This window comes from Pseudomonas sp. Marseille-Q5117 (genome assembly GCF_946901175.1).
GTDB classification, from domain to species: Bacteria; Pseudomonadota; Gammaproteobacteria; order Pseudomonadales; family Pseudomonadaceae; genus Aquipseudomonas; species Aquipseudomonas iranensis.
Map to the genome: position 1 here is coordinate 115344 of NZ_CAMPPP010000011.1, position 55647 is coordinate 170990.

The 55647-nt window shown below is 60.5% G+C and carries 56 protein-coding genes (2 of these 56 running past the window's edge); 24 read left to right on the plus strand and 32 right to left on the minus strand.

Annotation, left to right across the window (positions count from 1 at the left end; genetic code table 11):
* From OC605_RS18035 to gloB, 3 genes are all read right to left on the minus strand, one after another.
* Nucleotides 1-1429 carry the 5' portion of an extracellular solute-binding protein gene (locus OC605_RS18035; protein ID WP_186569231.1) on the minus strand. The gene continues 404 nt to the left of window position 1, outside the view, so the window shows 1429 of its 1833 coding nt (coding positions 1-1429); the start codon lies at nt 1427-1429; its stop codon lies off the left edge, out of view.
* 512 nt (nt 1430-1941) lie between these two features.
* On the minus strand, nt 1942-3405 hold the full coding sequence (locus OC605_RS18040; RefSeq protein ID WP_101159054.1) for a transglycosylase SLT domain-containing protein: 1464 nt from the start codon (nt 3403-3405) through the stop codon (nt 1942-1944).
* Nucleotides 3406-3504: 99 nt separating this feature from the next.
* Nucleotides 3505-4272 carry a hydroxyacylglutathione hydrolase gene (gloB, locus tag OC605_RS18045; RefSeq protein ID WP_262138565.1) on the minus strand — a complete coding sequence of 256 codons (768 nt, stop codon included), beginning with the start codon at nt 4270-4272 and terminating at the stop codon, nt 3505-3507.
* Between the two features lie 66 nt (nt 4273-4338).
* Between gloB and OC605_RS18050 the strand changes: the two genes are divergently transcribed.
* The 4 genes from OC605_RS18050 to OC605_RS18065 all read left to right on the plus strand — a co-directional run bounded on the left by OC605_RS18050 (nt 4339) and on the right by OC605_RS18065 (nt 7533).
* On the plus strand, nt 4339-5097 hold the full coding sequence (locus OC605_RS18050; RefSeq protein ID WP_041480625.1) for a class I SAM-dependent methyltransferase: 759 nt from the start codon (nt 4339-4341) through the stop codon (nt 5095-5097).
* A gap of 90 nt (nt 5098-5187) precedes the next feature.
* Entirely contained in the window at nt 5188-5658 is a 471-nt protein-coding gene (gene rnhA / locus OC605_RS18055; RefSeq protein ID WP_007910572.1) for a ribonuclease HI, read from the plus strand.
* Between the two features lie 202 nt (nt 5659-5860).
* Nucleotides 5861-6619 (plus strand): DNA polymerase III subunit epsilon, encoded by a 759-nt coding sequence (gene dnaQ / locus OC605_RS18060; protein ID WP_133339872.1) that lies wholly within the window; start codon nt 5861-5863, stop codon nt 6617-6619.
* 299 nt (nt 6620-6918) lie between these two features.
* Entirely contained in the window at nt 6919-7533 is a 615-nt protein-coding gene (locus OC605_RS18065) for a GNAT family N-acetyltransferase (RefSeq protein ID WP_262138569.1), read from the plus strand.
* Here OC605_RS18065 and OC605_RS18070 read toward each other — a convergent pair.
* Together OC605_RS18070 and OC605_RS18075 are read right to left on the minus strand one after the other, a co-directional pair.
* The gene (locus tag OC605_RS18070; RefSeq protein WP_262138571.1) at nt 7499-8392 is read right to left on the minus strand and encodes a LysR family transcriptional regulator; all 894 of its coding nucleotides are present in this window, start codon (nt 8390-8392) and stop codon (nt 7499-7501) included. The two genes, OC605_RS18065 and OC605_RS18070, sit on opposite strands and share 35 nt — an antisense overlap.
* Before the next feature lie 85 nt (nt 8393-8477).
* The gene (locus tag OC605_RS18075; RefSeq protein ID WP_016774209.1) at nt 8478-8708 is read right to left on the minus strand and encodes a hypothetical protein; all 231 of its coding nucleotides are present in this window, start codon (nt 8706-8708) and stop codon (nt 8478-8480) included.
* A 183-nt stretch (nt 8709-8891) separates the two neighbouring features.
* On the opposite strand from OC605_RS18075, the gene OC605_RS18080 reads away from it, so the two are divergent.
* Together OC605_RS18080 and OC605_RS18085 are read left to right on the plus strand one after the other, a co-directional pair.
* A complete protein-coding gene (locus OC605_RS18080; RefSeq protein ID WP_024012496.1) occupies nt 8892-9449 on the plus strand; it encodes an NADPH-dependent FMN reductase in 558 nt (185 codons plus the stop codon).
* 149 nt (nt 9450-9598) lie between these two features.
* Complete coding sequence (locus tag OC605_RS18085) at nt 9599-10882, plus strand: arsenic transporter (protein ID WP_262138575.1); 1284 nt, start codon at nt 9599-9601, stop codon at nt 10880-10882.
* Nucleotides 10883-10997: 115 nt separating this feature from the next.
* On the opposite strand, the gene OC605_RS18090 is transcribed toward OC605_RS18085, so the two are convergent.
* Nucleotides 10998-11948, minus strand: coding sequence for a DUF1853 family protein (locus OC605_RS18090; RefSeq protein ID WP_262138577.1), 951 nt, complete (start codon nt 11946-11948; stop codon nt 10998-11000).
* 114 nt (nt 11949-12062) lie between these two features.
* Here OC605_RS18090 and OC605_RS18095 point away from each other — a divergent pair, with 114 nt between their 5' ends.
* Genes OC605_RS18095 through pepN form a run of 6 tightly spaced genes read left to right on the plus strand, consistent with a single transcriptional unit; the run spans nt 12063 to nt 18581 of the window.
* Nucleotides 12063-12953 (plus strand): NAD(+) kinase, encoded by an 891-nt coding sequence (locus tag OC605_RS18095; RefSeq protein WP_041480619.1) that lies wholly within the window; start codon nt 12063-12065, stop codon nt 12951-12953.
* A complete protein-coding gene (locus tag OC605_RS18100; RefSeq protein ID WP_024012499.1) occupies nt 12953-13924 on the plus strand; it encodes a metallophosphoesterase in 972 nt (323 codons plus the stop codon). Before OC605_RS18095 ends, OC605_RS18100 begins: the two co-directional genes overlap by 1 nt.
* Nucleotides 13921-14790, plus strand: a complete 870-nt coding sequence (locus OC605_RS18105) for a rhomboid family intramembrane serine protease (RefSeq protein WP_262138579.1) — start codon at nt 13921-13923, stop codon at nt 14788-14790. The genes OC605_RS18100 and OC605_RS18105 overlap by 4 nt, the downstream gene beginning before the upstream one ends.
* Before the next feature lie 35 nt (nt 14791-14825).
* Nucleotides 14826-15086, plus strand: coding sequence for a YeaC family protein (locus OC605_RS18110; protein WP_262138581.1), 261 nt, complete (start codon nt 14826-14828; stop codon nt 15084-15086).
* Complete coding sequence (locus OC605_RS18115) at nt 15083-15913, plus strand: DUF2797 domain-containing protein (protein ID WP_016774216.1); 831 nt, start codon at nt 15083-15085, stop codon at nt 15911-15913. Before OC605_RS18110 ends, OC605_RS18115 begins: the two co-directional genes overlap by 4 nt.
* 10 nt (nt 15914-15923) lie before the next feature.
* Nucleotides 15924-18581, plus strand: a complete 2658-nt coding sequence (pepN, locus tag OC605_RS18120; protein ID WP_262138583.1) for an aminopeptidase N — start codon at nt 15924-15926, stop codon at nt 18579-18581.
* Between the two features lie 327 nt (nt 18582-18908).
* Here the strand turns inward: pepN and katG are convergent, their stop codons facing one another.
* Together katG and OC605_RS18130 are read right to left on the minus strand one after the other, a co-directional pair.
* On the minus strand, nt 18909-21185 hold the full coding sequence (katG, locus tag OC605_RS18125; RefSeq protein WP_262138585.1) for a catalase/peroxidase HPI: 2277 nt from the start codon (nt 21183-21185) through the stop codon (nt 18909-18911).
* Between the two features lie 147 nt (nt 21186-21332).
* Nucleotides 21333-23543 (minus strand): LTA synthase family protein, encoded by a 2211-nt coding sequence (locus tag OC605_RS18130; RefSeq protein ID WP_262138587.1) that lies wholly within the window; start codon nt 23541-23543, stop codon nt 21333-21335.
* A gap of 326 nt (nt 23544-23869) precedes the next feature.
* Here OC605_RS18130 and OC605_RS18135 point away from each other — a divergent pair, with 326 nt between their 5' ends.
* Entirely contained in the window at nt 23870-24886 is a 1017-nt protein-coding gene (locus tag OC605_RS18135) for an ABC transporter substrate-binding protein (protein WP_262138589.1), read from the plus strand.
* A gap of 36 nt (nt 24887-24922) precedes the next feature.
* Here OC605_RS18135 and OC605_RS18140 read toward each other — a convergent pair whose 3' ends face one another.
* On the minus strand, nt 24923-25120 hold the full coding sequence (locus OC605_RS18140) for a helix-turn-helix transcriptional regulator (protein WP_101159038.1): 198 nt from the start codon (nt 25118-25120) through the stop codon (nt 24923-24925).
* Nucleotides 25117-25491 (minus strand): hypothetical protein, encoded by a 375-nt coding sequence (locus OC605_RS18145; RefSeq protein ID WP_133339896.1) that lies wholly within the window; start codon nt 25489-25491, stop codon nt 25117-25119. The genes OC605_RS18140 and OC605_RS18145 overlap by 4 nt, the downstream gene beginning before the upstream one ends.
* 219 nt (nt 25492-25710) lie before the next feature.
* Here OC605_RS18145 and OC605_RS18150 point away from each other — a divergent pair, with 219 nt between their 5' ends.
* Entirely contained in the window at nt 25711-26202 is a 492-nt protein-coding gene (locus OC605_RS18150) for a hypothetical protein (protein WP_186569245.1), read from the plus strand.
* Nucleotides 26203-26290: 88 nt separating this feature from the next.
* Here OC605_RS18150 and OC605_RS18155 read toward each other — a convergent pair whose 3' ends face one another.
* Both OC605_RS18155 and OC605_RS18160 read right to left on the minus strand, forming a co-directional pair.
* Nucleotides 26291-26770 (minus strand): copper chaperone PCu(A)C, encoded by a 480-nt coding sequence (locus tag OC605_RS18155; protein ID WP_262138592.1) that lies wholly within the window; start codon nt 26768-26770, stop codon nt 26291-26293.
* Nucleotides 26770-27375 carry an SCO family protein gene (locus tag OC605_RS18160; RefSeq protein ID WP_016774221.1) on the minus strand — a complete coding sequence of 202 codons (606 nt, stop codon included), beginning with the start codon at nt 27373-27375 and terminating at the stop codon, nt 26770-26772. Before OC605_RS18160 ends, OC605_RS18155 begins: the two co-directional genes overlap by 1 nt.
* 273 nt (nt 27376-27648) lie before the next feature.
* On the opposite strand from OC605_RS18160, the gene OC605_RS18165 reads away from it, so the two are divergent.
* Complete coding sequence (locus tag OC605_RS18165) at nt 27649-28575, plus strand: Gfo/Idh/MocA family protein (protein WP_262138594.1); 927 nt, start codon at nt 27649-27651, stop codon at nt 28573-28575.
* Nucleotides 28576-28671: 96 nt separating this feature from the next.
* Here the strand turns inward: OC605_RS18165 and OC605_RS18170 are convergent, their stop codons facing one another.
* Nucleotides 28672-29409: a Fic/DOC family protein gene (locus OC605_RS18170; RefSeq protein WP_186569248.1), complete on the minus strand. Its 738-nt coding sequence runs from the start codon at nt 29407-29409 to the stop codon at nt 28672-28674.
* On the minus strand, nt 29406-29669 hold the full coding sequence (locus tag OC605_RS18175; protein WP_016774224.1) for a hypothetical protein: 264 nt from the start codon (nt 29667-29669) through the stop codon (nt 29406-29408). The genes OC605_RS18170 and OC605_RS18175 overlap by 4 nt, the downstream gene beginning before the upstream one ends.
* Before the next feature lie 205 nt (nt 29670-29874).
* On the opposite strand from OC605_RS18175, the gene ycaC (OC605_RS18180) reads away from it, so the two are divergent.
* Together ycaC (OC605_RS18180) and OC605_RS18185 are read left to right on the plus strand one after the other, a co-directional pair.
* Nucleotides 29875-30504, plus strand: coding sequence for an isochorismate family cysteine hydrolase YcaC (ycaC, locus tag OC605_RS18180; protein ID WP_016774235.1), 630 nt, complete (start codon nt 29875-29877; stop codon nt 30502-30504).
* A 144-nt stretch (nt 30505-30648) separates the two neighbouring features.
* Entirely contained in the window at nt 30649-30849 is a 201-nt protein-coding gene (locus tag OC605_RS18185) for a hypothetical protein (RefSeq protein ID WP_186569249.1), read from the plus strand.
* Nucleotides 30850-30919: 70 nt separating this feature from the next.
* Here the strand turns inward: OC605_RS18185 and OC605_RS18190 are convergent, their stop codons facing one another.
* Nucleotides 30920-31546, minus strand: a complete 627-nt coding sequence (locus OC605_RS18190; protein ID WP_262138598.1) for a helix-turn-helix domain-containing protein — start codon at nt 31544-31546, stop codon at nt 30920-30922.
* 46 nt (nt 31547-31592) lie between these two features.
* Here OC605_RS18190 and OC605_RS18195 point away from each other — a divergent pair, with 46 nt between their 5' ends.
* On the plus strand, nt 31593-32288 hold the full coding sequence (locus OC605_RS18195; protein WP_262138600.1) for a B3/4 domain-containing protein: 696 nt from the start codon (nt 31593-31595) through the stop codon (nt 32286-32288).
* Nucleotides 32289-33369: 1081 nt separating this feature from the next.
* Here OC605_RS18195 and OC605_RS18200 read toward each other — a convergent pair.
* On the minus strand, nt 33370-34107 hold the full coding sequence (locus tag OC605_RS18200) for an SDR family oxidoreductase (RefSeq protein ID WP_133339911.1): 738 nt from the start codon (nt 34105-34107) through the stop codon (nt 33370-33372).
* 127 nt (nt 34108-34234) lie between these two features.
* Entirely contained in the window at nt 34235-35116 is an 882-nt protein-coding gene (locus tag OC605_RS18205) for a helix-turn-helix domain-containing protein (protein WP_410056008.1), read from the minus strand.
* Between the two features lie 258 nt (nt 35117-35374).
* Between OC605_RS18205 and OC605_RS18210 the strand changes: the two genes are divergently transcribed.
* Together OC605_RS18210 and OC605_RS18215 are read left to right on the plus strand one after the other, a co-directional pair.
* Nucleotides 35375-36139: an SDR family NAD(P)-dependent oxidoreductase gene (locus OC605_RS18210; protein WP_056784713.1), complete on the plus strand. Its 765-nt coding sequence runs from the start codon at nt 35375-35377 to the stop codon at nt 36137-36139.
* Nucleotides 36140-36313: 174 nt separating this feature from the next.
* Nucleotides 36314-37231 carry an AraC family transcriptional regulator gene (locus OC605_RS18215; RefSeq protein ID WP_217879758.1) on the plus strand — a complete coding sequence of 306 codons (918 nt, stop codon included), beginning with the start codon at nt 36314-36316 and terminating at the stop codon, nt 37229-37231.
* Here the strand turns inward: OC605_RS18215 and OC605_RS18220 are convergent, their stop codons facing one another.
* Both OC605_RS18220 and OC605_RS18225 read right to left on the minus strand, forming a co-directional pair.
* Nucleotides 37232-38161, minus strand: coding sequence for a LysR family transcriptional regulator (locus OC605_RS18220; RefSeq protein WP_262138604.1), 930 nt, complete (start codon nt 38159-38161; stop codon nt 37232-37234).
* A 94-nt stretch (nt 38162-38255) separates the two neighbouring features.
* Entirely contained in the window at nt 38256-38966 is a 711-nt protein-coding gene (locus OC605_RS18225) for an SDR family NAD(P)-dependent oxidoreductase (protein WP_016774234.1), read from the minus strand.
* 265 nt (nt 38967-39231) lie between these two features.
* On the opposite strand from OC605_RS18225, the gene ycaC (OC605_RS18230) reads away from it, so the two are divergent.
* Entirely contained in the window at nt 39232-39861 is a 630-nt protein-coding gene (gene ycaC / locus OC605_RS18230; protein WP_016774235.1) for an isochorismate family cysteine hydrolase YcaC, read from the plus strand.
* A gap of 193 nt (nt 39862-40054) precedes the next feature.
* Here the strand turns inward: ycaC (OC605_RS18230) and OC605_RS18235 are convergent, their stop codons facing one another.
* From OC605_RS18235 to OC605_RS18245, 3 genes are all read right to left on the minus strand, one after another.
* Nucleotides 40055-40753: a tRNA (adenine(22)-N(1))-methyltransferase gene (locus tag OC605_RS18235; RefSeq protein ID WP_316044673.1), complete on the minus strand. Its 699-nt coding sequence runs from the start codon at nt 40751-40753 to the stop codon at nt 40055-40057.
* A gap of 129 nt (nt 40754-40882) precedes the next feature.
* Nucleotides 40883-41932 carry an NAD(P)-dependent alcohol dehydrogenase gene (locus OC605_RS18240; protein ID WP_262138606.1) on the minus strand — a complete coding sequence of 350 codons (1050 nt, stop codon included), beginning with the start codon at nt 41930-41932 and terminating at the stop codon, nt 40883-40885.
* Nucleotides 41933-42074: 142 nt separating this feature from the next.
* Nucleotides 42075-42302 (minus strand): hypothetical protein, encoded by a 228-nt coding sequence (locus OC605_RS18245; RefSeq protein ID WP_110645810.1) that lies wholly within the window; start codon nt 42300-42302, stop codon nt 42075-42077.
* Nucleotides 42303-42466: 164 nt separating this feature from the next.
* Here OC605_RS18245 and OC605_RS18250 point away from each other — a divergent pair, with 164 nt between their 5' ends.
* The gene (locus OC605_RS18250; protein ID WP_262138609.1) at nt 42467-42676 is read left to right on the plus strand and encodes a DUF2945 domain-containing protein; all 210 of its coding nucleotides are present in this window, start codon (nt 42467-42469) and stop codon (nt 42674-42676) included.
* Here OC605_RS18250 and OC605_RS18255 read toward each other — a convergent pair.
* The 5 genes from OC605_RS18255 to OC605_RS18275 form a co-directional block, all read right to left on the minus strand.
* A complete protein-coding gene (locus OC605_RS18255; protein ID WP_262138610.1) occupies nt 42673-43926 on the minus strand; it encodes an NAD(P)/FAD-dependent oxidoreductase in 1254 nt (417 codons plus the stop codon). The genes OC605_RS18250 and OC605_RS18255 overlap by 4 nt on opposite strands.
* Nucleotides 43916-45508: an aldehyde dehydrogenase (NADP(+)) gene (locus OC605_RS18260; protein ID WP_262138612.1), complete on the minus strand. Its 1593-nt coding sequence runs from the start codon at nt 45506-45508 to the stop codon at nt 43916-43918. Before OC605_RS18260 ends, OC605_RS18255 begins: the two co-directional genes overlap by 11 nt.
* A 63-nt stretch (nt 45509-45571) precedes the next feature.
* Nucleotides 45572-46519 (minus strand): dihydrodipicolinate synthase family protein, encoded by a 948-nt coding sequence (locus OC605_RS18265; protein WP_110599051.1) that lies wholly within the window; start codon nt 46517-46519, stop codon nt 45572-45574.
* A 54-nt stretch (nt 46520-46573) separates the two neighbouring features.
* Entirely contained in the window at nt 46574-47500 is a 927-nt protein-coding gene (locus tag OC605_RS18270; protein ID WP_186569256.1) for a 4-hydroxyproline epimerase, read from the minus strand.
* A 22-nt stretch (nt 47501-47522) separates the two neighbouring features.
* Complete coding sequence (locus OC605_RS18275; protein WP_130000026.1) at nt 47523-49148, minus strand: APC family permease; 1626 nt, start codon at nt 49146-49148, stop codon at nt 47523-47525.
* Between the two features lie 220 nt (nt 49149-49368).
* Here OC605_RS18275 and OC605_RS18280 point away from each other — a divergent pair, with 220 nt between their 5' ends.
* Complete coding sequence (locus tag OC605_RS18280; protein ID WP_262138615.1) at nt 49369-50139, plus strand: AraC family transcriptional regulator; 771 nt, start codon at nt 49369-49371, stop codon at nt 50137-50139.
* Here OC605_RS18280 and OC605_RS18285 read toward each other — a convergent pair.
* Both OC605_RS18285 and OC605_RS18290 read right to left on the minus strand, forming a co-directional pair.
* The gene (locus tag OC605_RS18285) at nt 50136-50732 is read right to left on the minus strand and encodes a LysE family translocator (protein WP_262138617.1); all 597 of its coding nucleotides are present in this window, start codon (nt 50730-50732) and stop codon (nt 50136-50138) included. The genes OC605_RS18280 and OC605_RS18285 overlap by 4 nt on opposite strands.
* 54 nt (nt 50733-50786) lie before the next feature.
* A complete protein-coding gene (locus tag OC605_RS18290) occupies nt 50787-51623 on the minus strand; it encodes an AraC family transcriptional regulator (RefSeq protein ID WP_095179599.1) in 837 nt (278 codons plus the stop codon).
* A 1030-nt stretch (nt 51624-52653) separates the two neighbouring features.
* Here OC605_RS18290 and OC605_RS18295 point away from each other — a divergent pair.
* Entirely contained in the window at nt 52654-52953 is a 300-nt protein-coding gene (locus tag OC605_RS18295; protein WP_039763483.1) for a hypothetical protein, read from the plus strand.
* 79 nt (nt 52954-53032) lie between these two features.
* On the opposite strand, the gene OC605_RS18300 is transcribed toward OC605_RS18295, so the two are convergent.
* The 3 genes in view from OC605_RS18300 to OC605_RS18310 are tightly spaced (at most 42 nt apart) and all read right to left on the minus strand, a layout consistent with a single transcriptional unit that may run on beyond the window.
* Nucleotides 53033-54271: a nucleoside permease gene (locus tag OC605_RS18300; protein WP_122746927.1), complete on the minus strand. Its 1239-nt coding sequence runs from the start codon at nt 54269-54271 to the stop codon at nt 53033-53035.
* A 42-nt stretch (nt 54272-54313) separates the two neighbouring features.
* Nucleotides 54314-55396 (minus strand): sugar phosphate isomerase/epimerase family protein, encoded by a 1083-nt coding sequence (locus tag OC605_RS18305; protein ID WP_262138624.1) that lies wholly within the window; start codon nt 55394-55396, stop codon nt 54314-54316.
* Nucleotides 55389-55647, minus strand: partial view of a Gfo/Idh/MocA family protein gene (locus OC605_RS18310; RefSeq protein WP_262138625.1) — the 3' end only. The gene runs 902 nt beyond the window's last position; the window shows 259 of its 1161 coding nt (coding positions 903-1161); its start codon lies beyond the right edge, outside the window — the gene reads right to left on this strand; the stop codon is at nt 55389-55391. Before OC605_RS18310 ends, OC605_RS18305 begins: the two co-directional genes overlap by 8 nt.

Consider the following 55647-nt stretch of genomic DNA (forward strand, 5'->3'; position numbering starts at 1 on the left):
GGCGCGCCTCGATGCCGATGCTGTTGAGATTCTCGATGTACGGCTGATAAAGCCGCTCCAGGCTCGGGTTGACCAGCAGCAGTTCGAAACGCAGCGGTCGGCCGTCTTTGTCTTGCAGGCGCTGGCCGTGGAGCTTCCAACCGGCCTCGGCGAGCAGGGCGAGGGCTTTACGCATGGTCTCGCGCGGGATGCCACGGCCGTCGGTTTTCGGCAGGGTGAACGGCTCGGTGAACAGCCGGGCTGGCAACTGCTCCTTGTAAGGCTTGAGCATCAGCCATTCATGCCCGATTGGCAAACCAGACGCGGTGAATTCGCTGTTGGGGTAGTAGCTGGTGGTGCGTTTATAGGCATCGCTGAACAGTGCGCGGTTGGTCCATTCGAAGTCGAACATCAGGCCCAGCGCTTCGCGCGTTCTGACATCGGCGAAGGTCGCGCGGCGGCTGTTCATGAACAGGCCCTGAGTCTGCGTCGGGATCTGATGCGGGATCTGCACCTTGATCACTTCGCCACGACGTACAGCAGGGAAGTTGTAACCGTTGACCCAGTTCTTTGCCTGATGCTCGATGTAGATGTCGAACTCACCGGCCTTGAAAGCTTCGAAGGCGACATCGCTGTCGCGGTAGAACTCGACTTCCATGCGATCGAAATTGTACTTGCCGCGATTGACCGGCAGATCCTTGCCCCAATAATCCTTGACCCGCTCGAAAATCAGCTGCCGACCCGGCGTGACCGAGGTGATGCGGTACGGCCCGCTGCCCAGCGGCGGTTCGAAGGTGGTGGCTTTGAAGTCGCGGTCTTTCCAGTAATGCTGCGGCAGTACCGGCAATTCACCCAGGCGCAGGATCAGCAGCGGATTGCCCGAGCGCTTGAACACGAAACGAATGCGCTGCTTGTTGAGGATGTCGACCCGCAGCACTTCCTGCAGGGCCGTGCGATACAGCGGATGACCGTCCTTGAGCAGCGTTCGATAGGAGAATGCCACGTCGTAGGCGGTGATCGGCGCGCCGTCGTGAAAGCGCGCTTCGGGGCGCAAATTGAATACGACCCAGCTGCGATCTTCGCTGTACTCCACCGATTGTGCGATCAAACCGTAGCTGGAGGCGGGTTCGTCGCCGGACGGCGAATACTGCCCGGTGCCAACCATCAGCGGCTCGTTGAGCTCGTTGATGCCGTACTGGAGAAAATTGGCGGTGGTGACCGGGCTGGTGCCCTTGAAGGTATACGGATTGACCGTATCGAAGGTGCCGAACGCCATCACCCGCAACGTACCGCCTTTGGGCGCTTGCGGGTTGACCCAGTCGAAGTGGGTAAATCTGGCCGGGTACTTGAGCGTGCCGAACTGCGCATAACCGTGACTTTCGGTAATCGTCGCGCTTGCGGGTGAGCTCAAGGCCAGGCTGATCAGGAGCAGGGAGAGGGCACGCTTCAAGTCAGATCCGATCCAGCGGCTTGGGCTTTGTGGGCCGTACAGTAACAGCTTGTCTGGACAGGAAAAAGATGCGGGTTAATGCCGGGTTAATCGTTTGCGCGAAGAGCCCCTCACCCTAACCCTCTCCCGGAGGGAGAGGGGACTGATCGTGGTGTCTGGGCGAATTGCACCGAGGTGCGATACCGAGTCGAACTCAGTTTCTGAAAAGCCCCCGATCGGCTCCCTTTCCCCCTCGCCTGCGGAGAGGAGTGGGCTGGGGGGACCTGGCGAAAGATCAAACGCCCCTCACCCTAACCCTCTCCCGGAGGGAGAGGGGACTGATTGCGGTGATTGGAAGAGTTGCAGCGACTTGCAGTATTGAATCGAACTCGAGTTTGAAAAGCATGGAGATCGGCTCCCTTTCCCCCTCGCCCCCCTTGGGGGAGAGGGCTGGGGTGAGGGGGATGGATCCAAAGCACACCACAAAAACTTCATCCAAAAAAAAGCCCCTGAATTCTCAGAGGCTTTTTCAATCAATGCGGCTGATAAACCGTAAGCATCTGCCCCGGCTTCAACGCTTTACCCGCACCCGGGTTCCAGCGCTTGAGATGTTGCATCTCGACGTTGAAGCGCTTGGCCACCACATACAGGGTGTCGCCACGCTTGACCTTGTACTGGGTCTGCTGCTTGCTCTCGTTCTTGCCTTTGGTCTTGGTATTCGCCGCGACCACGGTGTTGACCCGGCCGGACTTGCGCGCCGGTGCACGCTTGGTGTTGTCCTGCATGACCAGGGTCTGGCCGACCTTGAGGTTCTTGCCGGTCAGCTTGTTCCAGCGCTGCAGATCCTTGACTTCGACCTTGTTGGCCTTGGCGATGGAGCCGAGGTTGTCGCCACGCTTGACCCGATAAGCACGTTTGAGCTGTGCCACTTCCGACGGATCGGCGCCCTCGAACACCGGTTTCAGCGAACGCGGGCTGATCAGTTCGTCCGGGCGCATGGTCTGCAGACTGGCGGTCAGCAGTTGCGCCTTGGACGTCGGCACCAGCAAATGCTGGGGACCGTCGATGGTGGTGCGCTGTTTGAACGCGGGGTTGAGCTGGAACAGCTCGTCTTCATCGATGTTCGCCACCGCAGCGACCTTGGACAGGTCCATGCGCTGGTTGATTTCGACGACCTGGAAGTACGGCTCGTTGGCGATCGGGTTGAGGTTGACGCCGTAGGCTTCCGGCGCCAGTACCACTTGCGACAGTGCCAGCAGTTTCGGCACATACGCCTGGGTTTCCGCCGGCAGCGGCAGGTTCCAGTAGTCGGTGGGCAGGCCAAGCTTTTCGTTGCGTTCGATCGCGCGGCTGACGGTGCCCTCACCGGCGTTGTAGGCTGCCAGCGCCAGCAGCCAGTCGCCGTTGAACATGTCGTGCAGGCGAGTCAGGTAATCCATCGCTGCCGTGGTCGAAGCGGTGATGTCGCGACGACCGTCGTAGAAACGCGTCTGGCGCAGGTTGAAGTAGCGCCCGGTGGACGGAATGAATTGCCACAGGCCCACGGCATCGGCGCGGGAGTAGGCCATCGGGTTGTAGGCGCTCTCGATCACCGGCAGCAGGGCCAGTTCCAGCGGCATATTGCGCTCTTCGAGGCGTTCGACGATGTAATGAATGTAGAGGCTGCCGCGTTCGCCGGCATTCTCGAGAAAAGAGGGATTACTGGCGAACCACAGGCGTTGTTGCTCGATGCGCGGATTGACGCCAAGGCCTTCCTGCAACTGGAAGCCCTGTCGCATGCGTTCCCAGATGTCCTGGGGCGCCACGGGAGTGGGCTTCTCGGTCAGCCAGATCGGCTTCTGCTTGGCTCGCGCAGCAATGTTCGGCGTGTGCGTCGCTTCAGTCTGCGGAGCGTGGCTGGAGCAACCCGCCAGCGTGGCGGACACAGCCACCGCAATGGCTTGCGCCAGGCGGGTCAAAGCATCTGAATTGACGGACTTACGTATGGATGACGACATTGGCTGGAAGTAAGTTCCGGGCAAAAATGTCGGGCGATTCTAGAAAGCGCACCCCCTGCGGTCAACCATTGAGAATTTTTGTCCCGGCCGGCGCGCTTGTCAGAACTTGTCTTTCCATGCCCGCAGAGCCGCAAATACCTCGCTCGGCTCCCGGTTTTGAGCGCCTTCCCGTTCGTCCACTTTTTGTGTAACCAATGTTTCAGAAGTGCGTAAAAACGGATTGGTAAGCTTTTCCAGGGCCAAAGTCGACGGCAATGTCATCACACCGTTCTGCCGTTGCTGGGTGACCTTTTCCAGACGGGCGGCGATGTCCGGGTTGCCCGGCTCGACGGCGGCGGCAAATTTCAGATTGCTCAAGGTGTATTCATGGGTGCAATAAACCAGCGTATCTTCCGGCAAGGCCGCAAGACGGCTGAGCGAGTGGTACATCTGCTCGGGAGTGCCCTCGAACAACCGGCCGCAACCGGCGGCGAACAGGGTGTCGCCGCAGAACAGCAGGCCATGGTGGTAATAGGCGATGTGCCCCAGGGTGTGGCCGGGCACCGCATAGACGTTGAAGTCCCAGCCGAGCACGCTGACGCTGTCGTTGTCCTTGAGCGCTATGTCACGCGCCGGAATGCTTTCGCTGGCCGGGCCGTAGACCTTGGCACCGGTCGCGGCTTTCAGGCGCTCGACGCCGCCGACATGGTCATGGTGATGGTGAGTGATCAGAATATCGCTGAGCACCCAGCCCGGATGGGCGTCAAGCCACGCCTGCACCGGGGCGGCGTCGCCCGGATCGACCACCGCACAGCGCTGGGTCTGATGATCCTGTAACAACCAGATGTAGTTGTCGGTGAACGCGGGCAGGGCACTGATCTGTATCATCGTCGGAATTCGCCAAGCGGAAAACATTGGCGCATCTTAGTAGTTCCTGGCGCGTTGGAGAATGACATGACCGATAAAGCGTTCGCTCAGGCCGATCCCGACTGGCTCGCATTGATCAGCGCCGCCCGCGAATGGCTGTCGGGGCCGCTCGGGCAATTTCTGCTGGATGAAGAGCGGCGCATGCTCGACGACGAGCTCGGCCGCTTCTTCGGCGGTTATCTGGTGCATTACGGGCCGTCCGCCGAAACCCCGCCGGCCGCGCCGCAAGTGCAGCGTAACGTGCGTCTTGGCGCGCCGTTGCCCGGGGTCGAGATCGTCTGCGAAGAGCAGGCCTGGCCGTTGAGCGAGCACGCCGCCGACGTGGTGGTGATGCAGCATGGCCTGGATTTCTGCCTGTCGCCCCACGGTTTGCTGCGTGAAGCGGCGAGCAGCGTGCGCCCCGGCGGGCATCTGCTGATCATCGGCATCAACCCCTGGAGCACCTGGGGGCTGCGGCATTTCTTCGCCAATGATGCCCTGCGCAAGGCGCGCTGCATCTCGCCGTCGCGGGTCGCCGACTGGCTCAATCTGCTGGGCTTCGCGCTGGAGAAACGCCGCTTCGGGTGCTATCGTCCGCCGCTCGCGTCGCCCAAGTGGCAGAACCGTCTGGCCGGCTGGGAACGCAAGGCCGGTGACTGGCAGCTGTCGGGCGGTGGCTTCTATCTGCTGGTGGCGCGCAAGATCGTGGTGGGGCTGCGGCCGTTGCGCCAGGAGCGCCGCGAGCCGATGGGCAAGCTGATTCCGCTGCCGATGGCCAAGGTCAACCGCCGCCGCATCGAACCGTAAATCTTCTTTTATTTGTGGCCGGGCTTGTCCCGGCCGCGGTCATTGTCGATCCGTGATTGGCAGGACAGGCATTTTTCTGGAAAGACTGGCATGAGCGAAAGCGTGGAAAGCGTCGACACCGTAGAACTGTTCACCGACGGTGCCTGCAAGGGCAACCCCGGCCCCGGCGGCTGGGGCGCGCTGCTGGTGTGCAAGGGCGTCGAAAAGGAACTGTGGGGCGGCGAGGCCAACACCACCAACAACCGCATGGAGCTGCTCGGCGCGATTCGTGGTCTCGAAGCACTCAAGCGTCCCTGCGAAGTGCTGCTGGTCACCGACTCGCAATACGTGATGAAAGGCATCAATGAGTGGATGGCCAATTGGAAGAAGCGCGGCTGGAAAACGGCTGCGAAAGAGCCGGTGAAGAATGCCGACCTGTGGAAAGAGCTGGACGAGCAGGTTAATCGCCACAAAGTCACCTGGAAGTGGGTGCGCGGGCACATTGGCCATCACGGTAACGAGCGGGCTGACCAGTTGGCTAACCGTGGCGTGGATGAAGTTCGCGGTTACAAGCAGAGCTGATTTCGCTTCTAACCGTGGCGTAGCCGTTCGCGAGCAGGCTCGCTCCCACATTGGAATGCATTCCAGGCCTTGAATTGGAATGCATTCCAATGTGGGAGCGAGCCTGCTCGCGAAGGGCTCGCCACGGTCTGACTGAAACACCCCGCCGAGCGTGTTAACATCCGCGCCTTTGCCCGATTGACCCGTTGAGAGCTGAGCACTGATGGCCACCAGATCCGTTGTACTCGATACCGAAACCACCGGCATGCCGGTGACCGATGGTCACCGGATCATTGAAATCGGTTGCGTCGAACTGATCGGTCGGCGGCTGACGGGCCGGCACTTTCACGTTTATCTGCAACCGGATCGCGAGAGCGACGAGGGTGCGATCGGTGTGCACGGCATTACCAACGAATTCCTCGTTGGCAAGCCGCGCTTTGCCGAAGTCGCCGACGAGTTCTTCGAGTTCATCAAGGGCGCGCAGCTGATCATTCACAACGCGGCGTTCGACGTTGGCTTTATCAACAACGAATTCGCCTTGATGGGCCAGCACGATCGCGCCGACATCACCCAGCACTGCACGATCCTCGACACCCTGATGATGGCTCGGGAACGTCACCCGGGGCAGCGCAACAGCCTCGACGCGTTGTGCAAACGTTACGGCGTCGACAACTCCGGCCGTGAACTGCACGGCGCCTTGCTCGACTCGGAGATTCTCGCCGACGTCTACCTGACCATGACCGGCGGCCAGACCAGCCTGTCGCTGGCCGGCAACGCCTCCGATGGCAATGGCACGGGCGAGGGTGCCGACAACTCGGCTACGGAAATCCGCCGCCTGCCGGTCGATCGTCAGCCAGCACGCATCATCCGGGCGACTGAAGAAGAACTGGCGGCGCATCTGGTGCGGCTGGAAATCATCGCCAAATCGGCGGGGGCGCCGGCGTTGTGGACGCAGATTGCCGAGGCTGATGCGCAGGCCTGAAAAACCTGAAGATCAAAGATCAAAAGATCGCAGCCTTCGGCAGCTCTTACCGTGATTGCATTCCATAGTAGGGACCAGGAAGGCAGCGATTTTTTGCGTTTGGCGACATGGAGCCAAGTTGCCACTCTCGCCACATTCGCTGCAACCCACTACCCTGAGTGCACTGGTCAGGTGCAAACCTGCCGCCTCAGGACACTGAGCCTCATGTATAAAGAGTTGAAATTCACGCTGGCGATCATCCATCGCGACAACAAGGTCGACACCGTCGGCTGCGTCAAGGAATGAGGACTTTTCCCAGTATGCAACCGGTCATGAATCCGAAATACCCAGGGTTGTCGGTGCGCGTCGCCGACGAAGGTTTCGCGCCATATATCTGGGGCAGTGACTTCAGTTTCGAAGTCGCTGCCTATGGCGCTGCCGTGATCGGCAAACCGGTCGAGCTATGGCCGGTGACGCCGATCGTGCCGTACCGCAAGTGCTACGGTATTGATCCCGAAGAATTCAGCGCCTTTCACAACGCTCCCGATAGCGCGATTTTCATGGCGTATCTGGACGATGAGCCGGTCGGTCATCTGGTGATCAGCACCAACTGGAACGGTTTTGCCCACATTGATGAACTGGCGGTGCATGCCCCGGCCCGCCGCCATGGCGTGGCCAAGGCGTTGCTTGATGTAGCGCAGTTCTGGAGTCGCAAGAAAAAGCTGCCGGGCATCATGCTCGAAACCCAGAACAACAACCTCGGCGCCTGTCGTCTGTATGAGCGTTGCGGTTATGTGATCGGCGGCATCGACCAGTTGCGCTATCGCGGCATCGATCCGCACACCGCCGAAGTCGCCTTGTTCTGGTATCGCCTGTTCGATAATCCGCTGGAAAAACCACTCAGCTCGACAACATCGCCTCGGCTTGTTCCGTGACGATGGTCAGCAGTGTCTGAATCGCCGCCGACGGCGTGGCATGTTTGAAGGTCAGGGCGTAGAGACTGATCGGCACTGCCGGTGACAGCGGGCAGACGTCAAGCCCACCGGCGCGGGCGCCCAGCGCGGTGAAGGGGTCGACGATCGCCAGGCCTTCGCCGGCCTCGACCATGCTGCGCATCATCTGATGGGTCTGCACGCGGGTCTGAATGCTTGGCGCCGGGCGCAGGGCCTGGAGTTTGTTTTCCAGTGCCGGGCTCAGCGGATCCTGACCTTCGGGACCGACCATGGCCTGACCGGCCAGATCTGCCAGGGATATGTATTTCTGCTTGGGTTGCAGCCAGCCGTGCGGAGCGAGCAATTGCAGCTTGCCCTGGGCCAGCGGCTGGCAGTGGATATCGGGATGTTCGGGATCGTGCAGGCTCAGGCCCAGATCGCTTTCGCGCAGTAACAGGCTGCGGACGATGTCGCGAGTCGGCGCGCTGAGCAGGCTGCACGGTGCGTCGGGCAGGCGACGACGCAGGGTCGCAAGGCTTTGTGGCAGTAATTGTTGAGCCAGCGGCGGGGGGCCGATGATGCGCAAGGGCGGGGCGAGGTATTGCTTGAGGCTGCTGGCCAGACGCTGCACCGGCTCCAGCGCCTCATAGATGTGCGCGATTTCCGCTTGCAGGGCGCGCGCTTCGGGGGTCGATTGCAAACGCCCGCGAACGCTGGCAAACAGCATGAACCCCAGCTGACTCTCGGCTTCGCGCAAACGCTCTTCGACCTCGGTCACCGGCAGTTGCAGCCATTCGGCGGCGGTGCCCAGGTGACCGGTCTGCAAGAGCGCCTGAATCACTTCGATGTGGCGTAAACGCATGCGTGAAGTCCATGTTCAGCAGGTGGGGTCAGACGCTGAATCCTACCCCAAGTCCGCTCGCATGACTTCTGCTCATAACGCTGGGTTATTGAGCGACGGTTGGCTCAGGTTCGCGAATCAGGGTAATGCCTGATTGAACCAGAAGAAACTCGCTGTCACTGACCTTGTTGACCCGATCGCCAATAGCCAGTCTGTAAATGGGCTCCGAGCCAGTGGATCCGTCTGCAGACGGGTTCGATTCCTGGAATTCATGCACGGAATAAACGCGGCCTTCCGCATCTCTTGCATGAAACTGACCGACGAGTACTGCTGCCATCTGCTTAGAACCTCTGGAGATAAAACGCTTGATTTGCGGCTTTGTAGACCGTCACCAAGCTCGGTAAGTTTTCCTACAGGAAAAAAATATTCGCCGCGCAGGAAAAACCAATGACCACTGGTGAAAGCGCCACTGGATCATCTATAACTAGCGACTCTTCCCACGGACCATCGAGAGTCATCCATGAGCAATGTCTACAACGTCGCTGTAGTGGTCGGTAGCCTGCGCAAAGCATCGATCAATCGCAAAGTCGCACTGGCCCTCGCCGAACTGGCGCCGGCCAATCTCAAGCTCGAGATTGTCGAAATCGGTGAGCTGCCGCTGTACAACGAAGACATCGACGGCGCTTCTCCGCCGGCAGCCTACAGCACTTTCCGTCAGAAAGTGGCGTCATCCGACGCGGTGCTGTTTGTCACCCCCGAGTACAACCGCTCGATTCCGGCACCGTTGAAGAACGCCATCGACGTCGGTTCGCGTCCTTATGGCCAGAGCGCCTGGAGCGGCAAACCCGGTGCGGTGATCAGCGTATCGCCAGGCGCCATCGGTGGCTTCGGCGCTAATCAGCACCTGCGTCAGACGTTTGTTTTCCTCGATATCCATTGCCTGCAACAGCCGGAAGCCTACCTGGGCGGCGCCGGTAATGCGTTCGACGAAGCGGGCAAATTGAGTGACTCGGTGAAGCCGTTCCTGCAGAAATTCATCGATGCGTACGGCCAGTTCGTCGAGCAACACAAGAAATAAACTTACCGAAACTCACTGTGGGAGCGAGCCTGCTCGCGAAGGCGGACTGTCAGATAACAATTTCACGTCTGACACACCGCTTTCGCGAGCAGGCTCGCTCCCACATTCGTTCGATTTCCACCCGTTTCGCTATTTGAAGGCTCCTGCGAATGCTCGCTGCGTCACTGATTTTCCTGCTGACCATCACCCTCGTCATCTGGCAACCCAAGGGGCTCGGCGTCGGCTGGAGTGCAACGCTGGGCGCCGTGCTGGCGTTGATTTTCGGCGTCGTTCACCTCACGGATATCCCGCTGGTCTGGCAGATCATCTGGAACGCGACCGGCACCTTCGTGGCGCTGATCATCATCAGCCTGTTGCTCGACGAGGCTGGCTTTTTCAATTGGGCGGCGCTGCACGTAGCGCGTTGGGGGCGGGGCAGTGGGCGCAAATTGTTTGCCTTCATGGTGCTGCTCGGCGCGCTGGTCTCTGCGCTGTTCGCCAATGACGGTGCGGCGCTGATTCTCACGCCGATCGTGATTTCGATGCTGTTGGCGTTGCGCTTTTCACCGGCGGCGACGCTGGCCTTCGTCATGGGCGCCGGGTTCATTGCCGACACGGCGAGCCTCCCGCTGGTGGTATCGAACCTGGTCAACATCGTTTCGGCGGACTTCTTCCACATCGGCTTCAACCGCTATGCAGCGGTGATGGTGCCGGTCAACTTCGTCAGCGTGGCGGCGACGCTGGGCATGTTGCTGTGGTTTTTTCGCCGCGACATCCCGGCGGCGTACGATCCTGCACAACTGGAAAACCCGCATACCGCGATCCACGACAAAGCGACCTTCTATGCCGGTTGGGCGGTGCTGGTGATCCTGTTGATTGGCTGCTTCGCTCTGGAACCGCTGGGCATTCCAATCAGCGCAATTTCGGCGGTGTGTGCCGCGCTGCTGCTGGGTATCGCTGCGCGCGGTCACAAAATCTCCACGCGCAAGGTTATGAAAGAAGCGCCGTGGCAGATCGTGATTTTCTCGCTGGGCATGTACCTGGTGGTGTACGGCCTGCGCAACGCCGGGCTCACCAGTTACCTCGCCGGTTGGCTGGACGTGTTCGCTGAGCACGGTGTATGGGGTGCGGCCATGGGCACCGGGGTGCTGACGGCGCTGCTGTCGTCGATCATGAACAACTTGCCGACGGTGTTGATCGGCTTGCTGTCGATCGACGCCAGTCAGGCCAGCGGCGTGATCAAAGAAGCGATGATCTACGCCAACGTGATCGGCAGCGACCTGGGGCCGAAGATCACTCCGATCGGCAGTCTGGCGACCTTGTTGTGGTTGCATGTGCTGGAGCGCAAGGGCATTCACATTGGCTGGGGCTATTACTTCCGCGTCGGGATTGTGCTGACGGTGCCGGTGTTGCTGGTGACGTTGGCGGCGCTGGCGGTGCGGTTGTCCCTATAGACCGAGTTGCTCTTTTCGCGAGCAGGCTCGCTCCCACAGGGATCGCATTCCACATTTGAAATGCATTCTCTGTGGCAGCGAGCCTGCTCGCGAATTGGGTCAGACACCACAAATCTCAGGTTTGCCCCGGCACATTCGGCCAAAGATCCGCCACCAGAAACAACCGCTCGGCCTCTTCCCATTCGCCCAGGGTATTCTCGGTCAGGCGCACCATCAACTGCGCCGGGGCCAGTGCTGGCAGGTCTTCCAGCCACAAGCGCAGGTGCTCATCTGTCCAGACCTGATCCGCCGGGTAATGCGCCGGCGCCAGCCAGGCGTGGCGGGGCAGGGGGTGCCAGCGGCCCGGCGGGCGTTGGGCGACAAACGCCGGCCAGTCCTTCTGATGCAGCCAGCTGCCACGCAAATGTTGCGGATGCGCGCCGTGCGGTGAGTCGGCCTGCCCGGGCCACGGATACAGCAGATAACCGCCCAGCCACAGCTGCGCGCTGAAGGTTTCGATATCCAGCGCCGCGAGCACTTCGCGGCTTTCCGGGCGCGCCGAGATCGGCAATTGATGCTCGGCCAGATGCGCCAGTTTGCGATCCAGCCGATCATGACAACCCGGCCCCAACCACTGCGCCGGATCGCGGCCATCGCCATCCTGCGGGCCAAGGTAGAGCTTGATCGCGAGTTCCAGATGGTGCACGCCGTCGCGGTCACGCAGCAGCATGTCCAGCTCGCCGAGGGTGTGCCCGGCGCGGCGGATTGGCAGGTTGGCGGCGATCAGTTCGATGCCCGGCGCATGCGAGACGGCGAACTGCCAAAGACGCTCGTAATACAGACCCAGACGCCGGGTGCGCGCCTGCGCCAGCCATTGCAGCAGGCCGTAACTGTCGTGGTCGAGCTGGCGCAGCCAGTGTTCGAGGTGCTGTGGGTCGTGCACCCAGTCGCTGCCGGCGAGCGGATGGCGCTGCGGCCACGGCGTAGCGGCGAGCATCGGCGGCGCGAGGATCACCCACGCCAGGTCCCGCACTTCGGGATGGCGTAATCGATGGGGCAATTGCAACAAGTCGGGAAACAGGATCATCTTGCGAGCATAGCCTTAAACCTGAGCGCACCCTTGAGGCTGAAAGGATTTTGTCTATCTGGCGCTTTCGCCCATAATCGGGTTTTCGCGTTTTCGATTGTCCGCAGAGGTCCCATGGAGCAATTTCGTAATATCGGCATCATCGGTCGCCTGGGCAGTTCCCAGGTGCTGGATACCGTCCGCCGACTGAAACGCTTTCTGCTCGACCGTCACCTGCATGTGATCCTCGAAGACACCATCGCTGAAGTCCTGCCCGGCCACGGCCTGCAAACCTCGTCGCGCAAGATGCTCGGCGAAGTCTGCGACATGGTCATCGTCGTCGGCGGTGACGGCAGCCTGCTCGGCGCTGCGCGTGCGCTGGCCAGGCACAATATTCCGGTGCTCGGCATCAACCGTGGCAGCCTCGGCTTCCTTACCGATATTCGCCCGGACGAGCTGGAAATCAAGGTCGCCGAAGTGCTCGATGGCCACTATCTGGTGGAAAACCGCTTCCTGCTGCAAGCCGAAGTGCGTCGCCATGGCGAGGCCATCGGCCAGGGCGATGCGCTCAACGACGTGGTGCTGCACCCGGGCAAATCGACGCGGATGATCGAATTCGAGCTGTACATCGACGGCCAGTTCGTCTGCAGCCAGAAGGCCGACGGCCTGATCGTCGCCACGCCCACCGGCTCCACTGCCTACGCGTTGTCCGCCGGCGGGCCGATCATGCATCCCAAGCTCGACGCTATTGTGATTGTGCCGATGTATCCCCATACCTTGTCGGGACGGCCGATCGTGGTCGATGGCAACAGTGAGCTGAAAATCGTCGTGTCCAAAGATATGCAGATCTACCCGCAGGTCTCCTGCGACGGCCAGAACCACTTCACCTGCGCACCGGGCGACACCATCACCGTGAGCAAAAAGGCACAGAAGCTGCGCCTGATTCATCCGCTCGATCACAATTACTACGAGGTGTGCCGCACCAAGCTTGGCTGGGGCAGCAAGCTGGGGGGCGGAGGCGACTGATGCTCGATCCCGCGCGCAGTTACGACCTGATCGGTGACGTGCACGGATGCGCCATGACCCTGGAACACTTGCTGGACCGTCTCGGTTATCACAAGCAGGGCGGGGTCTGGCGGCATCCGTCACGCATGGCGGTGTTCGTCGGCGACATCATCGACCGTGGCCCGCGCATTCGCGAGGCGCTGCACATCGTCCACGACATGGTCGAAGCAGGGCAGGCGCTGTGCATCATGGGCAACCACGAATTCAACGCGCTCGGCTGGGTCACCCCGGCGCCACCGGGCAGCGGCAAGCAGTTCGTGCGCGAACACACCAAGCGCCATGCGCGGCTGTTGCAGGAAACCCTGACTCAATTTGAAGACCATCCCGGCGACTGGCATGACTTCCAGCAGTGGTTCTACGAGCTGCCGCTGTTCGTCGATGCCGGGCGCTTCCGCGTCGTCCACGCGTGCTGGGACGCCGGACTGATCGAGCCGCTGCGGGCGCTGTTCCCCAATGGCTGCGTCGACGAGCATTTCCTCCAGGCCTCTGCGGTGCCCGGCAGCTTCGCCTGCACCGTGTTCGACCGCTTGCTGCGCGGCACCGACATGCGCCTGCCCGGTGGCCTGACCATGACCAGCGGCGACGGTCTGGTGCGTTCGTTCTTCCGCACCAAGTTCTGGGAAGACGACCCGAAAACCTACGGCGACATCGTCTTCCAGCCCGATGCACTGCCGGAACCTGTCGCGCAGACGCCGCTGACTTCCACCGAAAAGAATTCCTTGCTGCGCTACGGCGTCGACGAGCCGTTGCTGTTCGTCGGCCACTACTGGCGCAGCGGCAAACCGGCGCCGATCCGCCCGAACCTCGCGTGTCTGGATTACAGCGCGGTGCTCTACGGCAAACTGGTGGCCTATCGTCTGGATCAGGAAACGCGCCTGGATCCGCAAAAATTCGTCTGGGTCGATGTCGAGCGGCCGGAGGTGCTGCAATGAGTGCGGTAGCGGTATTGCGCCTGCCGTTGGCGGTGGATTTGAGCGGTTTTGTCAAACTGCTGCAACGCATGCAAGTGCCCCATCGGGTCAGCGAAGAGGCGGGCGAGCAGGTGCTGTGGGCGCCGGAGGAAATCAGCGAGGACGTGCGTTCGTTGTACGAGCGCTTCCCGGCCGGCGACCCGGATCAGCAACTGGACATTCCCGTGGGCCAGACCTTTAAACGGCCGGGTTTTGCCGAACAGTTGAAACACGCCAGGGCGACTGGGTTGATTCTGTTGTTGAGCCTGATCGTTGGCGGTCTGACTTTCCTCGGCGAAAACCTTGAGACCCTGCGCTGGCTGACCTTCCTCGATTTTCGCGTGATCGGCGAGTACATCCACTTCACGCCGCTGGTCGACAGCCTCGCGGCAGGGCAGTGGTGGCGGCTGGTCACGCCGATGCTGATCCATTTCGGCATCCTCCATCTGGCCATGAACGGCATGTGGTACTGGGAGCTGGGGCGGCGTATCGAGTCGCGCCAGGGCAGCATCAACCTGATCGGCCTGACGCTGCTGTTCAGTCTGGTGTCCAACTACGCGCAGTTCGTCTGGAGCGGCCCGAGCCTGTTTGGTGGGCTGTCCGGCGTGCTTTATGGCTTGCTCGGGCATTGCTGGATTTTCCAGCTGCTGGCGCCGAACCCGGCCTATCGCCTGCCGCGCGGCGTGCTGGTGATGATGCTGGTGTGGCTGGTGGTGTGCATGTCCGGGCTGATCTCGCTGATCGGTTTCGGCCAGATCGCCAACGCCGCGCACCTGAGCGGGTTACTCATCGGATGCTTCACCGGTTTGTTGGGCGGTTTGTATAACCGCCGTAAACTGGCCGTCTAACATTTTTTGTTTCAGCAAAGAGCGCGGAGACCCTGATGTCCTCTTTCAACGACATGATCAGCAACATCACCTCGGACATCTACGAGAGCCTGAAACTGGCCGTGGAAATCGGCAAATGGTCCGACGGCAACAAACTCACTGCCGAGCAGCGCGAGCTGTCGTTGCAGGCGATGATTGCCTGGGAAATCCAGAACCTGCCGGAAGACCAGCGCACCGGTTACATGGGCCCGCAAGAGTGTGCGTCGAAGTCGATCGAAGTGCCGAACATCCTGTTCAAGTCGGATGCCATCCATTGATCGAGATTGGCCGCGGTGCAATCAGCAAAATGTCGGCGCGCCTGGACGGGTCGAACGTGCAATACGCGTTTCGTCTGGATGACGTCGAGGTGCCGGTCAATCCGTTGATCGGCAGCACGTTGCGTCTGGAATTTTTGGGGGCGATCCACTGCACCCATTGCGGGCGCAAGACCAAAACCAGTTTCAGTCAGGGTTATTGCTACCCGTGCATGACCAAACTGGCGCAGTGCGACCTGTGCATCATGAGTCCGGAGCGTTGCCACTTCGACGCCGGCACCTGCCGCGATCCGGTGTGGGGCCAGCAGTTCTGCATGACCGATCATGTGGTTTATCTGGCCAACTCGTCGGGGATCAAGGTCGGCATCACCCGTGCCACGCAGTTGCCGACCCGCTGGCTGGATCAGGGCGCGAGTCAGGCGCTGCCGATCATGCGTGTGTCGACGCGCCAGCAATCGGGCTTTGTCGAGGACCTGTTCCGCAGCCAGGTGGCGGACAAGACCAACTGGCGCGCGCTGCTCAAAGGTGATGCGGCGGCGGTGGATCTGGCGCAGGTGCGCGATCAGTTGTTCGAAAGCTGCGCCGAAGGCCTGCAAGGGTTGCAGGAGCGATTCGGCCTACAGGCGATTCAGACGATTGCCGATGTCGAACCGCTGGAAATCCGCTATCCCGTCGAGCAATACCCGGCGAAAATCGTCAGCTTCAACCTGGACAAGAACCCGATTGCCGAAGGCACGCTGCTGGGGATCAAGGGTCAGTACCTGATCTTCGACACCGGCGTGATCAACATTCGTAAATACACGGCGTACCAGCTCGCCGTGCATCAATAAGGATTCCAGCATGCGCACCGAACAACCGAAGATGATCTATCTCAAGGACTATCAGGCGCCCGAGTACCTGATTGACGAAACGCACCTGACCTTCGAGTTGTTCGAGGACCACAGTCTGGTTCACGCGCAACTGGTGATGCGCCGCAACCCGGAACGCGGCGCCGGCCTGCCGCCGCTGGTGCTCGACGGCCAACAACTCGAGCTGCTCTCGGTGACGCTGGCGGACCGGGAGCTGAGCGCTGCTGACTATCAAGTCTCCGACAGCCACCTGACTCTGCAGCCAACCAGTGAAACCTTCACCCTCGACACCAGCGTGCGCATCCATCCGGAAACCAATACCGCGCTGGAAGGCCTGTACAAGTCCGGCACGATGTTCTGCACCCAGTGCGAGGCCGAAGGCTTTCGCAAGATCACCTATTACCTCGACCGCCCGGACGTGATGAGCAAGTTCACCACCACCGTCGTGGCCGAACAGCACAGCTACCCGGTGTTGCTCTCCAACGGTAACCCGATCGCTTCCGGCCCCGGCGAAGACGGCCGGCACTGGGCGACTTGGGAAGACCCGTTCAAGAAACCGGCGTACCTGTTTGCGCTGGTCGCCGGTGATCTGTGGTGCGTCGAAGACACCTTCACCACCATGAGCCAGCGCAATGTCGCGCTGCGCATTTATGTCGAGCCGGAAAACATCGACAAGTGCCAGCACGCGATGAACAGCCTGAAGAAGTCCATGCGCTGGGACGAAGAGGTCTACGGTCGCGAGTACGATCTGGACATCTTCATGATCGTCGCGGTCAACGATTTCAACATGGGCGCGATGGAGAACAAGGGCCTCAACATCTTCAACTCCAGCGCCGTGCTGGCCCGCGCCGAAACCGCCACCGACGCCGCGCACCAGCGGGTCGAGGCGATCGTCGCCCACGAATACTTCCACAACTGGTCGGGCAACCGCGTGACCTGCCGCGACTGGTTCCAGCTGTCGCTCAAGGAAGGTTTCACGGTATTCCGCGATGCCGGTTTCTCCTCGGACATGAACTCGGCGACGGTCAAGCGCATTCAGGACGTGGCGTACCTGCGTACCCACCAGTTCGCCGAAGATGCAGGTCCCATGGCCCACGCCGTGCGCCCGGACAGCTTCATCGAGATTTCCAACTTCTACACCTTGACCGTGTACGAAAAGGGCTCGGAAGTGGTCGGCATGATCCACACCTTGCTGGGCGCCGAAGGCTTCCGCAAGGGCAGCGATCTGTACTTCCAACGCCACGACGGCCAGGCCGTGACCTGCGACGACTTCGTCAAGGCCATGGAAGATGCCAATGGCGTTGATCTCAGCCAGTTCAAACGCTGGTACAGCCAGGCCGGCACACCGCGTCTGGCCGTCAGCGAGTCCTATGACGCTGCGGCGAAAACCTACAACCTGACCTTCCGCCAGAGCTGCCCGCCGACCCCGGACAAGGTAGAAAAACTGCCGTTCGTGATTCCGGTCGAGCTCGGGCTGCTTGATAGCCAGGGCAACGAAATCGCCCTGCGTCTGGCCGGCGAAGCTTCAGCACAAGGCACCACTCGGGTGATTTCGGTGACCGAAGCCGAGCAGACCTTCACTTTCGTCGACATCAACGAACAGCCGTTGCCGTCGCTGCTGCGCGGCTTCTCGGCGCCAGTGAAATTGAGCTTCCCGTACAACCGCGATCAACTGATGTTCCTGATGCAGCACGACAGCGACGGTTTCAATCGCTGGGATGCCGGTCAGCAACTTTCGGTGCAAGTGCTTCAAGAGTTGATCGGCCAACATCAGAAAGGCGAGAGCCTGAAGCTCGATCCGCGTTTGGTGTCGGCGCTGCGCACGGTGCTGTCCGACGAGTCGCTGGATCAGGCGATGGTTGCCGAAATGCTCTCGCTGCCGGGTGAGGCCTATCTCACCGAGATCAGCGAAGTGGCTGACGTCGAGGCGATTCATGTCGCTCGCGAGTTCGCCCGCAAGCAACTCGCCGAAGGCTTGTTCGAAGCGCTGTGGCTGCGTTATCAGGCCAACCGCGATCTGTCGAAAAAGACTCCGTACGTGGCCGAGGCAGAGCACTTCGCTCGTCGCGCCTTGCAGAACATTGCCCTGTCGTACCTGATGCTCAGCGGCAAGCCGGAAGTGCTGGCGGCGGCGCTGGAGCAGTTCGAGACCGCCGACAACATGACCGAGCGCTTGACTGCGCTGGCGGTGCTGGTCAACTCGCCGTTCGAAGAACAGAAGGCTTTGGCTTTGGCCAGCTTCGCCGAGCACTTCAAGGACAATCCGCTGGTCATGGATCAGTGGTTCAGCGTGCAAGCCGGCAGCACCTTGCCGGGCGGTTTGGAGCGGGTGAAGGCGTTGATGCAGCACCCGGCGTTCAACATCAAGAACCCGAACAAGGTGCGGGCATTGATCGGCGCGTTCGCCGGGCAGAACCTGATCAACTTCCACGCGGCGGACGGTTCCGGTTATCGCTTCCTTGCCGATCTGGTGATCGAACTGAACGGCTTCAACCCACAGATCGCCTCGCGCCAACTGGCCCCGCTGACCCGCTGGCGCAAATACGACAGCGCGCGTCAGGCGTTGATGAAGGCTGAGCTGGAGCGGATTCTGGCGTCGGGGTCGCTGTCCAGTGATGTGTATGAAGTGGTAAGCAAAAGCCTCGCGTAACCCGATCCTGTAGGAGCTGTCGAGTGGAACGAGGCTGCGATCTTTTGATTTTGATGATCATAAAGGTCGTATTCCAGCTTCCGACCGCCCCTCACCCTAACCCTCTCCCAGAGGGAGAGGGGACTGACCGAGGTGAATATTCGAGTTACACCGACCTGAAATTCTGGCATCGAACTAAGGTCTTGAAACCAACAGAGATCGGCTCCCTTTCCCCCTCTCCCATTGGGAGAGGGCTGGGGTGAGGGGCTGGTTATCTCCAGCACCACATAATCCCAAGTAAAAAAAATGCCGCTCAACGAGCGGCATTTTCATTTGCACAAGAAACAACTATTTACGCAGATCAAACCGATCCAGATTCATCACCTTCGTCCATGCCTTGACGAAATCATTGACGAACTGCGCCTTCGCGTCGGAACTGGCATAGACCTCGGCCAATGCGCGCAGTTGCGCATTGGAGCCGAACACCAGATCCACTCGAGTCGCCGTCCACTTTGGCGTCCCGGTCTTGCGGTCACGGCCTTCAAACTCATCGGCATCCCGCGAGGTCGGCGTCCACTCCACACCCATGTCCAGCAGGTGGGTGAAAAAGTCGTTGCTCAGCGTTTCGGTTTTGTCGGTGAACACGCCATGCCGCGTCTGGCCGACATTGGTGTTCAATACCCGCAAACCACCCAGCAGCACGGTCATTTCCGGTGCCGTGAGCGTCAGCAACTGCGCCTTGTCGATCAGCAGGGTTTCTGCCGCAACCGTGTATTTGCCTTTGCTGTAATTGCGGAAGCCGTCGGCAATCGGTTCGAGGAAGCCGAACGATTCGACATCGGTCTGCTCCTGCGAAGCATCGACGCGGCCCGGTGAAAACGGCACCGACACCGAATGCCCGGCGTTCTGCGCGGCTTTTTCCACCCCGGCATTACCGGCCAGGACGATCAGGTCCGCCAACGAGATCTTCTTGCCATTGGCAGCAGAACCGTTGAACTCGTTCTGAATGCCTTCCAGTGTGCTTAGCACCTTGTCCAATTGCTCGGGCTGGTTGGCCTGCCAGAACTTCTGCGGGGCCAGACGCAAGCGTCCGCCGTTGGCGCCACCGCGCTTGTCCGAACCGCGGAAGGTCGATGCCGCCGCCCACGCGGTCGAAACCAGTTGCGACACTGACAACCCTGAAGCCAGCACCTTGTTTTTCAGCGCAGTGGCGTCGCTGTCATCGATCAGCGGGTGCGTCACGTCGGGCAGCGGGTCTTGCCAGAGCAATTCCTCTTGTGGCAATTCCGGGCCGAGGTAGCGAGAGAGCGGACCCATGTCGCGATGGATCAGCTTGTACCAGGCGCGGGCGAACGCGTCGGCGAGCTGATCGGGATTGGCCAGAAAGCGCCGCGAGATTTGTTCGTAGGCAGGATCGAAGCGCAACGCCAGATCGGAGGTGAGCATGGTCGGCGAGAGCTTCTTGTTAGGATCGTGAGCGTGGGGAACGGTGCCTGCACCGGCGCCGTTTTTCGGTTGCCACTGATTGGCGCCCGCCGGGCTTTTGGTCAGCTCCCACTCGAAGCCGAACAGGTTTTCCAGATAGTTGTTGCTCCACTGCGTTGGTGTGGTGGTCCAGGTCACCTCCAGACCGCTGGTGATGGTGTCGGCGCCTTTACCGGTGCCGAAGGCGTTCTTCCAGCCCAGACCCTGTTGCTCCAGACCGGCCGCTTCCGGCTCTGGGCCGACATTGTCGGCCGGGCCGGCGCCGTGGGTCTTGCCGAACGCGTGGCCGCCTGCGATCAGCGCCACGGTTTCTTCGTCGTTCATGGCCATGCGGCCGAAGGTTTCGCGAATATCCTTGGCCGAGGCCACCGGGTCCGGGTTGCCTTCAGGGCCTTCCGGGTTGACGTAGATCAGGCCCATCTGCACGGCGGCGAGGGGATTTTCCAGATTGCGTTCACCCTGATCGGTGCGGCTTTCTTCACGGCCATGCAGATCGGGCTCAGCCACCAGCGTGCCGTCGCCGGGCTCCTGCACCGGGCCATTGCTCTTGCCGTAACGGTTGTCGCCGCCCAGCCACTCGGTTTCCGAACCCCAGTACACGTCTTCATCCGGTTCCCAGACATCGGCGCGGCCCCCGGAAAAACCGAAGGTCTTGAAGCCCATGGATTCCAGCGCGACGTTGCCGGTAAGCACGATCAGGTCGGCCCAGGAGATGTTGCGTCCGTATTTCTGCTTGATCGGCCACAGCAAGCGACGGGCCTTATCGAGGCTGACGTTGTCCGGCCAACTGTTGAGCGGGGCGAAGCGTTGCTGTCCGGAGCCGGCGCCACCACGGCCATCGGCAGTGCGATAGGTCCCGGCGCTGTGCCAGGCCATGCGCACGAACAGCGGGCCGTAATGGCCGAAGTCGGCCGGCCACCAGTCCTGGGAGTCAGTCATCAGCGCTCTGATGTCTTGTTTCAACGCCTGAAAATCGAGGCTTTTGAAGGCTTTGGCGTAGTCGAAGTCCTGGCCCAGCGGATCGGACTTGGGAGAATGCTGGCTGAGGATTTTCAGATTGAGTTGATTCGGCCACCAGTCACGGTTCGTCGTACCGCCGCCGGCGGCGTGGTTGAACGGGCATTTCGATTCGTTTGCCATGTTCGTATCCCTATCAGGTCTGCGGCCGGCTCGTGCCGACTTCGGACTGGTAAGGCTAGACCCGAGTTGGCAAGTCGGCTAATAGCCCGACTATTGGATACCGATAGGCAAACTCTTTCACCGCACAGGTAGGTGCTGCCGAAGGGGTTAGCTGGATTGCGCGGTTTCGTCATCAGGAACGTCATCAAGGATATCTTCCTGGCCGGGCAATTCGGTGATGACGCTGAAGTCGCTGACTTCAACCGCGCCATTGCCATATCCCAGCAAATGAAACGAGAACGCCTTGCGCGGCTGGGGGTTTTCAAAGCTGAAATCCATCTCCAGCGGCTGGTCCGCCGTGGCGATCATTTCTGCTGGCAGGCCCAGTTGCACGTCCTGTTCAAATTCCTTGGCCTTGAGCTGAATGTACGCCGCCTGCTGCGGATCGACCGAGCGAACGGTCAGGCGTACGCGGGTGTGCGAGCCTTTGGGCATTTCCAGGTATTGCGCGCCGATCAGGTTGTCGGCCCAGTCATCCTTGATCTGCGCTTGCAGGGGGATGATGTTGTTGCTGCCGAACTGGTAACGATGATTGAGCGGTGTGCGCAACAGGGACAAGTCGAGGGCATCGGCGCGCGCGGCGATCTGCCGGGCCGGATGGCCGCTGTAGGTGCCTTTGAAAGTGGCGCTTTCGGCGATGAAGCCGGTGCTTTGGTAGTAGCGGCAGCGGCGCGGCAGGTCGCATTCGGAGAAGATGCCCTGACCGTTGTGGTAACGCAGTTTGCCGTTGGTGAACGACATGATCTCGCGCCCGGAATCGTAGTCGCGAAACAGCGAGCGGCCGCTCAGCGCGGTCGGCACCGGCAGGTCGAAATAGTCGAGGATCGAGGTGCTCAGATCGACGTGGCCGTAGACCCCGGCATTCAGACGCGGCAGTTGCGCCTGCTCCGGTGCCAGCGTCAGGTTGAAACCCCACGAGGAGGCCAGCCGCACGCCGTCGATGCCGTGGGATTCATCCGAGGTGATCACTACCAGCGTGTCCTTGAGAACGCCCTGGCGCTCAAGTCCGGCAAGAAACTGATCCAGCGCATCGTCGAGATAACCGACGGCAGCCTGCTTGGGCGTCTCATAACGCTGCAGATAATCCTCCGGTGCGGAGTAGGGCTGATGGGTGCCGACCGTCAGCAGAGTCAACATCCACGGTTGCTTTTGCTTTTTCAGTTGGCCGACGTAATCCAGCGCACCTTCGAAAAACGCCTTGTCGTCCTTGCCCCAGGGGAATTCCAAATAGTTGCTGTTGCTGAACCATTCCAGACCATGGGTCGCATCGAAACCGATGTGCGGCATGATCTTGTCTTTGGCCATGAAGCGCAGGCCGGCGCCCTGCAAATAATGAGTGCTGAAGCCGTGCTCGCGTAGTTGCGCCGGCAGGCAGGCCTGATTGCGCTCGTTGAGCGTGAGCATTTCCACGCCTTTGGGCGTGCCGTTGTTGAGCTTGTCGTAGTCACCGCAGAGCATGGCATACAGACCGCGAATGGTCTGATGGGTGTGCAGCACGTAGTCCGGGGTGTTCATGCCGCGCTCGGCCCAGCGGCTGAGGTTGGGCATCAGGTCTTCCTGATAATGACTGCCGATCGCCTCACGGTTGGCGCGGATGTAGGCGCCGGGGATGCCTTCGAGCGCGATGATCAATACATTGCGCGCCTGGCCCGGCGCGGCGAGCAGCTTCTGGCCATTGAGGTCGACGTCGGTGAGCCCGGCCATCGCCGGTGTGGGTTCCTCAAGGTCACCGTCGAGCCATTCCTCGGCCTGGATCTGCAGGTCGGCGACTTCACTGGCAAGCAACTGATGCGGCAGGTTGTACAGGCGCCAGGCGTCGCCGTCATTCGGCCACAGGTTCTGCGCACCCCAATGTGCGGCGAATAACACGATTGGCGCGGCCCAGACAGAGCGAGGCAGAGCAGGGCGAGACAAGCCGCGACCAACAAGCTGAGTCAGCAGCCAGAAAATCAGGGCACCCAGCAAAGCCATGGCCAGGGCAGGGTGCGCAAGTCCGCCGCCAGTGGAGTTTTCGACGAATTGCGGGTCGATCAGATAGTGAATATCCGAAGGCGTCGGCAAGCGGCCGACGGCGCTGACCAATTCTGCCGTGGCGATCGCCAGCAGCGCCCAGAACATCAGCACCGGCAAGGCCAGCCACCATGCGCGGCGATGCAGCGTTACCACCAGCAAACTGCCCACGGCCAGATCCGACAAAAAGCCCAGCGGTGTCGACCAGCCCAACGCTGCACGCAGGCACACCGGCACGACCAATACCAGAACGATGAGAGAAAAAAGGCGGGCATTCGGCCGCCGCAGCCAATTGAAAAGAGCGCTCACAAAAAGGCCTGCTTGTCATCAAAGGGTCAAAAGAGTGTGGGTGATGATACCAAGGTCAGGAAGGCTGATCGGCTTTTTAAACCTGTCGTTTGCGATCATTGAAAGAGTGTGCGCACCAGCGCTCGCGCGCCTTCTGGCCGATGTGTGGCTTTTCAGCCAAGACAGTTTTTTGTTTCAGACTGTTGTAGGCCCGTCCTCTGCTCACGATATTCACGTAGCTGACTTCAAACCGCACAGTGCTATCGATATGCAATAAAGGTATTTAATATCTATTTTTTATAGCTATAAAGTCAGGCCTTTCAGCCCACCCATGCTGCGAGGTTGTCATGGCCACACCGTTCAAACGTTCTGCGCTGATTCTGTTGGCCGCAACTCTGGCAGCGGGCGCGCTGTTCAGCAGCGGCGCCCGGGCCGAGGGCAAAATCAGCATCGCCCAGCAATTCGGCATCGGTTACCTGATTCTCGACGTCGTGCGCGATCAACAACTGATCGAGAAACACGGCAAGGCCCAGGGCCTGGAGATCAAGGTCGACTGGAACAGCATTTCCGGCGCCACGGCGATGAACGAGGCGCTGCTCACCGGTGCGCTGGACGTCGTCTCGGCCGGCGTGCCGCCGATGCTCACCGTGTGGGATCGCACCAAGGGCAAGCAGAACGTCAAAGCCATCGCCGCGCTGGGCTCGATGCCCAATTACCTGCTCACCAACAACCCGAACATCAAAACCCTCAAGGACTTCAGCGACAAGGATCGCATCGCCGTGCCAGCCGCAGGCGTAGGCTTCCAGTCTCGTACCCTGCAAATTGAAACCGCCAGGGAATTCGGTAATGACCAGTTCAAGAAGTTCGACAACATTTCGGTCAGTCTGCCGCACCCGGACGCCACCGCCGCGCTGATCGCCGGTGGCTCGGAAATCAACGCGCACTTCTCCAGCCCGCCGTTCCAGTACCAGGCACTGCAAAACCCCAACGTGCATAAAGTGCTCAGTTCCTACGACATCCTCGGCGGCCCGGCGACGTTCAACGTGCTCTACACCACTGAAAAATTCCACGACGAAAACCCGAAAACCTACAAGGCGTTCTACGACGCACTGGCGGAAGCGGAGAACATCATCAAAGCCGACAAACCCGCCGCCGCCCAGGCCTACATCCGTGTAGAGCAATCGAAACTGCCGCTGGCACTGGTCGAGCAAATCGTCAAAGACCCGGAAATCGACTTCACCGTCGTACCGCAACGCACATTCATCTACGCCGAGAAATTGCAGGAACTGGGCGTGCTGAAAAACAAGGCGGGGAGCTGGAAGGATTACTTCTTTGAAGAAGCGCATGGTGGTGCGGGGAGTTGATCGAACAGGGGCAACGTGTGTTGCCCCTTTTGCCATTCAAGATTCGCCATCATCAAAAATGCTCTCAATCGGCAGCTCAAACGCCCGGGCAATCTGAAACGCCAATGGCAGGCTCGGATCGTAGCGTTCGTTTTCGATGGCGTTGATCGTCTGGCGCGACACGTTCAGGCGTTCGGCCAGATCGACCTGCGACCACTTGCGCTCGGCGCGCAATTCCTTGAGACGGTTTTTCATTGGTAGCGGTGTCGCGCAATGTGCAGGCCGACAATCCACATCAGCCCCATTACCGGCCACACACACGTCCACGGGATATGCGGGGCGCCGACGTTCTCCAGAAAACCGTAGCTGAAGGTCACCAATGCCGAGGCGGCAAAGGCGAACCCCAAGGCTTCGAACTGGATGCGCAGATGCATTTCGTCCATGCGTCGCATGTTCCGCACGATGGCCCAGCACATCAGGGCCGCCGGAATGATCGGCGTCAGTGCGACGGCCGAGCGCAGCAGGAGGTGCGCATCCATCAGGTATTGCGAGGCAATCAATGATGCGGTCAGCACCAGCATGTAGAGGAATAATGCTGCGCCCAATTCGAGGTGGTACCGGTTCATTCTTCACTTCCTATGTAAAAGACCCTTTACATGGTTGCTGATGTTGATTCAGATGTAAAGCACGCTTTCCATCAGGCTGGTTACTCCGAACACGCTCGAGCCGGATAACTTGCAGCCGGGTTCACGCTTCTGGACAGCGTAGTAGCCACTCAGTAGCATTTGCCTCCAACGGATTTTCCCTTCGCACGTCGTCCGGCGTGGAACGCTCAAGGAATCGACATGCGCGACACTCCCGCTGACTCACAACGAACGGTCGTGACCCTGGTCAACGGCGAGATTCGCTGTGACACCCAGATCAGTTTCAGCTCCGTCTCGCTCGTCGATGGCGAAATTCGCGTGCATCGTGCTGAAGGCAATCAGATCGAGGTGCCTGTGCCCGGGGCGGACTTCGCGCTGCGCTTTGATCTGCAGGGGATGCACAAAGTACCGGAGGCGCCACAGACGCCGGTCGAACCGGTGCCTGCCGACGACAGTTTGAAGTTGTTCAACTCGAAAACCGTGTGGGTCACACTGGCGCTGTGGTTCTTCGTGAGTTCGGTGTTCGGTTGGTTGGGGATCGTGGTAGCAGTCGGATATTTCGCTTACCACTGGCGTCAGGTAACGAAGCGCAAGGAACAGTTGGCCAAGGGGACCGTCGTTGAACCCATGACCCGTTCCAGCGCAGGGATGTCACCGGAAAGCGTGCGCAACGCATTGGCCCGCAAGCGTTAATTCTGCACACATCAAAAAAACGGGGCGGCCTGATCATCGATCAAGCCGCCCCGTTTTTCTGTCAGGCGAACAGTCTTTCAGTCAGCGATCAATGCATCTTGCTGTGATCGTGGCCGCCCATGTTGGTCAGCGCGCGAATCGGTGCTTTGACTTCGATGGTTTCTTTCTCGCCCTTGGCGTTTTCCACGGTCAGGGTCAGCGGCACGTTTTCGCCTTCCTTCAACTGACCGGTCAGGCCCATCAGCATGACGTGGTAGCCGTTCGGGTCGAAGCTCACGGCTTTGCCGGCAGGCAACTCAACCGACTTCACCGGGCCCATTGTCATCACATCGTTCTTCATGCTCATTTCATGAATCTGAACGTCCTTGGCGACTGGCGAGGCAACGCTGAGCAGCTTGCTGTCGCTGTCGGCAGTGACGGTCATGAACGCGCCGCTGGCGGACTGGGTCGGCACGGTGGCACGGACCCAGGCGTCGTCGACTTTGGTCTGCGCCGACGCCTGGAAGGCCAGGCCGAGCAGGGACAGTGCACATACGGTGCGTTTGAGGTGATTCAGAACGGGATGCATCAGCAGACCTCCATAACAGTAAGCAAATCTTCCGTGCACTCTTGGGCTGTCAGCGAAGTGGACAGGCCCAGGCGCAACTCACCACGCGAGTCGTAGACGTAGCTGGTGGACGTATGGGAGATGGTATAGGTGTCGCCGGCCGGGACTTTCTCGTAGAACACGTCGAATTCCTTTGCGGTGGCCTTGGTTTCCTCAAGCGTGCCGTACAGCGCGACGAAGCTCGGGTCGAAGGCTTTGACGTAGGCGTCGAGGATCTGCGGCGTGTCGCGCTCAGGGTCGAGGGTGATGAACACCACTTGCAAACGGTCGCCGTCGCGGCCCATCAGTTTTTTTATCTGTGCGGCGCGGGCCAGGGTGGTGGGGCAAACGGCCGGGCACTGGGTGAAACCGAAAAAGATCATCGGCATCATCCCGCGAAAGCTCGACAGAGACATGGTTTCGCCTTCGGGATTCTTCAGCTTGAAGGTGCGTCCGAGGATCTTGTCGCTCAGATCCTTGCCGTACTTGTACGACAGTTGGCCACGGGTATCGCAACCGGCGAGCAGGCCGAGCCCGAGCACGCCCATTCCCGCAAGTACCTTGCGGCGAGTCAACAAAGCCGTCATCTAATACCGCCTTTTGCAGCCCGCCAGTCGGCAGGACTGGCGAGGGGTTAACCGTAAAAGCGCCGCATGATAGCAAACTGAGGCTGATCGCCGGCTGCCGATCGCCGCGCGGTGCGGGATCGGACGACAAAAGGTGTAAGAAGAAATGACGAATAAGCCATGCGTTCGCCGCGACCAAACTCGATTTAAATAGTATGACGATTGGAGACGGGTGCAGAAACACGTACTCTTGCCGCTGCGCTGCAAAGACCAAAACAACAACAGGAGTCTGTAATGCAACCGATTCGTCTCGGCCTGGTGGGCTACGGCAAGATCGCCCAGGATCAACACGTTCCCGCCATCCTCGCCAACCCGGCGTTCCAGTTGGTGGCGGTCGCTACCCAAGGCAAACCTTGCGCCGGGGTGGAGAACTTCCAGTCGCTGGGCGAACTGCTCGAGAACGGCCCGAGCGTCGATGCGATTGCTTTCTGCACGCCGCCACAAGGGCGCTTCGCGCTGGTGCAACAGGCATTGGCGGCCGGCAAGCACGTGCTGGTGGAAAAGCCTCCCTGTGCGACATTGGGCGAAGCCATGGCCCTGGTCGATCAAGTCGCCGTACAAGGCGTCAGCGCTTTGTTCGCCTGGCACTCGCGCTACGCACCGGGCATCGCCGCCGCCCGCGACTGGCTTGCCGGCCGCACCCTGCAAAGCGTGCAGATCGACTGGAAGGAGGACGTGCGCAAGTGGCATCCGGGTCAGGCATGGATCTGGCAGCCGGGCGGTCTCGGCGTCTTCGACCCGGGCATCAACGCCTTGTCGATCGTCACCCACCTGCTGGCGCTGCCGCTGTTTGTCGAAGCCGCCGAACTGCGCGTGCCGAGCAACTGCCAGTCGCCGATTGCCGCCTCGATCAAAATGTCTGATGCGCATCAGCTCGACGTACGCGCCGAGTTCGATTTCGACCATGGCCGTGACGAACTGTGGAGCATCGAAATCCGTTGCACCGAGGGCGTTCTGCGCCTGGACAATGGCGGCGCGGTGCTGAGCATCGACGGCGTGCGCCAAAGCGTCTCGGAGGAGGGCGAGTACGCAGCGGTCTACCGCCACTTCCAGCAATTGATAAGCGACAAGGCCAGCGACGTGGATCTGCAACCGTTGCGCCTGGTGGCGGACAGTTTCTTTGTCGGTAGTCGGGCGTTGGTTGAGCCGTTCTACGATTGAGTGAATTTCAGCTTGAGTCGTCAGGGCGCGTAAGCAGGTCTGCGTCGCGCAGGCCGCCAGACAAATAAAGCCTGCTTTTAACAGCAGGCTTCGTGGTCACTTTATTGGCTGCGTTCTGTAGGTTTCATACAGTTGCTGAATGTCGGGATTGTCCAGATTCGCATAGACGATTCCTTCCTTGTCCAAACCGTCCAACCCTTTGATACCGCCAATCACTTCGGGCCATTCCTCACGGCTTGAGATGTCTACGACGTTGGGCTTCAGATAGTCGTCCAGGTAGCCTCTGGAAGGATCGCGGATCTCGTCGCTGAGCGCCCGTAAATACGCATCTTTGTTGGTCTTCGACCAATCGATGGCGAACTTGGCTCGATAGCACAGTTCCATGTGAACGAGCAGGATGGTCCGCCCATTACCATCCAGAAACGGATGAGCGAAAGCCAATTGGCCCATCACCTCGCCGGGGCGCTCGCGGAAGCGTTTTTTGTTTGTAGCGAGCTCCAGCGCATATTCGACGGATCTTTTGATCAGCTCAGGTCGCTCGAAAGGTGTGTGATGCGGATCTTCTTTTGATCCTTTGAAAACCGCGAGGTGGGGAACAAGCTCATTCCTGTCTTTGCCTGACCATGGGTAGAAACCGGCAAACAGGATTTCATGAGTTTTGAGTATCGCTTGATAGTCGATGGATCTCTTTTTTGCCAGATGAGCAAGGGCGTCTTCGATACTGGCTTCGAAAGAGAGATGTTCCGATTCCTTTACTTCAACCGGGTCTTTCAGCTTGAGCGAGTTGCGAAGGTAGCCTTCAGTTTCGAAATCGCCGAAGGGGTCGAATGTCATGCGCTGAGCTGCTTTTTCGAACGCCTTTTTTCCTGAAGGTAACGTCCTTGCAAGGCCATGATTTCTGCCTTGTTCAACACACCCTTTCGCTTCAGATTAACCAGCAACTGCTCAACATTATCCAGCTCGACGGCATCACCAGCCAGTTGCGTTATCGTTGCCGCCATGCGGCTCAGGCCGTCACGCTCGGCGCCAATGCGGTGTTTTTCTGCAAGCTTGCATACTTCGCTCGCGACGCTGTCAGTGGCTGATTCGCTCATTGTTAACCCCTCGTTTTCTCTGTCGGAGCATAGCATGGCGCCGTTCCGCCGGATTAGCCGCCTAGCATTTCGACTCGTGGCATTGTCCTCTTTGAGTTGACGGTGAAACGCTTTTCAGCCGATTTATCCCTTTGCTGTGCGTCAGTAATCTGTACCCAACTTGAACGCAACAACAAAACTTCAAACTTGAAAAGGGACGCACACCATGACCACTCCAACCTACAACCGCCTGAACAAAGACGACGCTATCGTGCTGCTGGTTGACCACCAGACCGGTCTGATCTCGCTGGTGCAGGACTTCTCGCCGAACGAGTTCAAGAACAACGTGCTGGCGCTGGCGGATCTGGCCAAGTTCTTCGACCTGCCAACCATCCTCACCACCAGCTTCGAACAAGGCCCGAACGGCCCGCTGGTACCGGAGCTGAAAGAGATGTTCCCGGACGCGCCGTACATCGCTCGCCCAGGTCAAATCAACGCCTGGGACAACGAAGACTTCGTCAAGGCAATCAAAGCCACCGGGCGCAAGCAGATCATCATTGCCGGTGTCGTAACGGATGTCTGTGTAGCGTTCCCGACCCTGTCGGCACTGGCGGAAGGTTTTGATGTGTTCGTGGTGACTGATGCGTCCGGCACTTTCAACACCACTGTTCAGCAAGCCGCGTGGAGCCGCATGACTCAGGCTGGCGCGCAGATGATGAACTGGTTCTCTGTAGCATGTGAGCTGCACCGCGACTGGCGCAACGACATTGAAGGCCTGGGCAATCTGTTGTCGCAGCGCATTCCCAACTACCGCAACCTGATGAACAGCTACTCGGCGCTGACGCAGCAGAAGTAAGCCTTCAATCCAAAGCGAAAGCCTGCCTCGATAGCAGGCTTTTGCGTTCTCTACAGAACGCCGTTCGTCCATTGCCGGGCACTTGTCACGCAAGGGCATTTCACACGTTCAGGTACCTATCGCTGAATAACATCGGAGACCGACATGGGCATTGATGAAAACGCACCGGGCAACCAGTCGCAACAAGCCGTGACGCGCCCCACCGACAACGAGACCGGGCACGATCCCAAGCGCGAAAACCCCGAGGTGCCTTTGCCGCCGGACGATGAGGCGCCTGTAGAAGAAGACATGTCGGATGTGGAAGCGGCCAATTCGGTTTCGACGGAGCATCCGCCGTCACGCTGATCGTGTGGTTTCAAGGGGAATGCTCCCTGTGATGGTCAACCCGGACAGTTCCCTCTCCTCGGGGAGAGGGTTAGGGTGAGGGGCTTTCTCTGGCACCCTGATGCAGTTCAGTCACCGACATCGTGAAAACCAGTTTCGAGCGCCCATGGTTGGCATATCCATGCGCCACATCCGTCCGCGCTACCGCCGAACACCCAGGCCCGACAATCAGCTCGGCATCGCCAACTTTCAGATGCAACGTGCCTTTCTCAACATGAAACAACTCGGTGGTGCCATTCGGATGTCCCGCCGAAGAAAACGACTCGCCGGGAAACAACTCCCAGCGCCACAACTCCAGCATATTCGGGCCGCTGGTGCCGGCCAGCAGTCGTGCCGATCCGCCCAGTTCACCGGTCCATAGCGTGGGGATGTCCTCACTGTCGATCAGATGCGCCGCCGGGGTGGCGGCGACGTTGACGAAGTCTGCGACGGACAAGCCCAGCGCCGCGGCGATTTTGCACAATGTCGCGATGCTCGGGTTGGCCGAGCCTTTCTCGATCTCGACCACCATGCCTTTACTTACGCCGGAGCGCCGGGACAATTCGTCCAGCGTGATGCCCTGTTGTTTGCGCGCCTGTTTGAGCGTGCGGGTAACCGCTGCGCTGACGGTCTCGACGTCGGCACCGGCCTCGGTCGGTATATTGACTTTCTTGGTCATTGATCGCTAGCATCGTTTGAAATTCGGGTATGAGGGGGATTCTGGGATGCTGTCTGTCGTGCCGTCAATCGATCCGGCTGTTGCGCAACTGGCGCCGGGCTTCAGAGCGCTGAGTATTGTCGTCCAAGCGGCGCCGATTACTAAGGCATGCGTGGCCGGTGAAGCACTGGCCAAAGCCTGCCAGATCGTCGCCAACGGTGGTCCGGCATGGGCGCCCGCGCACTTGCAGGCCTGGGCGGACGTGTTTCGCCAGTTCGGCGCCAAGCCGCAGCGCACGCCGTGCTCGGCCGAGGCTCTGCGCAAACGGGTGTTGCGCGACGGCGAGTTGCCGAGCATCGATCCGGTGGTTGATCTTTACAACGCCATCAGTGTGGAATACGCGATTCCCGTGGGGGGCGAGAATGCCGAGGCCTACGTCGGCTCACCGCGTCTGGTCGTCGCCGATGGCAGCGAACCGTTCGACACGATAAAAGAAGGCCAGCCCGCGCATGAATTCCCGGACGCCGGCGAAGTGGTCTGGCGCGATGACCAAGGCGTGACCTGCCGGCGCTGGAACTGGCGCCAAGGCGTGCGAACCCGCCTCGATGCGCAGGCGCAGCACATGTGGTTCATCCTCGAAAGCCTGCCGGCCATGCCGCTGGAAGCGCTGACCGAGGCCGGCGACAAGCTCATCGAAGGCCTGCAGCAAATGATGCCCGGCGCCGAGATCGAAAGCATGTTGATCGGGCCGGGGGCGCGTTAGGTTGGATATGAGCGCCAGCCCGTTTCGTCAGCGGCACCGCGATTCCCTGTGGGAGCGAGCCTGCTCGCGAAGGCGGCGGCACATTCAACATCATGTTCGCCTGACTCACCGCTTTCGCGAGCAGGCTCGCTCCCACAATGTTCCGTGTTGACCATTGATTTGGTGGCGCCACAGATCCTCAGTGGGAGCGGGCTTGCCCGCGAATGCGGCGGCACATCCAACATCATATTCGCCTGACCCAGCGCTTTCGCGAGCAAGCTCGCTCCCACAATGTTCCGTGTTGACCACTGATTTGGTGGTGCCACAAAACCCCTGTGTGAGCGAGCCTGCTCGCGAAGGCGGCGGTACATTCAACATCCTATTCGCCTGACCCAGCGCTTTCGCGAGCAGGCTCGCTCCCACAATGTTCCGTGTTAACCAATGATTTGGTGGTGCCACACCCCCCTGGGGGAGCGAGCCTGCTCGCGAAGACGGCGGCACATTCAACATCTTTGCCGACTGATCCACCGCTTTCGCGAGCAGGCTCACTCCCACAGTGTTCCGTGTTGACCATTGATTTGGTGGCGCCACAAAAAGCCTGTGGGAGCGGGCTTGCCCGCGAATGCGGCGGCACATCCAACATCTTTGCCGACTGATCCACCGCTTTCGCGAGCAGGCTCACTCCCACAATGTTCCGTGTTGACCATTGATTTGGTGGCGCCACAAAAAGCCTGTGGGAGCGGGCTTGCCCGCGAATGCGGCGGCACATCCAACATCTTTGCCGACTGATCCACCGCTTTCGCGAGCAGGCTCACTCCCACAATGTTCCGTGTTGACCATTGATTTGGTGGCGCCACAGATCCTCAGTGGGAGCGGGCTTGCTCGCGAAGGCGGCGGCACATTCAACATCATGTTCGCCTGACTCACCGCTTTCGCGAGCAGGCTCGCTCCCACAATGTTCCGTGTTAACCAATGATTTGGTGGTGCCACAACCACCCTGTGGGAGCGGGCTTGCCCGCGAATGCGGCAGCACATTCAGCATCTTGCCGGCTGATCCAGCGCTTTCGCGAGCAGGCTCGCTGCCACAGATTGACTTCTGGTCTCAGTAAGGGCTCGCCGTCGGGCGGACGATTAGTTCGCTGACGTCCACGTCCGCCGGTTGTTCAACGGCGTAGGCAATCGCGCGGGCGATGGCTTCGGCGGGGATGGCGATCTTGCGGAATGACTTCATCTCTTCGCGGCCGCCTTCATCGGAAATGCTCTCGGCCAGTTCCGATTCAGTCACGCCCGGTGCGATGACGGTGACGCGGATATCGCCGCCCACCTCCTGACGCAAGCCTTCGGAAATCGCCCGTACGGCGTATTTGGTCGCGCAGTACACCGCCGCAGTAGGGCTGACTGCGTAGGCGCCGATTGAGGCGATGTTGATGATCTGCCCGGCGCGCTGGCGCTGCATCAACGGCAGACTGGCGGCGATGCCGTGGAGTACGCCACGGATGTTGACGTCGATCATGCGGTTCCACTCATCGACCTTCAGCGCGTCCAGCCGCGACAACGGCATGACCCCGGCGTTATTGACCAGCACATCGACGCGGCCGTAGTGCTCCACGGCAAAATCGACGAAGCGCTGCACATCCTGCTGATCGGTGACGTCCAGTGCGCGGAACTGCGCGTGGCCACCGGCGCCGTTGATCTCTTCGGTAATCACGGCCAGACGCTCGGTGCGCCGTGCGCCCAACACCACTTTGGCGCCACGTTCGGCGAGCAGGCGTGCGGTGGCTTCGCCGATGCCGCTGCTGGCGCCGGTAATCACGATCACTTTGTCTTGAATGTTCAGCATGATGTCGTCCTCTTCTGGGTACCCGTGAGTGGGCTTGGAAGAAGATTAAGTGCGGCGGCTCATGGGCTATTAATCGATTCCTCCACGGGATTTGCCCAATTCTGCTGCATCGCTTTTCGACAGGTTTTCAGGCCCCGCGTGGCGCATCGCGGTAGTCACTAGGCGTGACGCCAACTTCGCGGCGGAACACTTGGGAAAAATGGCTGGGGCTGGAGTAGCCAACCTCCAGGCCGATGTCGATCACGCTGTGGGCGGTTTCCAGTAACAGATGACGCGCGCGGCTCATGCGCAGGCGGATGAAGTATTGCGAGGGCGACAAACCGGTGGCTCGCTTGAAGGTGCGGCTGAAGTGGTAGTCGCTCAGCCCGGCGATGGCGGCCAGATGACTGAGGCTGAAATCCTCCACCAGATGCGCATTCATGGCTTCGATCACCCGGCGCAGTTTGTAGGCGGGCAGAGCGTTGTCGCGGCGCGGGTTGCTGTCGGGGTCGAGATAATGACGCAGCAAATGGATCGCCAACGCCTGAGCCAGGCTGTGCACCAGCAGTGCACTGGGCTGGCGCTGTTGTGTGAGTTCGATGCGCAGTTGCTCAAGGATGAAGCTGACCTGCTCGTCACGCGCACCGGACACATCGACAAACGTCACTGCACCGGCCTGTTCGCCGAATGCTTCGCGCGCCGCTTGTTCGATCAGGCCCAGGCCGAGGTAGAGGTGCATGACTTCGAAGACCTCGCAACCTTTGGTCTGCCAGCGCATTTCATAAGGTTCGGGGGTGTTGGTCAGGAAGAAGTCGCCCGCCGTGACCTGGCTCGCCTGCCATTCTCCACCCAACGAACGTTCCTCGACCCGGGCAGTGCCGGCCAGTACCAGCACCAGCAGCGGTTCGGCCACGCATGGCACGCGGATCGGCTCAAGCAGAGTTTGATGGCGGAACAGCTGCACCACTGCATCCTTGATCTGCGGCCGCGGTGTGGTCGTTTCTGCAACACCAGGTAAATGCTCGGGCATGGCTTCGGCGGCGATGCGCGCGGGCTGGCTGATTGTCGGTTTAGCGGGGCTGGCAGAGGGCACAGGACGCTCCATCAAAAGCTTTGGCTGTGAATGATTTTGCAGGTTAGGGCGGGCGGGCAGGAAATTCCAGCGCAAAACTCCGACAGTCCCGGCAATCGCCCGAAAGCCCGGTGGGGGACAGTGCGCGACAGTGAAGGCGTGTTTACGACCGCGCCATCAGGCGCAACACCGATTCGCTATCGAGGAGTTAAAACCATGACTGATTTCAACCACACCCTGCCACAAGAAGTCGCCGGTAAAGTTGCACTGGTCACTGGCGCGGCCAGTGGCATCGGCAAGGCGATTGCGCTGATGCTGCACGCTCGCGGCGCCAAGGTGATTGCCGAAGACCTCAACCCGGCTGTCGAAGCACTGGCTCGTCCCGATCTGGTGCCGCTGGTGGCGGACATCACCGAGGACGGCGCCGCCGAACGCGCAGTCGGCCTTGCCGTCGAGCAGTTCGGGCGCCTGGATATTCTGGTCAACAATGCCGGGATCATCATCAACAAAGCCGTGATCGACATGAGCCGCGACGACTGGGAAAAGATCCAGGCAGTCAATGCCACGGCCGCCTTCCTGCACTGCCGCGAAGCGGTCAAGGCGATGATCCCGAACAAGTCCGGTGCGATCGTCAATATCGCTTCCTATGCGTCGTACTTTGCCTTTCCGACCATTGCCGCCTACACCGCTTCCAAAGGTGCGCTGGCACAATTGACCCGCACGCTGGCCCTGGAAGTCATCGAGCACGGCATTCGCGTCAATGCCATCGGCGTCGGCGATGTGGTGACTAACATCCTCAATGACGTGGTCGAGGACGGCCCGGGCTTCCTCGCGCAGCACGGCGAAGCGGCGCCAATCGGTCGGGCGGCGCAGCCGGAGGAAATTGCCGAGATCGTCACCTTCCTCGCCTCCGACCGCGCCAGTTTCATGGTCGGCTCGGTGGTCATGGCCGATGGCGGCATGACGGTAACGGCGGGTTGATAGTCGGGTGAGAAGCCAAGGGCGCGTGTGATAACGCGCCCATGGCTTTGCCAGTAAGACGAGCACGCAGAATCAGGCAAATCTGCAGCATCTTTGATCTAGTCGCCGCTGGATAAAACTGGCTAATCTTCCTCCGCAGTTGACCCACCTTCGTCTGCTTTCGAGGCCCCTTGCATGGATAACCACGACGCTTCCATCCTCCACGACACGGCGGTGTATCGCGCCGAACTGGTGCGCTTGCTGACTCAACGCTTCGATGCGCCAGGCACCTACGAAACGGCGATTGCGCCGCTGCACGTGATCCGTCTCGATGGCCCGACCGAGCTGATTCACGTTGTGCACCGGCCAGCGCTGTGCCTGATCGTGCAGGGGCGCAAGGAAGTCGGGCTGGGTGACGAACGCTTCCTCTACGACCCGCTGAATTATCTGGTGGTGTCGGTGACATTGCCGGTGTCGGGACGGGTGATCGAAGCCTCGCCCGAGGCGCCGTATTTTTGCGTACGGCTGGATTTCGATCCGGCGCAACTGACGCAACTGATAGCCGAATCGCCGCTGACCGGCATGCCACAGGACGCCGGGCGCGGCATGTTTCTCGACAAGATCGACGTGACATTGCTCGATACCATGCTGCGTCTGGTGCGCCTGCTGGATAATCCACGCGACATCGGCATGCTCGCGCCGATGGCTTTGCGCGAGCTGTATTACCGCCTGCTGCGCGGCCAGCACGGGCATCTGCTGTATGAAATCGCCGTCAACGATTCGCAGACCCACCGGGTCACGCGGGCCATCGACTGGCTGAACAAGAATTTCACTGAGCCGCTGCGTATCGACGCGCTGGCGCAGGTGGCCAACCTCAGCAATTCAGCGCTGCATCACCGCTTCAAAGCCGTCACCGCCATGAGCCCGCTGCAATATCAAAAACAGCTGCGCCTGCAAGAGGCGCGGCGGCTGATCATCAATGAAGGGCTGGACGTGTCCAGCGCCTGTTACCGCGTAGGCTACGAAAGCGCTTCGCAGTTCAGCCGCGAATACAACCGCCAGTTCGGCTGCCCGCCGTCCAAGGAACTTAGCCGCCTGCGTCAGACCGGTTGATTACCGCGCGGGTCTCGCCCATTGCTCACGAAACCCCAGCAGAAAATCCACAAATGCCCGCACCCGTTGCGGCACATAGCGGCCGTGCGGGTAGAGCAGGGTGTAGGGGCGCGAACGTCCGGCGTACGGTTGCAGCACTTCAATCAGGCGACCATCGGCGAGTTCTTGCTCGACGATGAAACGGTAAGTCTGAAACAGCCCGGCGCCGTGCCTGGCCAGCGTCACACCGCCGAGCACATCGTCGGAACAGGAATAGCCACCGTCGGAAATCACTTCCAGGTCTCGGCCGTTTTCCTGAAACAGCCAGGAAATCCGCCGCCCGCTGCTGGGCAATTCGAATTGGATGCACTCATGCGCGATGAGATCGTCGAGGGTCTGCGGCGTGCCGGCTCTATGCAGATATTCGGGGGCGGCGACCACCACCAGGGCGGCGTCTTCCAGCAAGCGCGCGATCAGGGTCGAGTCCGGTTGCGCGCGCACGCGTATCGCCAGGTCGTAGCCCTCTTCAACGAAGTCGATATTGCGATTGCCCAAGTGCACGTCGACCGTGACCTCGGGGTGCAACGCGCGAAATTTCGGTAGCAGCGGCAGGATGCGGTGATGCCCGTAGGTGGTTGGCAGGCTGATGCGCAGTCGACCCGATGGCGAAGTCTGCGCGCCCATGACTTCCTGCTGCGCTTCGACCAGCTGCGTCAGCGCCTGGCTGCATTGTTCGAAGAAGCTGCGGCCAGCGTCGGTGAGGCGAATGCTGCGCGTGGTGCGGGCAAACAGTCGCGAACCCAGGCGTTGCTCCAGACGCAGAATCGACCGGCTCACCGCGGCCGGCGTGACCCCGGCGAGTTGCGCGGCGGCGGTGAAGCTGCCGGCTTCGGCGGCCAGGCAGAACAGTTCGATACTGCCTAACTGCAAATCTTCAAAATGGCGTTTCATTGTGGCTCGCACCGAGGATCGACGGACGTTCATCCTCTGTGTACCACAACCAACGACGCCGCCGGTATCCACCGGCGGCGTTGCAAGGTTTCGATCAATGACCGGCGCTCTGGCCACCGTCGACATGCAGGATCTCGCCAGTGACGAAATTTGCCCCGTCGAGGTAGAGGATCGCTTGCACGATGTCGTCGATTTCTCCCATGTGGCCGACCGGATGCAGGCTGCCCAATGCCTGATGGGTTTCCTCGGCGTGCATCGGCGTCTTGATGATGCCCGGCGACACGGCGTTGACCCGAATCCCGCGCTTGGCGTACTCGATGGCCAGGGATTTGGTCGCGGCGTTGATGCCGCCCTTGGTCAGCGACGCCAATACCGAAGGCACGCCATCGATTGCATGATCGACCAGGCTGGTGGTCACGCTGACGACGTGGCCGCTGCCGTGTTTTTCCATCTCGGCGATGGCCAGTTGCGAGATGTAGAAGAAGCCGCTCATGTTGGTCGCCACGACCTGGGCATAGTCCGCCTGGCTGTAAGCGGTGAACGGCTTGGCCAGAAAGATCCCGGCATTGTTGACCAGCGTATCGACGCGACCGAAGCGGGCGACAGCGGCGCGAATCACGCGCTCGGCGGTTTGCGGATCGGCAATGTCGCCGGCGACGGTCAGGACATCCGGGTCGCTCGACTCTTTGATCGAGCGCGAGGTAGCGACCACTTGATGGCCAAGGGCGCGAAAGCCTTCGACCAGACCTGCACCAATGCCTTGCGAGGCGCCGGTGATGACAACTACTTTTTTCGATGTGCTCATGATGATTTCCTCTGTCGCTGGCCCGTCGGGATGGCGGGTGGCTGTTGGAGGAGACTTTAGGAAGTTGCGCGGAGTTGATAAATGGGGGCTGAGGTACATCATTTGTACTGCGGTGTATCTAATCAGAGCGAGCCTCGAATGATTGTCCCGTTTGAGTGGACGGTGAAACGCTTTTCAGCCGATTTATCCCTTTGCTGTGCGTCAGTAATCTGTACCCAACTTGAACGCAACAACAAAACTCCAAACTTGAAAAGGGACGCACACCATGACCACTCCAACCTACAACCGCCTGAACAAAGACGACGCTATCGTGCTGCTGGTTGACCACCAGACCGGTCTGATCTCGCTGGTGCAGGACTTCTCGCCGAACGAGTTCAAGAACAACGTGCTGGCGCTGGCGGATCTGGCCAAGTTCTTCGACCTGCCAACCATCCTCACCACCAGCTTCGAACAAGGCCCGAACGGCCCGCTGGTACCGGAGCTGAAAGAGATGTTCCCGGACGCGCCGTACATCGCTCGTCCAGGCCAGATCAACGCTTGGGACAACGAGGACTTCGTCAAGGCGATCAAGGCCACCGGGCGCAAGCAGATCATCATTGCCGGTGTGGTCACGGATGTGTGTGTAGCGTTCCCGACCCTGTCGGCGCTGGCGGAAGGTTTTGATGTGTTCGTGGTCACCGATGCGTCCGGCACTTTCAACACGACCGTGCAGCAAGCCGCATGGAGCCGCATGACTCAGGCTGGCGCGCAGATGATGAACTGGTTCTCGGTGGCCTGCGAACTGCACCGCGACTGGCGCAACGACATTGAAGGCCTGGGCAATCTGTTGTCGCAGCGCATTCCTAACTACCGCAACCTGATGAACAGCTACTCGGCGCTGACGCAGCAGAAGTAAGTTCACCACCCACGAAAAAGCCTGCTTTTAACAGCAGGCTTTTTGTTTTTCCGACGGCTGCGGCCAACTTGGTTGCTGTGTAGCTTGACCCACCGCTTTCGCGAGCAGGCTCGCTCCCACAGTTGACCGTGTTCCCTCAGGAGAAATGCAATTTCCTGTGGGAGCGAGCCTGCTCGCGAAGACGGCGGCACAGTCACCCGAGCAATTCACTGATCCACTGCATCTCTTGCTTCAGCGCAAGAATTTTATCCTCCGGCAACGCCTGTTGCGCTCGCGTAAACTGCCCCAACGTCTTCTGCCGCTGACTCAGCCTGCGTTGCCATTTGTGCAGAAATGCCGGGCAGCGTGCCTGCAGATGCAGCGGTCCGAAAAACAGTTCCCTGGCATCGTAAGTCACCGGATCAGAGGCCCGCTCGGCAACGATAATTTCGTAGTCGAAGCGGTTCTCGTGCAGCACTTCTTCGCAAACGATGCGGTAGCCGTCATCCATCAACCACTGGCGCAGCGCTTGCTCGCCGCCGTTGGGTTGCAGGATCAAGCGTTCGTGGCCACTGAGATGGGCCTTGCCACTGTCGAAAATATCGCGAATGGTTTCGCCGCCCATGCCGCACAGGGTGATGGCGCTGATGCCGTCGTCAGGCCTGATCGCCGCCAGGCCATCGGCCAGACGCACGCTGATCTGCCCCTGCAGATCGTTGTCATTGACGGTGCGTTGCGCCGCGTGAAATGCCGTGCGCGCGACCTCGCCAGCCACCGCCGCTGTAATCAGGCCTCGGCGCATCAGGGCAACCGGCAAATAGGCGTGATCCGAGCCGATATCCGCCAGCCGCGCGCCGACCGGCACGTGGGCAGCGACGCGCTCCAGGCGCATGGACAATGTCTGTTGGTTCAACGGCGACCCCTATTCACCCAACGGTGGAAAAAGGGGTGCGACTGTGGCGAGCAACGTGGGCGCTGTCAAATCGCGCCGATAGAGTCCCCGAGCCATCGGCAGCATGTCGCTGCCGATGGACGTTGGCGCTTAGCCGGCGAGCGTTGCGTTGTCGATGACGAAGCGGTATTTCACGTCGCCCTTGAGCATGCGCTCGTAGGACTCGTTGATCTGGTCGGCGCGGATCAACTCGATGTCGGAAACGATGCCGTTCTCGGCGCAGAAATCCAGCATTTCCTGAGTCTCGGGAATGCCGCCGATCATTGAACCGGCAATGGTGCGCCGCTTGGTGATCAGGTTGAACACGTTCGGCGACGGATGCGGCGAGGCAGGCGCACCGACCAGGGTCAACGCGCCATCACGCTTGAGCAGCACGAGGAAGGCGTCGAGATCGTGCGGCGCTGCGACGGTATTGAGGATGAAGTCGAAACTCTTGGTGTGTGCCGCCATTTCTTCGGCATTGCGCGACACCACCACTTCGTCCGCGCCCAGTGCCTTGGCCGCTTCACGCTTGGATTCGGAAGTGGTGAATGCGACGACATGGGCGCCCATGGCGTGGGCCAGTTTGATGCCCATGTGACCCAAGCCACCGATGCCGACCACGCCGACTTTCTTGCCGGGGCCGGCGTTCCATTGGCGCAGCGGCGAATAAGTGGTGATGCCGGCGCAGAGCAGCGGCGCGACGGCGGCCAGTTGCGCCTCGGGATGACGGATGCGCAACACATAGCGCTCGTGCACGACGATGTTTTGCGAATAGCCGCCGAGGGTCCAGCCCGGTGCGTCCGGGGTCGGGAAATTGTAGGTGCCGATCATGCCGTCGCAGTAATTTTCCAGACCGGATTCGCAGTCATCGCAGTGCTGGCAGCTGTCGACGATGCAGCCGACACCGACCAGATCGCCGACCTTGTAGTTTTTGACGTGATCGCCAACCGCCGAGACGCGGCCGACGATTTCATGGCCGGGCACGCAAGGGAATTGCGTACCAGCCCATTCGGCTCGCACCTGATGCAGGTCGGAATGGCAGATGCCGCAGAAGGCGATATCGATCTGCACGTCGTGCGCCGCCGGGGCACGGCGGTTGATCTGCATGGGCTCAAGAGGTTTGTCGCCAGCGTGGGCGCCGTAGGCTTGTACGAGCATGTGAGCATCCTCCATGGGGTTGTCGGACGCCCATTGTTGCGCCTGGGTCGGAGCGCGAGGTAGTGCATTTCTGTGAAATGCTTGCCTGATTCTGCTGTTGATTGCGCAACCGAAAGGCAGCCGTATGGCTGCCGTTTCAGGCTCAACGCGGATTGGGCTGGTCGTCCATCTCGGCGTTATCGGTTTCCTGACGTACCCGCTCCGGATCCAGACCGGTGTCGTCATCATCCAGCGGGATTTCGCCTTCGTTGTCGGGTAGCTCGTCGATGCCGCGTTCCTTCATCGGATCGACCTCGGTACGCCCCGGACTCAGCGGGTCGGGCGTGGTTGGGAGCGGATCGTCACCTTGCTTGCCTTGATCGTTGTTCATCTGACACCTCGCAATGGCCGTTTTCTACGGCTTGTGCAGGTTGGAGGTGCGGGCGATTTTCGCCGTTCGATTTTTTTGCCTGCCTTCGGTCGCCTCGTAAAAAAGCGGAATTTCTCCGACGCGCGCGGCTCCATAAACCAACAGCCAGAGGCGAGGAGGCAATGATGAGCAGTTCATTCAAAGTCGGCGATGCGGTGCGCTGGAAATCCGAGGCCGGCGAGATTCACGGCAAAGTGGTCAAGGTGCACACCCGCGATACCGAATTCATGGGCCGCCACCGGCCGGCCTCGAAAGATGCGCCGCAATACGAGATCAAGAGCGACAAGACCGGCCACCTGGCCATGCATCACGGCGACGCGCTGAAGCACGCTTAGAAACGCGCCAGTCGGTAGGCATCGACATTTGGCAACGCGAGAGCGGCGCCTGAGACCATCTGCCCGATCAATTCCGCCGTCAGCGCCGCTTGAGTCAGGCCCAGATGCTGATGACCAAAGGCAAGCAGGACCTTGCCGTCGCAAACCTGATCGATCACCGGCAGCGAATCCGGCAGCGACGGGCGAAAGCCCATCCACGGCGTCGCGCCATCAGCGTTCAGGTCCTTGCGAAACAGACCTTGGCTCAGGCGCTGCAACTGCCAGGCGCGTGCCATATTCGCTGGCCGCTCCAGCCCGGCGAACTCGACCGTGCCGGCCAAGCGCAGGCCTTCGCGCATCGGCGTCATGATGAATTTGCGTTCCAGCGAGGTGACAGGGAAGGGCAGGCGATCATGCTCGTGCGGCAGCATCAGGTGATAGCCACGTTCGGTGTCCAACGGTACTTGCTTGCCGGTCAGAGCGGCGGTGAGTTTTGCCGAATGCGCACCGCAGGCCAGTAACACTCGAGCGGCTGTTACGCCGCCATTGCCGGTGACTAACAGCACACCGTTTTCCTGCACGTAGCCGCCCTGAACCTGCTGCTGGAGAAAACTCACGCCGCTGCTGCGAGCCGCTTCGACCAGTGCGCAGACCACCCGATAGGGATCAAGGAAATGCCCGGTGCGCGGGAAAAACAGTCCGCCCTGAATCTGTTCGCTGAGCTGCGGCGCCGTTTCGCGGATCGCCCCCGCCTGCCAGTAATCCACCGGCACCTGCTGCTGATGCAGCCGTGCCTGCAAAGCTTCGATGGCCTGACGGGATTCAGGTGTTTCGAAGACCAGTAACGAGCCGTCAACCTTGAGCAGATCCGGGCGCTGGATATCGCTGAGCAAGCGCTGCCACGCATCCAGGCTGCTTTCATTGAGCGCGCGCAGGCCGGCGACGGTTTTCTGAAAAGGTTCAGGCCGCAGATTCAGCAATAACCGGGTGAACCACGGCAGGGCGCGCGGCAGATATTTCCAGTCCAGGCGCAGCGGCCCCATCGGGTCCATGAGCATGGCCGGCAAACGCTTGAGGATCGACACGTCTGCAATCGGAAATACCTGCTCGGTGGCCAGATGCCCGGCATTACCGAACGAAGCGCCATGCCCCGGTTCCTGCTGATCGATGACCACCACGCGCAAACCCTGGCGGGCCAGGCGCAGTGCGCAAGCCACGCCAATGATGCCGGCGCCGACCACGGCGATGTCGTGCGAAGGATTATTCGCCATGGCGTGTCGCTTCCCGTTGGCCATCGAGCAAGCGCCGAAGGTTGAGCGGATTGGTCTGTTGCAGCGCCGTCGGCAGCAAGCTGTCGGGGAAATCCTGATAGCACACCGGCCGCAGGAAACGCAGGATCGCCGCAGTGCCCACCGAGGTGCTGCGCGCATCCGAGGTCGCCGGGTAAGGCCCGCCATGCACCATTGCATCGCAGACTTCCACGCCGGTCGGCCAGCCATTGACCAGCAAGCGACCGGCCTTGCGCTCCAGGGTTGGCAGCAACGAACGCGCCAGTGCAAGGTCGGCGTCATCCATGTGCAGGGTCGCGGTCAGTTGACCTTCGAGATGGGCGCAGACCTGACGGATTTCTTCGTCACTGCTGCATTGCACGATCAGCGATGTCGCGCCGAACACCTCAGCCTGCAAACGCTGATCGTCGAGAAAATCCGCTGCATCGGTGCTGAAGACATGCGTCTGACACTGATTCGGGCCGCTGCCGACTTGGCCAACCGCTATCGCGCGTGCACGGGGGTTGTCTTGCAGAGCGGTCACGCCTGCTTGATAGGCGCCGAAGATGCCGGGCGTGAGCATGGTTTGCGCCGCGCTGCGCGGGATCAGTTCCGCTACCGCGCCGAGAAACCCGTCGAGCGCCGGGCCTTTGCGGGCAATCAGCAATCCCGGGTTGGTGCAGAACTGCCCGGCGCCCAGTGTCAGCGACGCGACAAACCCTTCGGCCAACGCCTGCGCGCGATTTTCCAGCGCGGCGGGAAACAGCAATACCGGGTTGATCGAGCTCATTTCCGTATACACCGGGATCGGCTCCGGCCGCGCTTGCGCGGCTTTCATCAAAGCGAGACCGCCAGTGCGCGAGCCGGTGAAACCAGCGGCTTTGATGCGCCAGTCGCTGACCAATGCGATGCCGACTTCGTAGCCAGAATCGAACAACAAGGAAAACACGCCCTCGGGCAGAGCGCAGGCTTTGACCGCTTGCGCGACTGCGCGGCCGACCAGTTCGCTGGTGCCCGGATGGGCGCTGTGCGCCTTGACGATCACCGGGCAACCGGCCGCCAGTGCTGCGGCGGTGTCGCCACCGGCCACGGAAAATGCCAGCGGAAAGTTGCTCGCGCCGAACACCGCGACCGGCCCCAAGGCAATCTGCCGCTGGCGCAAGTCGGAGCGCGGCAGCGGTTGGCGTTGCGGTTGCGCACTGTCGACGCGCACGTCCAGCCATTCACCGGCGCGCACGGTACGGGCGAACAGGCGCAATTGCGAGCAGGTGCGGCCACGTTCGCCCTGAAGGCGTGCAGGCGGCAGACCGGTTTCGGCGTGGGCGCGTTCGATCAGTTCATCGCCAAGGTTTTCGATGTGCTCGGCAATGCTTTCGAGAAATGCCGCACGGGCGCTCAGGCTGGTTTCGCGATACGCATCTTGCGCCGCCCAGGCCAGGGCGCAGGCCTGTTCCACCTGTTCGGCTGATGCCCCGGCGAACTGCGGTTCAAGTGCCTGGTTGGTCGCCGGATCAATCCCGCGAAAGGCCGGACGCGTACCCGCCACGGATTGTTGGCCGATCAGCATGTTGCCCGTCAGAGTCATGGTGTCTTCCTGTGAAATGAGCGAGGCCTGCCGCGAATCGTTTTGACTCGCGGCAGGTAGTAGTCAGGCGAAATTCTGCTCGGCGGACCAGTTTTCGTACCAGTGACGGAACAGCGAATACTGCTTCTCGGCATAGCGTCTTTGCGAATCGCTCAGCACGTCGCTTTCGTTGAAGTGCAGGGTGTATTCCTTGTCGCCGTTGAGCACCATCAGATGCTTGTAATACAGCACCAGATCGCAACCTTCGTCGAACGAGGACAGCACCGCCAGCGCCGACTCCAGCTCCCGCGCCTGGCGCCTGGCCTTGGCATCGCCTTGCGCGGCCTGCTTGCTCAGCGCCACCAGTTGCAGCACTTCGCGAGGAAGGGCGTTGCCGATGCCGGTAATGGCGCCGGTAGCGTTGCAGTTGACGAAGCCGTGCACCACTTGCGTGTCGACGCCGACCATCAGCGTCACGTCGTCATCCTTGGAGGTGATGTTCTCGGCCGCGTAGCGCAGGTCCGCGCCGCCGCCGAATTCCTTGAAACCGATCAGGTTCGGGTACTCGCGGCGCAGTTCGAAAAACAGATCGGCGCGGGTGGCGAAGCCGTAATAAGGGCTGTTGTAGATCACCGCCGGCAAGTTCGGTGCGGCTTGCAGGATCGCGGCGAAGTGGGCCTTTTGCGCCGTCGCCGAAGCGCCACGGGACAGCACGCGCGGGATGACCATCAAGCCTTGCGCGCCGACTTTCGCCGCATGCGCTGCGTGGGAAACCGCTTCTCGGGTGTTCACCGCGCCAGTGCCGACGATGGTCGGCACCCCGGCAGCGACCAGCCGCGCCACGCCTTCCTGACGCTCGGCTTCGGTGAGCAGCGGCCAGTCGCCCATCGAGCCGCAGTAGACCACGGCGCTCATGCCGACATCGATCAGCTCGCGTCCCTTGGCCACCAGCGCATCGAAGTCCGGTTTGCGCTGGGCGGTGCATGGGGTCATCAGGGCCGGCATGCAGCCGGTGAAGATGTTGTCGCTCATGATTCAACTCCTTGGCATTTCGTTTGATTCGAAGTGAAAAATCGGCGTGGCGGCTCAGATGCCCCACGCGAACGGGTCGCTGTCGTCGATCAGCAAGGTGCTGTCGGCGGTCATGTAGGCGCGGCCGGTGATGAACGGGCGAATGCGTTCGCCCTCCCATTCGAAGCGCCCTTCGAACTGGCTGCCGGTAATGCTCGCCTGGATCCATGGCGCGCCCGCTTGCAACTTGTCGTCGGCGGCCAGGCAGGCAAGTTTGGCGCTGGTGCCGGTGCCGCACGGTGAGCGGTCGTAGGCTTTGCCGGGACACATGACGAAGTTGCGGCTGTCGGCCCGATCGTCATCGGCGAACAGTTCGATGTGGTCGATGACCGCGCCGTCTTCGCCAAAAATGCCCTGATCTTCCAGCGCCTTGAGCATCGCCCAGGTGTACGCGGTCAGGTGTTCGACGTTGTCCATCGTTAACCTCTGGCCATGCTCGGAGACCAGATAAAACCAGTTGCCGCCATAGGCGATATCGCCGACCACGCGGCCATAACCCGGCACCTCCACCGGTACCTGTTTGCGATAGCGGTAGGCGGGCACGTTGCCCAGGGTGACCGAGCCATCGTCATGCAAAGTCGCGCTGACTTGCCCCACCGGCGTGTCGATCTTGTGTACGCCCGGCTGGATTTTCCCCAGATGCTGCAACGAATTGATCAGGCCGATGGTGCCGTGGCCGCACATGCCCAGGTATCCGGCGTTGTTGAAGAAGATCACCCCGCAGGTGGCGTCTGCCGACACCGGCGGACAATACAGCGCGCCGACCAGAACATCGTTGCCACGCGGCTCGAGCAGACAGGCGCGGCGCCACTGATCGTGCTGGCTGCGCAGGGCATCGCGTTTATCGACCATGCTGTTGCCGGACAGCTCGGGGAAGCCGCTCATCACCAGCCGCGTCGGCTCGCCGCCGGTGTGGGAATCAATGACGTGTACTCGTTTCATGAAGAGATCCCGTTGGATGATTTCAGTAGGCGCCGGCAGGGCGGGCGCTGACGGTGGACGAGGGCGCAGGGCTGTCGCTTTCTTCGTCCTCGTCGTCCAGGCGCAGCAGATGGGCAGGCACGCCGGTCGCTGCGCCCCAGTAGTAAATGCCGGTGGCGCAAGCGGCGACGACGATCGTGTCGAACGGATGGGTGAGGATACCCAGGCCACCGAAGGTGCCGAGTTTCGACAGCACGATAGTCACCGCGTAGAAGGCGATCAGCCACGCCGATGAACGCACCTGACGCGCCAGACTCAGGTGTGCGGTCGGCACAAAGCGGCCACAGAACAGATAGATGACAAACATCAGGATTTGCAGGCCGAGCAGCCACGACACGGTGTTCCAGCCCGACCAGTAAACGATCAGCGCGGCGATGATGAACGACACCGGCCCGAGCAGGCCCATGCTCTTGACCCGGAACGGGCGCGGCATGTCCGGCGCATTGCGCCGCAGCGCCGCAACCGATACAGGCGCCACCGCATAGCTCAACACCAGCGCGGCGGAGACCACGTTGATCAGCGCTTCCCACGACGGGAATGGCAGGGTCCAGAACACCGACAGGGCGAAGGTCAGCCACAGCGCCGGACGCGGGATGCCGGACTTTTCATCGATGTGGGTGAAGACCTTGAAGAAGGTGCCGGTCTGCGCCCAGCCGTAGATCACTCGCGGCGTGGCGTTCATGTAGATGTTGCCGCAGCCGCTCGGCGAGATCACCGCATCGGCGACCACCAGATACGCCAGCCAGCCGACACCGAGCGCCAGGGCGATGTCGCGATAGGGCAGGGCGAATTCCTTGCTGATACCCGCCCAGCCGTTGGCGAGCATTTCCGTCGGGATGCTGCCGAGAAAGGCCATTTGCAGCAGCACGTAAATCAGGGTCGACAGCAGCACCGAAAGAATCAGCGCGATGGGAATGGTGCGCTGTGGATTCTTCACTTCGCTGGCGACGGAAATGATCGGCGTCAGGCCCAGATAAGCAAAAATAATCCCGCCAGCGGAGACGGCCATCTCCACACCGGACAGGCCGAATGGAGCGAATCCCTGAACCTGAAAGTTCTCCGGTTTGAAGAAGGTGAACAGCACGCCGATCACCAGCAGCGGCACGATGAATTTGAACACGCTGACCAGATTGTTGGCCTTGGCGAAGGTCTTCACGCTGCGGTAGTTGAGCAGGAAAAACACGCAGAGCAGGCCGAACTGCACCAGCCAGCCGAGGATCGTCGGATCGCCACTGCCAGCCTTGGTCAAGCCGGGAAACCACGCCGCCGCGTATTGGCGCGAGGCGACCACTTCGATCGCCACCAGACTGGAAAACGCAATCAGCGTAATGAAGCCCATCAGGTAGCCGAGCAGCGGGCCGTGGGAATAAACCGGGTAGCGCACCACACCGCCGGCACGGGGCAATGCCGCGCCCAGTTCGCAGTAGACGATGCCCAGCAGCAACACGGCGAAACCGCCCAGCAACCAGGAAAAAATCCCCGCCGGACCGGCAATCGCCGAGACATGGCTGGCGGCGAACAACCAGCCGGAGCCGAAAATCGCGCCGAGTCCGATAAAGGTGAGGTCGATCAATGAAAGCTGTTTTTTGAACTTGCCTTGGCCTGACATGGCATCGCCTTCTTGTGAGTTATTGGATAGGCAGTTGTGTCACGGGGACGAGCAGACTTTGCACGGGTCGACGGCGGCGGCGATTGATGTTTTATGCCGGGATCGATGACGAATTCGGCACAATGGCGCCGATGAATGCGCGGCCTCGACAGGGCCGCGACGTTGCTGCAATCTGCTGGCGGACGGCGTTTCTGGCGCTTCATCGCAATGGAGATTTTTCATGCAGCCTGGGTTTTCGATCCTGTGCCAAGGCACTGACGGCCTGCGTCCGCAGACCCTCGAAGAGATGGTCGCCGGTGCCGCGCAGCTGTTGCCGATACTCGATGTGATCCCCAATGCGGCGATCTTCATCAAGGATCTGCAAGCGCGCTATGTGCTGGCCAACCGTACGCTGGTGCAGCGTTGTGGCTTGAAGGACCTGTGCCCGTTGCTCGGCAAAACCAGTGCGCAGGTGTTCCCGGCGCAGTTGGGCCCGGGTTATACCGAGCAGGATCGCAAGGTGCTGGAGGAAGGTTTCGTGTTGGAGGATCAGCTCGAACTGCACCTGTATGGCAGTCGCGAACCGGGCTGGTGCCTGACCCACAAGCGGCCGATCTACAACCGTGACGGGACCATCATCGGCCTGGTGGGGATCTCGGTGGATCTGCAATCAGCCAGCGAAACCCATCCGGCGTTCGAGCGCCTGGCGGCGGTCGATGAATACATCCGCGGCAACTTCAACGCGCGGGTGACGCTGGGTGAACTGACGCGGATCGCCGGGATATCCGTGGCGCAACTGGAGCGCTATTGCAAACGCGTTTTCCACCTGACACCACGGCAGATGATTCAGAAGGTCCGCCTGGAACACGCGCATCGATTGCTGCACAGCGACTTGCCGATTACCGAGGTTGCGCTGCAATGCGGCTACACCGATCACAGCGCTTTCACCCGTCAGTTCAAGGCCTCGACCGGGTTTACACCACGCGAATACCGGCAAGCCACCGGGCATTAGACCAATACGGCTAGCCAGGCCGAGAGCAGCAGAAGAAGGGCCAGTGCCGCGTTCATTCGCTTGAACGCTTGCGGTGAGCTGAGCAACCGCGCGCTGCCGACGCCGAGCAGCGCCCAGAGCGTCATGCACGGCAGCGACACCAGCAGAAATGCCAGCGACAACAGCAGCAGGCGCAGCGTCTTGTCGCCGCCGCCAACGAATACGCTGACCACCGCCACAGCCATCATCCACACCTTCGGATTGACCAGTTGCAGCAGCGCCGCGCCGAAGACGCTCAAGCCTTGTTCCTGCGCGGATTTCGGGTCCAGCGATGGCGGCGGGCTGCGAAAGATCTGCCACGCCAGCCAGCTCAACCAGAGCACGCCAGCCCAGGCCATCGCTTGCTGCACGCGCGGAAAGCGCAACAGGGTTTCGCCAGCGCCGAGCCCGACCACCAGCACAATCAGCGCCGCCGCCGCACAGGCGCCAAAAATGATCGGCAACGTGGCAATCAATCCGCGCCGCGAACTGTGGCTCAGCACCAGAATATTGGTCGGCCCCGGCGTGATCGAGGCAACGAAAGCAAACAGCAGAAAGGGCAGTAAAGAAGCCATGGTGCAGATTCCTGAAAGTCGAAACAGGACACCATGATCGTCAGTGGGCAGGCCTCAGTCTGGAAGATTTGAGCAGCGTTTGCGGTAGTCCGCCGGGGTCAGTTGATAGGCGCGGCGGAACCAGCGCCCCAGATGACTCTGATCGGCAAAACCAAGCACGCTGGCCACCTGCGCTGGTGTCTCGCCGCGCGCGAGCAATTGCCGCGCCTTGGCCAGGCGCAGTTGGATCAAGTAGGCGTGGGGTGCCAGACCGAAAGCGGCCTTGAACGCGCGGGTCAAGCGAAAACGATCGACACCACAGGCTTGCGCTAGGTCGTCGAGGCCGATGTCTTCGTAGGTATGGGCATGCAGATAGTCGCGCGCAACCTGCGCAACCAGTGGCAGGCGCGGATCGAAGTCCTGACGCTTGCGCCAGTCAAGGTGGCGGGTGAGGGACGCCAGCAGGCCATCCAGCGCAGTCTGCCGGACGATGCGCAGATCGCCGTCATGTAACGCGTGGAAGGCTTGCACGATCGCCGTCGACAGGCGCGGATCGTGGCTCAGGGTGTCGGCAAAGCCTGGCTGACTGTCGGCCGGTGCCTCTTCGAACAGCGCGTGCAATTCGCGCTCCAGCCAGTGCGGATCGAGGTACAGCATCGAGTAGGTAAAGCCATCCTCGGTCGGCGCATGGCCATCGTGGATTTCTCCCGGCTCAAGCAGAAACACATGCCCCGGCGTACTGCGATGACGCACCCGGCGACAATTGAACTGCTGGACCCCTTGCTCGGTAACGCCGACGAGAAAGCTGTCATGCCAGTGCGGATCGTAAGCATGGCCACGGAAATGCGCACGAATCGACTCGATCCCGGTATCGACATCCTGGGAGAGAGAGATCCAGTTGCGTTTGTCCATGGGAGGACTCCATAGGGCGGTTGAGCAGGGGCGTTTCTAAAGTACCGCGTGGAGGAGGAGAGTGTTTAGAAGATTTGTGCAGGTGCGCAGGGGGATCGAGTCAGGCAATGTGTCCTGGATGGGGTGGGACCACAAAACGCAGACGAAAAAAAACCGCCTTCGCGGGGCGGTTTTTCAATCCTCGGTTTGGAGCCGAGGCCATGTGCTTCACTAGCCACACCAACATGTCCGCGCATGGTATTGAGTTTCTCCCGTCAGTGCAACGAAGGTTTAGCGTGATGTGCGAGGTTTTTTCGGAACGTCCAACGCATGTAACTGAATTCAGGTCTGTCAATAAACATTGTCAGAAATACGGTTTTACAAAGGTTCAGGCGTAGCCGCAGAATAACCTTGGCTACTCGGGTTTTCTCTTCTGATTTCTGCGTTAAGATGCTCGCGCTCATCTTGTTGGTAGAGCAGTGAGGTTTGGCTGGGGGCGCAAAAGGTTTTACGCCCTCTGACGCGGATTCGCACCCGCGCCGGAATGATGTCTCGGAGGGATTTCAACCGGCCGCCTCACTAGCCACACCAACATGTAGGCTGAAGGCACGCATGGTCCGGTAAGTTTGCTGGAGGTTTGGCCGCCAGCCCTGGAGGCCAAAACGTATGAAGCTTTTGCTGCGTACGCTGAGCCTTGTATGGAGATTGTTGAAAGCCTTGCGCTTTTACGAGTTCCTGCGAGACCACTTTGACGACTTGAAATAAGGTCGTCTAAGTGGGGAAAGACCCGTTTCGGTTTCGACTGATACGGGTCTTTTTTTGTGTGAATGATGCTGTCAAAAATGAGATTGTCAGTTTTATGCTTTCGACTTTGTAGGGCGTTTCGCTTAGTGACTTAAGCAATAGCATAAAGATCAATCCAATAGCGGCTCATGCTCGACCAGCTATTGATTGCGTCAATAACAACCATTAAGTCAATGAAGTTCTCATATCCATGGTGCGGCGTAAGATCGGCTCCATACCCAACCACTGCAACTCGGAGCACATCATCATGAAACGCCAGACTATCCTCGGTATCGCTTTCTCGGTTTTTGCACTGAATGCCTTCGCCGCCACCGAAACCGACCCGCTGTTCAGTGATGCGGTCGCCGCCGCCACTCAAACAGACCGCTTGTTCAGCGACGCAGTAGCCGCCACCGAAACCGACCCGCTGTTCAGCGATGCAGTCGCTGCGACCGAAACCGACCCGCTGTTCAGCGATGCAGTAGCCTCTGATGGCTCCGATCATCTGCAAGGCAATCGGGTCGCCGAAGGTGGCGCTGACCGTCTTCTCGAACGTCGCACCGCTTGAGCGCAACGATGAACATCGATAACGAATGCCGCCTCAACCACAGGCGGCATTCGTTCTATTCATGCATTACAACGCTGCTCTAAACCGCACTCGGCAGCACAGCCTTGTCGCGATCGCGGCTCTTGAATGTCGCCCAGAAACACAGCAACACCGCCACGGAAAAACCGGCGGGGAACAGCCAGATGCTTCTCCAGTCATGCCCCGCGCTTGATGTGAAGTGGTCGGTAATCCGTCCCGCGATCCAGAAACCAATCAACATGCCCAATCCGTACGTAGCCAAGGTGATCAAACCTTGCGCCGAGCTGCGGAAGCGTTCCGGTGCCTTGGCATCGGTGTAGATCTGCCCGGACACGAAGAAGAAGTCATAGCACACACCGTGCAGGGCAATGCCGATCAGCAGCATGAATGCCTGATCGTCGTTATTGCCGAACGCAAACAGCACGTAGCGCAACGCCCAGGCAGCCATGCCGACCAGCAGGGCGATCTTGATGCCGAAGCGATGGATGAACAGCGGCAGCAGCAACATGAACAGCACTTCCGACACCTGACCGATGGCCATCTTCGCTGTCGGGTTGGTCACGCCTATCTCGGCCAGAAACGGATTGGCATTCTGGTAATAGAAAGCCAGCGGAATGCAGATCAGGATCGAGGCGAGGAAGAACACCAGATAGCTGCGATCCTTGAGCAAACCCCACGCATCGACGCCGAGCATCTGCTTGAGGCTTGATGAGCCGGCTGCGCTTTTCAGCGGCGCGGTGTTCGGCAGGCTGAAGCTGTAAAGCCCCAGCAACAGCGACGCGACGGCGGACATCAGGAACGTATTGCGCAAGCCTCCGGCCGCGATGCTTTGCTGCGAGTCCCAGGCGAACACGAAGCTGATCACCACGCCGGCGACGATCCAGCCCACCGTGCCCCACACGCGAATGCGCGAGAACTCCAGCGCCGGGTCTTTGATCTGGCGGAACGCCACGGCATTCACCAGTGCCAATGTCGGCATGTAGACCATCATGTAGGCGAGCACATAGGGATAAAACGCGCTGAAGTCTGCCGCGCGATAGAGCTGATAGAGCAACACTGCGCCAAGCAGATGCAGCACTGCCAGAATGCGTTCGGCATTGAAGAAACGGTCGGCAATCAAGCCAATGACAAACGGCGCCAGAATCGCGCCCCAGGATTGCGTGGCGAAGGCCATGCCGACCTGACCACCGCTGGCGGCCAGCGTTGTCGCCAGAAAAGTGCCGAGGGTGACGAACCAGCCGCCCCAGATAAAAAACTGCAAAAACATCATCACGCTGAGTCGCGCATTCATTACGTTCATTTCAGATCACCGTATTGTTTTTATGTCGGTAACGCGGATGAATCAATCGTCAGTCAGACCGAGCAGGCGTCGGTTGGAAGCAGCGTCAGCGCTGACTCCGGCGAAATCGTCGAAGGCCTTGGCGGTCTTGCGGATCATGTGTCGCTCGATGAACGCCGCGCCTTGCGCCGCGCCCTGTGCGGAGTCTTTCAGGCAGCACTCCCACTCGAGCACGGCCCAGCCGTTGAAGTCGTATTGGCACAATTTGCTGAAGATCGATTTGAAATCGATCTGGCCGTCGCCCAGCGAGCGGAAGCGCCCGGGACGCTCGACCCAGCCCTGATACCCGCCGTAGACGCCGGAGCGCGCATCGGGGCGGAATTCGGCATCCTTGACGTGAAACATGCGGATACGTTGGTGGTAGCGATCGATGAAGCCGAGGTAGTCCATTTGCTGCAGCAGCAGGTGGCTCGGGTCGTAGAGGATTGCGGCGCGAGGGTGATGATTCACCGCTTCGAGAAACTGTTCGAACGATGCACCGTCATGCAAGTCTTCGCCGGGATGGATTTCGTAGCACAGATCGACGCCAGCCTCTTCGAAGCAGTCGAGGATCGGCAGCCAGCGCTTGCCCAGTTCGGCGAAACCTTGCTCGACCAAACCGGCCGGACGTTGCGGCCATGGATAGACGTAGGGCCAGAGGAGGGCACCGGAAAAGGTTGCATGGGCGGTAAGTCCCAGGCGCTGGCTGGCACGGGCGGCCAGTTTCAACTGCTCAATGGCCCATTCGGTGCGCTCCTGCGGCTTGCCGCGCAGCGCTGGCGGGGCGAAGTCGTCGAACAGGCTGTCGAACGCCGGATGCACCGCGACCAATTGCCCTTGCAGGTGCGTCGACAACTCACTGATCACCACACCGGCGCGGGCGCAGACGGCGATGAGTTCGTCGCAGTAATCCTGGCTCTCAGCGGCGCGCTGCAAATCGATGAACCGCGTGCCGAGGGTCGGTACCTGAATGGCTTTATAGCCTTGCGAGGCGGCCCACTCGGCGATGTTGGCGAGGGAGTCGAAAGGCGCTTCGTCGGCGATGAATTGCGCGAGGAAAATCCCCGGGCCCTTCAAGCCTGTGGCGTTCTGCCGAACATTATTCATGGCTTGCAGCTCCTGTAAATTGGCCGGGGATCTCGCTCCACTTTTCATTGCCGATGTCGTTGGCGATCGCGGTTTCAATGAAGGCCATGCCGCGCAGGCCGGTCTCGATGCCCGGTACGCCCGGTGCCAGATGGCCCTCGGCGCCATGCACAATCGCTTCGGCGAGATCGCCGTACAGGTTGGCCATGGCTTCCAGATAACCTTCGGGATGCCCCGCAGGCAGGCGCATGCGTCGGGTTGCGGCGGCACAC

What these genes read in the sequence shown, in the direction of transcription:
- OC605_RS18040 (WP_101159054.1), bottom strand. Translation starts at nt 3,405, where the DNA reads ATGTCGTCATCCATACGTAAGTCCGTCAATTCAGATGCTTTGACCCGC.
- gloB (WP_262138565.1), bottom strand. Translation starts at nt 4,272, where the DNA reads ATGATACAGATCAGTGCCCTGCCCGCGTTCACCGACAACTACATCTGG.
- OC605_RS18050 (WP_041480625.1), top strand. Translation starts at nt 4,339, where the DNA reads ATGACCGATAAAGCGTTCGCTCAGGCCGATCCCGACTGGCTCGCATTG.
- rnhA (WP_007910572.1), top strand. Translation starts at nt 5,188, where the DNA reads ATGAGCGAAAGCGTGGAAAGCGTCGACACCGTAGAACTGTTCACCGAC.
- dnaQ (WP_133339872.1), top strand. Translation starts at nt 5,861, where the DNA reads ATGGCCACCAGATCCGTTGTACTCGATACCGAAACCACCGGCATGCCG.
- OC605_RS18065 (WP_262138569.1), top strand. Translation starts at nt 6,919, where the DNA reads ATGCAACCGGTCATGAATCCGAAATACCCAGGGTTGTCGGTGCGCGTC.
- OC605_RS18070 (WP_262138571.1), bottom strand. Translation starts at nt 8,392, where the DNA reads ATGCGTTTACGCCACATCGAAGTGATTCAGGCGCTCTTGCAGACCGGT.
- OC605_RS18075 (WP_016774209.1), bottom strand. Translation starts at nt 8,708, where the DNA reads ATGGCAGCAGTACTCGTCGGTCAGTTTCATGCAAGAGATGCGGAAGGC.
- OC605_RS18080 (WP_024012496.1), top strand. Translation starts at nt 8,892, where the DNA reads ATGAGCAATGTCTACAACGTCGCTGTAGTGGTCGGTAGCCTGCGCAAA.
- OC605_RS18085 (WP_262138575.1), top strand. Translation starts at nt 9,599, where the DNA reads ATGCTCGCTGCGTCACTGATTTTCCTGCTGACCATCACCCTCGTCATC.
- OC605_RS18090 (WP_262138577.1), bottom strand. Translation starts at nt 11,948, where the DNA reads ATGATCCTGTTTCCCGACTTGTTGCAATTGCCCCATCGATTACGCCAT.
- OC605_RS18095 (WP_041480619.1), top strand. Translation starts at nt 12,063, where the DNA reads ATGGAGCAATTTCGTAATATCGGCATCATCGGTCGCCTGGGCAGTTCC.
- OC605_RS18100 (WP_024012499.1), top strand. Translation starts at nt 12,953, where the DNA reads ATGCTCGATCCCGCGCGCAGTTACGACCTGATCGGTGACGTGCACGGA.
- OC605_RS18105 (WP_262138579.1), top strand. Translation starts at nt 13,921, where the DNA reads ATGAGTGCGGTAGCGGTATTGCGCCTGCCGTTGGCGGTGGATTTGAGC.
- OC605_RS18110 (WP_262138581.1), top strand. Translation starts at nt 14,826, where the DNA reads ATGTCCTCTTTCAACGACATGATCAGCAACATCACCTCGGACATCTAC.
- pepN (WP_262138583.1), top strand. Translation starts at nt 15,924, where the DNA reads ATGCGCACCGAACAACCGAAGATGATCTATCTCAAGGACTATCAGGCG.
- katG (WP_262138585.1), bottom strand. Translation starts at nt 21,185, where the DNA reads ATGGCAAACGAATCGAAATGCCCGTTCAACCACGCCGCCGGCGGCGGT.
- OC605_RS18135 (WP_262138589.1), top strand. Translation starts at nt 23,870, where the DNA reads ATGGCCACACCGTTCAAACGTTCTGCGCTGATTCTGTTGGCCGCAACT.
- OC605_RS18140 (WP_101159038.1), bottom strand. Translation starts at nt 25,120, where the DNA reads ATGAAAAACCGTCTCAAGGAATTGCGCGCCGAGCGCAAGTGGTCGCAG.
- OC605_RS18145 (WP_133339896.1), bottom strand. Translation starts at nt 25,491, where the DNA reads ATGAACCGGTACCACCTCGAATTGGGCGCAGCATTATTCCTCTACATG.
- OC605_RS18150 (WP_186569245.1), top strand. Translation starts at nt 25,711, where the DNA reads ATGCGCGACACTCCCGCTGACTCACAACGAACGGTCGTGACCCTGGTC.
- OC605_RS18155 (WP_262138592.1), bottom strand. Translation starts at nt 26,770, where the DNA reads ATGCATCCCGTTCTGAATCACCTCAAACGCACCGTATGTGCACTGTCC.
- OC605_RS18160 (WP_016774221.1), bottom strand. Translation starts at nt 27,375, where the DNA reads ATGACGGCTTTGTTGACTCGCCGCAAGGTACTTGCGGGAATGGGCGTG.
- OC605_RS18165 (WP_262138594.1), top strand. Translation starts at nt 27,649, where the DNA reads ATGCAACCGATTCGTCTCGGCCTGGTGGGCTACGGCAAGATCGCCCAG.
- OC605_RS18170 (WP_186569248.1), bottom strand. Translation starts at nt 29,409, where the DNA reads ATGACATTCGACCCCTTCGGCGATTTCGAAACTGAAGGCTACCTTCGC.
- OC605_RS18175 (WP_016774224.1), bottom strand. Translation starts at nt 29,669, where the DNA reads ATGAGCGAATCAGCCACTGACAGCGTCGCGAGCGAAGTATGCAAGCTT.
- ycaC (WP_016774235.1), top strand. Translation starts at nt 29,875, where the DNA reads ATGACCACTCCAACCTACAACCGCCTGAACAAAGACGACGCTATCGTG.
- OC605_RS18185 (WP_186569249.1), top strand. Translation starts at nt 30,649, where the DNA reads ATGGGCATTGATGAAAACGCACCGGGCAACCAGTCGCAACAAGCCGTG.
- OC605_RS18190 (WP_262138598.1), bottom strand. Translation starts at nt 31,546, where the DNA reads ATGACCAAGAAAGTCAATATACCGACCGAGGCCGGTGCCGACGTCGAG.
- OC605_RS18195 (WP_262138600.1), top strand. Translation starts at nt 31,593, where the DNA reads ATGCTGTCTGTCGTGCCGTCAATCGATCCGGCTGTTGCGCAACTGGCG.
- OC605_RS18200 (WP_133339911.1), bottom strand. Translation starts at nt 34,107, where the DNA reads ATGCTGAACATTCAAGACAAAGTGATCGTGATTACCGGCGCCAGCAGC.
- OC605_RS18205 (WP_410056008.1), bottom strand. Translation starts at nt 35,116, where the DNA reads ATGCCCGAGCATTTACCTGGTGTTGCAGAAACGACCACACCGCGGCCG.
- OC605_RS18210 (WP_056784713.1), top strand. Translation starts at nt 35,375, where the DNA reads ATGACTGATTTCAACCACACCCTGCCACAAGAAGTCGCCGGTAAAGTT.
- OC605_RS18215 (WP_217879758.1), top strand. Translation starts at nt 36,314, where the DNA reads ATGGATAACCACGACGCTTCCATCCTCCACGACACGGCGGTGTATCGC.
- OC605_RS18220 (WP_262138604.1), bottom strand. Translation starts at nt 38,161, where the DNA reads ATGAAACGCCATTTTGAAGATTTGCAGTTAGGCAGTATCGAACTGTTC.
- OC605_RS18225 (WP_016774234.1), bottom strand. Translation starts at nt 38,966, where the DNA reads ATGAGCACATCGAAAAAAGTAGTTGTCATCACCGGCGCCTCGCAAGGC.
- ycaC (WP_016774235.1), top strand. Translation starts at nt 39,232, where the DNA reads ATGACCACTCCAACCTACAACCGCCTGAACAAAGACGACGCTATCGTG.
- OC605_RS18240 (WP_262138606.1), bottom strand. Translation starts at nt 41,932, where the DNA reads ATGCTCGTACAAGCCTACGGCGCCCACGCTGGCGACAAACCTCTTGAG.
- OC605_RS18245 (WP_110645810.1), bottom strand. Translation starts at nt 42,302, where the DNA reads ATGAACAACGATCAAGGCAAGCAAGGTGACGATCCGCTCCCAACCACG.
- OC605_RS18250 (WP_262138609.1), top strand. Translation starts at nt 42,467, where the DNA reads ATGAGCAGTTCATTCAAAGTCGGCGATGCGGTGCGCTGGAAATCCGAG.
- OC605_RS18255 (WP_262138610.1), bottom strand. Translation starts at nt 43,926, where the DNA reads ATGGCGAATAATCCTTCGCACGACATCGCCGTGGTCGGCGCCGGCATC.
- OC605_RS18260 (WP_262138612.1), bottom strand. Translation starts at nt 45,508, where the DNA reads ATGACTCTGACGGGCAACATGCTGATCGGCCAACAATCCGTGGCGGGT.
- OC605_RS18265 (WP_110599051.1), bottom strand. Translation starts at nt 46,519, where the DNA reads ATGAGCGACAACATCTTCACCGGCTGCATGCCGGCCCTGATGACCCCA.
- OC605_RS18270 (WP_186569256.1), bottom strand. Translation starts at nt 47,500, where the DNA reads ATGAAACGAGTACACGTCATTGATTCCCACACCGGCGGCGAGCCGACG.
- OC605_RS18275 (WP_130000026.1), bottom strand. Translation starts at nt 49,148, where the DNA reads ATGTCAGGCCAAGGCAAGTTCAAAAAACAGCTTTCATTGATCGACCTC.
- OC605_RS18280 (WP_262138615.1), top strand. Translation starts at nt 49,369, where the DNA reads ATGCAGCCTGGGTTTTCGATCCTGTGCCAAGGCACTGACGGCCTGCGT.
- OC605_RS18285 (WP_262138617.1), bottom strand. Translation starts at nt 50,732, where the DNA reads ATGGCTTCTTTACTGCCCTTTCTGCTGTTTGCTTTCGTTGCCTCGATC.
- OC605_RS18290 (WP_095179599.1), bottom strand. Translation starts at nt 51,623, where the DNA reads ATGGACAAACGCAACTGGATCTCTCTCTCCCAGGATGTCGATACCGGG.
- OC605_RS18295 (WP_039763483.1), top strand. Translation starts at nt 52,654, where the DNA reads ATGAAACGCCAGACTATCCTCGGTATCGCTTTCTCGGTTTTTGCACTG.
- OC605_RS18300 (WP_122746927.1), bottom strand. Translation starts at nt 54,271, where the DNA reads ATGAACGTAATGAATGCGCGACTCAGCGTGATGATGTTTTTGCAGTTT.
- OC605_RS18305 (WP_262138624.1), bottom strand. Translation starts at nt 55,396, where the DNA reads ATGAATAATGTTCGGCAGAACGCCACAGGCTTGAAGGGCCCGGGGATT.